The organism is Streptomyces sp. NPDC054765 (assembly GCF_053612065.1).
Genome location: NZ_JBSHBP010000034.1, coordinates 1 through 56797, shown reverse-complemented (window position 1 = coordinate 56797; position 56797 = coordinate 1). Strand labels below are relative to the sequence as shown.

General features: G+C 70.8%; 48 protein-coding genes and 1 pseudogene (1 of these 49 cut by a window edge). 21 read left to right on the top strand and 28 right to left on the bottom strand.

Annotated elements, in window-relative coordinates; genetic code table 11:
• Window positions 1-790, bottom strand: the 5' portion of a protein-coding gene (locus ACWGJY_RS21650) for a LysR family transcriptional regulator (protein WP_453262453.1). 248 nt of this gene lie to the left of the window's left edge; only the first 790 of its 1038 coding nucleotides appear in the window; its start codon is at window positions 788-790; the stop codon falls past the left edge of the window.
• A gap of 239 nt (window positions 791-1029) precedes the next feature.
• Here ACWGJY_RS21650 and ACWGJY_RS21645 point away from each other — a divergent pair, with 239 nt between their 5' ends.
• Window positions 1030-1785 carry a hypothetical protein gene (locus tag ACWGJY_RS21645; protein ID WP_453262452.1) on the top strand — a complete coding sequence of 252 codons (756 nt, stop codon included), beginning with the start codon at window positions 1030-1032 and terminating at the stop codon, window positions 1783-1785.
• Between the two features lie 86 nt (window positions 1786-1871).
• On the opposite strand, the gene ACWGJY_RS21640 is transcribed toward ACWGJY_RS21645, so the two are convergent.
• The 11 genes and pseudogenes from ACWGJY_RS21640 to ACWGJY_RS21590 all read right to left on the bottom strand — a co-directional run bounded on the left by ACWGJY_RS21640 (window position 1872) and on the right by ACWGJY_RS21590 (window position 16039).
• Window positions 1872-4277: an ATP-binding cassette domain-containing protein gene (locus tag ACWGJY_RS21640; RefSeq protein ID WP_453262451.1), complete on the bottom strand. Its 2406-nt coding sequence runs from the start codon at window positions 4275-4277 to the stop codon at window positions 1872-1874.
• 178 nt (window positions 4278-4455) lie between these two features.
• Window positions 4456-4596, bottom strand: coding sequence for a hypothetical protein (locus ACWGJY_RS21635; RefSeq protein ID WP_453262450.1), 141 nt, complete (start codon window positions 4594-4596; stop codon window positions 4456-4458).
• 409 nt (window positions 4597-5005) lie between these two features.
• Complete coding sequence (locus ACWGJY_RS21630) at window positions 5006-5416, bottom strand: VOC family protein (protein ID WP_453262449.1); 411 nt, start codon at window positions 5414-5416, stop codon at window positions 5006-5008.
• A gap of 10 nt (window positions 5417-5426) precedes the next feature.
• Window positions 5427-5870: a helix-turn-helix transcriptional regulator gene (locus tag ACWGJY_RS21625; protein WP_453262448.1), complete on the bottom strand. Its 444-nt coding sequence runs from the start codon at window positions 5868-5870 to the stop codon at window positions 5427-5429.
• 339 nt (window positions 5871-6209) lie between these two features.
• Entirely contained in the window at window positions 6210-7319 is a 1110-nt protein-coding gene (locus tag ACWGJY_RS21620; RefSeq protein ID WP_453262447.1) for an acyltransferase family protein, read from the bottom strand.
• 331 nt (window positions 7320-7650) lie between these two features.
• A pseudogene (locus ACWGJY_RS21615) lies at window positions 7651-8172 on the bottom strand (oxidoreductase); the annotation flags it as partial.
• A gap of 251 nt (window positions 8173-8423) precedes the next feature.
• Window positions 8424-9098: a DUF5825 family protein gene (locus ACWGJY_RS21610; RefSeq protein WP_453262446.1), complete on the bottom strand. Its 675-nt coding sequence runs from the start codon at window positions 9096-9098 to the stop codon at window positions 8424-8426.
• A gap of 28 nt (window positions 9099-9126) precedes the next feature.
• Window positions 9127-11058 carry a RiPP maturation radical SAM C-methyltransferase gene (locus tag ACWGJY_RS21605; RefSeq protein WP_453262445.1) on the bottom strand — a complete coding sequence of 644 codons (1932 nt, stop codon included), beginning with the start codon at window positions 11056-11058 and terminating at the stop codon, window positions 9127-9129.
• Window positions 11059-11318: 260 nt separating this feature from the next.
• A complete protein-coding gene (locus ACWGJY_RS21600; protein ID WP_453262444.1) occupies window positions 11319-13169 on the bottom strand; it encodes an alpha/beta fold hydrolase in 1851 nt (616 codons plus the stop codon).
• Window positions 13166-14404: an MFS transporter gene (locus ACWGJY_RS21595; RefSeq protein ID WP_453262443.1), complete on the bottom strand. Its 1239-nt coding sequence runs from the start codon at window positions 14402-14404 to the stop codon at window positions 13166-13168. Before ACWGJY_RS21595 ends, ACWGJY_RS21600 begins: the two co-directional genes overlap by 4 nt.
• Window positions 14405-15166: 762 nt before the next feature.
• Window positions 15167-16039 carry a helix-turn-helix transcriptional regulator gene (locus tag ACWGJY_RS21590; RefSeq protein WP_453262442.1) on the bottom strand — a complete coding sequence of 291 codons (873 nt, stop codon included), beginning with the start codon at window positions 16037-16039 and terminating at the stop codon, window positions 15167-15169.
• A 269-nt stretch (window positions 16040-16308) separates the two neighbouring features.
• Between ACWGJY_RS21590 and ACWGJY_RS21585 the strand changes: the two genes are divergently transcribed.
• Window positions 16309-16806 (top strand): peptidylprolyl isomerase, encoded by a 498-nt coding sequence (locus ACWGJY_RS21585; protein ID WP_453262441.1) that lies wholly within the window; start codon window positions 16309-16311, stop codon window positions 16804-16806.
• 706 nt (window positions 16807-17512) lie between these two features.
• On the top strand, window positions 17513-19072 hold the full coding sequence (locus tag ACWGJY_RS21580) for a PepSY-associated TM helix domain-containing protein (RefSeq protein ID WP_453262440.1): 1560 nt from the start codon (window positions 17513-17515) through the stop codon (window positions 19070-19072).
• Between the two features lie 140 nt (window positions 19073-19212).
• Here the strand turns inward: ACWGJY_RS21580 and ACWGJY_RS21575 are convergent, their stop codons facing one another.
• On the bottom strand, window positions 19213-19368 hold the full coding sequence (locus ACWGJY_RS21575) for a DUF6131 family protein (RefSeq protein WP_453262439.1): 156 nt from the start codon (window positions 19366-19368) through the stop codon (window positions 19213-19215).
• A gap of 345 nt (window positions 19369-19713) precedes the next feature.
• Here ACWGJY_RS21575 and ACWGJY_RS21570 point away from each other — a divergent pair, with 345 nt between their 5' ends.
• The 3 genes from ACWGJY_RS21570 to ACWGJY_RS21560 all read left to right on the top strand — a co-directional run bounded on the left by ACWGJY_RS21570 (window position 19714) and on the right by ACWGJY_RS21560 (window position 25830).
• Window positions 19714-21801: a SpoIIE family protein phosphatase gene (locus ACWGJY_RS21570; protein ID WP_453262438.1), complete on the top strand. Its 2088-nt coding sequence runs from the start codon at window positions 19714-19716 to the stop codon at window positions 21799-21801.
• A gap of 437 nt (window positions 21802-22238) precedes the next feature.
• Window positions 22239-24083, top strand: a complete 1845-nt coding sequence (gene asnB, locus ACWGJY_RS21565) for an asparagine synthase (glutamine-hydrolyzing) (protein ID WP_453262437.1) — start codon at window positions 22239-22241, stop codon at window positions 24081-24083.
• A gap of 331 nt (window positions 24084-24414) precedes the next feature.
• A complete protein-coding gene (locus ACWGJY_RS21560) occupies window positions 24415-25830 on the top strand; it encodes a DEAD/DEAH box helicase (RefSeq protein WP_453262436.1) in 1416 nt (471 codons plus the stop codon).
• 89 nt (window positions 25831-25919) lie between these two features.
• Here ACWGJY_RS21560 and ACWGJY_RS21555 read toward each other — a convergent pair whose 3' ends face one another.
• Window positions 25920-26294, bottom strand: coding sequence for a nuclear transport factor 2 family protein (locus tag ACWGJY_RS21555; RefSeq protein ID WP_453262435.1), 375 nt, complete (start codon window positions 26292-26294; stop codon window positions 25920-25922).
• A 315-nt stretch (window positions 26295-26609) separates the two neighbouring features.
• Here ACWGJY_RS21555 and ACWGJY_RS21550 point away from each other — a divergent pair, with 315 nt between their 5' ends.
• Genes ACWGJY_RS21550 through ACWGJY_RS21530 form a run of 5 tightly spaced genes read left to right on the top strand, consistent with a single transcriptional unit; the run spans window position 26610 to window position 32443 of the window.
• Window positions 26610-27977, top strand: a complete 1368-nt coding sequence (locus ACWGJY_RS21550) for a TrpB-like pyridoxal phosphate-dependent enzyme (protein ID WP_453262434.1) — start codon at window positions 26610-26612, stop codon at window positions 27975-27977.
• A gap of 15 nt (window positions 27978-27992) precedes the next feature.
• Window positions 27993-29795, top strand: a complete 1803-nt coding sequence (locus ACWGJY_RS21545) for a gamma-glutamyltransferase family protein (RefSeq protein WP_453262433.1) — start codon at window positions 27993-27995, stop codon at window positions 29793-29795.
• A 17-nt stretch (window positions 29796-29812) separates the two neighbouring features.
• Window positions 29813-30301 (top strand): VOC family protein, encoded by a 489-nt coding sequence (locus ACWGJY_RS21540; protein WP_453262432.1) that lies wholly within the window; start codon window positions 29813-29815, stop codon window positions 30299-30301.
• Window positions 30298-31269 (top strand): L-tyrosine 3-hydroxylase, encoded by a 972-nt coding sequence (locus ACWGJY_RS21535; protein WP_453262431.1) that lies wholly within the window; start codon window positions 30298-30300, stop codon window positions 31267-31269. Before ACWGJY_RS21540 ends, ACWGJY_RS21535 begins: the two co-directional genes overlap by 4 nt.
• Window positions 31259-32443, top strand: coding sequence for an NAD(P)/FAD-dependent oxidoreductase (locus tag ACWGJY_RS21530; RefSeq protein ID WP_453262430.1), 1185 nt, complete (start codon window positions 31259-31261; stop codon window positions 32441-32443). Before ACWGJY_RS21535 ends, ACWGJY_RS21530 begins: the two co-directional genes overlap by 11 nt.
• Window positions 32444-32491: 48 nt before the next feature.
• On the opposite strand, the gene ACWGJY_RS21525 is transcribed toward ACWGJY_RS21530, so the two are convergent.
• Genes ACWGJY_RS21525 through ACWGJY_RS21510 form a run of 4 tightly spaced genes read right to left on the bottom strand, consistent with a single transcriptional unit; the run spans window position 32492 to window position 36341 of the window.
• Window positions 32492-32965, bottom strand: coding sequence for an aminoacyl-tRNA deacylase (locus tag ACWGJY_RS21525; protein ID WP_453262429.1), 474 nt, complete (start codon window positions 32963-32965; stop codon window positions 32492-32494).
• A 5-nt stretch (window positions 32966-32970) separates the two neighbouring features.
• Window positions 32971-33525: a flavin reductase family protein gene (locus ACWGJY_RS21520; RefSeq protein WP_453262428.1), complete on the bottom strand. Its 555-nt coding sequence runs from the start codon at window positions 33523-33525 to the stop codon at window positions 32971-32973.
• Window positions 33512-34789, bottom strand: a complete 1278-nt coding sequence (locus tag ACWGJY_RS21515) for a cation:proton antiporter (RefSeq protein ID WP_453262427.1) — start codon at window positions 34787-34789, stop codon at window positions 33512-33514. Before ACWGJY_RS21515 ends, ACWGJY_RS21520 begins: the two co-directional genes overlap by 14 nt.
• 1 nt (window position 34790) lies before the next feature.
• The gene (locus tag ACWGJY_RS21510) at window positions 34791-36341 is read right to left on the bottom strand and encodes a tryptophan halogenase family protein (RefSeq protein ID WP_453262426.1); all 1551 of its coding nucleotides are present in this window, start codon (window positions 36339-36341) and stop codon (window positions 34791-34793) included.
• Between the two features lie 210 nt (window positions 36342-36551).
• Between ACWGJY_RS21510 and ACWGJY_RS21505 the strand changes: the two genes are divergently transcribed.
• A complete protein-coding gene (locus ACWGJY_RS21505; RefSeq protein ID WP_453262425.1) occupies window positions 36552-37283 on the top strand; it encodes a LuxR C-terminal-related transcriptional regulator in 732 nt (243 codons plus the stop codon).
• Window positions 37284-37365: 82 nt separating this feature from the next.
• Here the strand turns inward: ACWGJY_RS21505 and ACWGJY_RS21500 are convergent, their stop codons facing one another.
• Both ACWGJY_RS21500 and ACWGJY_RS21495 read right to left on the bottom strand, forming a co-directional pair.
• Window positions 37366-38001: a LysE family translocator gene (locus ACWGJY_RS21500; RefSeq protein WP_453262424.1), complete on the bottom strand. Its 636-nt coding sequence runs from the start codon at window positions 37999-38001 to the stop codon at window positions 37366-37368.
• Between the two features lie 9 nt (window positions 38002-38010).
• Window positions 38011-38493, bottom strand: a complete 483-nt coding sequence (locus tag ACWGJY_RS21495; protein WP_453262423.1) for a tautomerase family protein — start codon at window positions 38491-38493, stop codon at window positions 38011-38013.
• 116 nt (window positions 38494-38609) lie between these two features.
• On the opposite strand from ACWGJY_RS21495, the gene ACWGJY_RS21490 reads away from it, so the two are divergent.
• Both ACWGJY_RS21490 and ACWGJY_RS21485 read left to right on the top strand, forming a co-directional pair.
• Window positions 38610-39548 (top strand): LysR family transcriptional regulator, encoded by a 939-nt coding sequence (locus tag ACWGJY_RS21490; protein WP_453262422.1) that lies wholly within the window; start codon window positions 38610-38612, stop codon window positions 39546-39548.
• Window positions 39549-39606: 58 nt separating this feature from the next.
• Entirely contained in the window at window positions 39607-40695 is a 1089-nt protein-coding gene (locus ACWGJY_RS21485) for an NAD(P)-dependent alcohol dehydrogenase (protein WP_453262421.1), read from the top strand.
• Between the two features lie 87 nt (window positions 40696-40782).
• Here the strand turns inward: ACWGJY_RS21485 and ACWGJY_RS21480 are convergent, their stop codons facing one another.
• The 4 genes from ACWGJY_RS21480 to ACWGJY_RS21465 form a co-directional block, all read right to left on the bottom strand.
• The gene (locus ACWGJY_RS21480) at window positions 40783-41403 is read right to left on the bottom strand and encodes an L-threonylcarbamoyladenylate synthase (protein WP_453262420.1); all 621 of its coding nucleotides are present in this window, start codon (window positions 41401-41403) and stop codon (window positions 40783-40785) included.
• A 120-nt stretch (window positions 41404-41523) separates the two neighbouring features.
• Window positions 41524-43245, bottom strand: coding sequence for an acyl-CoA dehydrogenase family protein (locus ACWGJY_RS21475; RefSeq protein WP_453262419.1), 1722 nt, complete (start codon window positions 43243-43245; stop codon window positions 41524-41526).
• 128 nt (window positions 43246-43373) lie between these two features.
• On the bottom strand, window positions 43374-43931 hold the full coding sequence (locus ACWGJY_RS21470) for a PadR family transcriptional regulator (protein WP_453262418.1): 558 nt from the start codon (window positions 43929-43931) through the stop codon (window positions 43374-43376).
• Between the two features lie 200 nt (window positions 43932-44131).
• Window positions 44132-45091 (bottom strand): alpha/beta hydrolase family protein, encoded by a 960-nt coding sequence (locus ACWGJY_RS21465; protein WP_453262417.1) that lies wholly within the window; start codon window positions 45089-45091, stop codon window positions 44132-44134.
• A gap of 673 nt (window positions 45092-45764) precedes the next feature.
• Between ACWGJY_RS21465 and ACWGJY_RS21460 the strand changes: the two genes are divergently transcribed.
• Complete coding sequence (locus ACWGJY_RS21460; protein ID WP_453262416.1) at window positions 45765-46190, top strand: DUF779 domain-containing protein; 426 nt, start codon at window positions 45765-45767, stop codon at window positions 46188-46190.
• Window positions 46191-46376: 186 nt separating this feature from the next.
• Here the strand turns inward: ACWGJY_RS21460 and ACWGJY_RS21455 are convergent, their stop codons facing one another.
• Together ACWGJY_RS21455 and ACWGJY_RS21450 are read right to left on the bottom strand one after the other, a co-directional pair.
• On the bottom strand, window positions 46377-47324 hold the full coding sequence (locus tag ACWGJY_RS21455; protein ID WP_453262415.1) for a hypothetical protein: 948 nt from the start codon (window positions 47322-47324) through the stop codon (window positions 46377-46379).
• A 153-nt stretch (window positions 47325-47477) separates the two neighbouring features.
• On the bottom strand, window positions 47478-48485 hold the full coding sequence (locus tag ACWGJY_RS21450) for a LacI family DNA-binding transcriptional regulator (protein WP_453262414.1): 1008 nt from the start codon (window positions 48483-48485) through the stop codon (window positions 47478-47480).
• 349 nt (window positions 48486-48834) lie between these two features.
• Between ACWGJY_RS21450 and uriH the strand changes: the two genes are divergently transcribed.
• Window positions 48835-49782 carry a uridine-preferring nucleoside hydrolase UriH gene (uriH, locus tag ACWGJY_RS21445; RefSeq protein WP_453262413.1) on the top strand — a complete coding sequence of 316 codons (948 nt, stop codon included), beginning with the start codon at window positions 48835-48837 and terminating at the stop codon, window positions 49780-49782.
• On the top strand, window positions 49779-51221 hold the full coding sequence (gene uriT / locus ACWGJY_RS21440; RefSeq protein WP_453262412.1) for a uridine transporter UriT: 1443 nt from the start codon (window positions 49779-49781) through the stop codon (window positions 51219-51221). The genes uriH and uriT overlap by 4 nt, the downstream gene beginning before the upstream one ends.
• A gap of 153 nt (window positions 51222-51374) precedes the next feature.
• On the opposite strand, the gene ACWGJY_RS21435 is transcribed toward uriT, so the two are convergent.
• On the bottom strand, window positions 51375-52550 hold the full coding sequence (locus ACWGJY_RS21435) for a baeRF2 domain-containing protein (RefSeq protein WP_453262411.1): 1176 nt from the start codon (window positions 52548-52550) through the stop codon (window positions 51375-51377).
• Between the two features lie 288 nt (window positions 52551-52838).
• Here ACWGJY_RS21435 and ACWGJY_RS21430 point away from each other — a divergent pair, with 288 nt between their 5' ends.
• The 3 genes from ACWGJY_RS21430 to ACWGJY_RS21420 all read left to right on the top strand — a co-directional run bounded on the left by ACWGJY_RS21430 (window position 52839) and on the right by ACWGJY_RS21420 (window position 55340).
• On the top strand, window positions 52839-53255 hold the full coding sequence (locus ACWGJY_RS21430) for a DUF2795 domain-containing protein (protein ID WP_453262410.1): 417 nt from the start codon (window positions 52839-52841) through the stop codon (window positions 53253-53255).
• Between the two features lie 118 nt (window positions 53256-53373).
• Window positions 53374-53856: a DUF5709 domain-containing protein gene (locus tag ACWGJY_RS21425; protein ID WP_453262409.1), complete on the top strand. Its 483-nt coding sequence runs from the start codon at window positions 53374-53376 to the stop codon at window positions 53854-53856.
• A 176-nt stretch (window positions 53857-54032) separates the two neighbouring features.
• Window positions 54033-55340: an NAD(P)/FAD-dependent oxidoreductase gene (locus ACWGJY_RS21420; protein ID WP_453262481.1), complete on the top strand. Its 1308-nt coding sequence runs from the start codon at window positions 54033-54035 to the stop codon at window positions 55338-55340.
• A gap of 88 nt (window positions 55341-55428) precedes the next feature.
• Here the strand turns inward: ACWGJY_RS21420 and ACWGJY_RS21415 are convergent, their stop codons facing one another.
• On the bottom strand, window positions 55429-55842 hold the full coding sequence (locus ACWGJY_RS21415) for an Asp23/Gls24 family envelope stress response protein (RefSeq protein ID WP_453262408.1): 414 nt from the start codon (window positions 55840-55842) through the stop codon (window positions 55429-55431).
• Between the two features lie 281 nt (window positions 55843-56123).
• On the opposite strand from ACWGJY_RS21415, the gene ACWGJY_RS21410 reads away from it, so the two are divergent.
• Entirely contained in the window at window positions 56124-56765 is a 642-nt protein-coding gene (locus tag ACWGJY_RS21410) for a class I SAM-dependent methyltransferase (RefSeq protein WP_453262407.1), read from the top strand.
• Window positions 56766-56797: the final 32 nt, after the last annotated feature.

Here is a 56797-nt window from a genome sequence, read left to right as displayed (position 1 = left end):
CGGTGACGGTCAGCGTGGTCACCGTGACCTGGTCGAGCTGGGCGGCAAGGTAGGCGGGCAGGATCGCGGCACCGATCCGCGCGGCCAGCAGCGCCTGTACGGCGATCATGTGGTCGGCGAGGTGCTCGGCCGAAGGCGTCACGCCATGGCCGCTCGCGAACCGGGCGAAGGCACGACCGCGAGCGGAGTGCGCGGGAGCGCTGATCCACGGGCGGCCCGAGAGGTCGGCGGCGGTGCCCGGCGTGTCCCAGGCAGCCGGGACGACCACGCGGTACTCGTCCTCGCTCAGTACCTTTGCCCGCACCGAGGGCGGCAGTGGCAAGGCGGTGTCCCGGTCGTCGATGAGGACCAGGACGTCCAACTCCCCCAGCCGCAGCTGCCGTAGACCGTCCGTCATCCCGGCTTCCACGAACCTCGGCTCGATCTGCGGATACGACCGGGCGAGCAGTCGCAGCACCTGGCCGGCTACTCGGGCGAGAACCCAGGACGTCGCACCGATCGCCACCGGTCCCTGGACGACCTGCTCATTCTCGGCGCTCAACTGCTGGGCGGCGACGGCAAGTTCCTGTCCGATGCGTTCGCCGGTGGCGGCGAGCAGCCTTCCGGCGGTGGTGAGTTCCAGTCGTGCCCCCGAACGGTCGACCAGCGGTATGCCGACTTCCCGTTCCAGGCTTGCCAGTTGCTGTGACACCGCCGAACGCGTGTGACCGAGCACCCGCGCCGCCGACGCGAGACCGCCGCTCTGCGCGATCGCGTGCAGGACCAGCAGACGCCTGGGGTCAAGGTCCATGTGCGCCGCCCTCCTCCACGTCGGACGACATCGTGCCACGGGTGCCGGTGCGCGAACGCCGGCTCTCCTGTCATAGACGCCAGTTCTCCTGTCATGGGGGGCAAGCACCGCTGCGCGAAGGGGCTGCCTCGCGCCCTGCCGGCTGCCAGACTGGCCCGCACCCCCAGGGCTTCGGCCGGCATCCGCCCTGGGACCCCCTGCCCGAAACCGGGTCAAGCCCGCTCATGAGGAGGCCGCAGATGGCACGTTCCGTCCCGCAGCGCATCCACACGTCGGCCGCTGTCACCGTGACCGTGGTCTGCGCAGCCCTGATATCGGCCTGCGGACCTTCCCCCCGCCCCCCGGCCCGGACCCCTGCCACGCCTGACGCCCGGAGCGGTGTCCCCGCCACCGGCGGCGGACCGGCCGGCGGCGGCGGGGCCGGCGACGTCTCGTACGCGCTCAGCGCTCCGCAGGTCGCCGCCGGCTACTCGCAGGGGCAGCCCCCGGCCGACCTGGTACAGAAGGTCAATGGCGACACACAGCACATTGCCCCGCGTCTCGGCGTGTCCGGCACACCGGTCCACGCCTTCTACGACGACCGCGCGGACGGCGCGTGGATCTTCTACACCGGCGTCACCGGCACCGGCTTCGACCCCGACCGCCTGCACGGCATCCTCGACCAGGCCCCGGCCGTCCACGACGACGGTGCCGGTGACCGGTTCAGCACCAGCGCCCTGGACGCCGACCCTGGCCCGCACGGCGGCCGGGCGATCTGCAACACCGTCCTGGTCCGGAACGCCATGCTCACCACCGCGGTGACCACGTGCTCCTGGTTCACCCCGACCACCGCCGCCGGCATCACCGTCGTCCTCAAGGGCGACGGCACCAACACCAAGGTCGGTTTCACCGCCGCCGATGTCGCCCCGGTCATGCGGGCGGTCCGCGCCGACGTCGAACAGCCGCAGCAGTTGCGCAGCGGGAGCGGGACCGGGAGCCGGAGCGGGAGCAGTTGAACCGGCGTTCGATGCCGGGCCGCGCGTGGTGGTCCAGGCGCCGCCGGGATCACGGCCGCCGTGGGCGTCTCGGTCAAGGACCTCGGTCAGGCGCCGACGTAGCCCGCGAGGTGCTCGCCGGTGAGGGTGGAGCGGGCGGCGACAAGGTCGGCGGGGGTGCCCTCGAAGACGATCCGGCCGCCGTCATGGCCGGCGCCGGGGCCGAGGTCGATGATCCAGTCGGCGTGCGCCATGACCGCCTGATGGTGCTCGATGACGATGACCGACTTGCCGGAGTCGACGAGCCGGTCGAGCAGCCCGAGCAGCTGCTCGACGTCGGCGAGGTGGAGGCCGGTGGTCGGCTCGTCGAGGATGTAGACGCCGCCCTTCTCGACCAGGTGAGCGGCCAGCTTGAGCCGCTGCCGCTCGCCACCGGACAGTGTGGTGAGCGGCTGACCGAGGCGGAGGTAGCCGAGCCCGACGTCGGCGAGCCGACCGAGGACACGGTGCGCGGCCGGCGTGCGCGCCTCGCCGGCGCCAAAGAATTCCTCGGCCTCCGCCACCGACATCGCGAGCACCTCGCTGATGTCGCGCCCGCCGAGGTGATGGTCCAGCACCGAGGCGTGAAACCGCTTCCCCTCGCACTCCTCGCAGGGGCTGGCGACGCCGGCCATCATCGCCAGGTCGGTGTAGATGACGCCGACGCCGTTGCAGGTGGGACAGGCGCCCTCGGAGTTGGCGCTGAACAGCCCCGGCTTCACACCGTTGGCCTTCGCGAACGCCTTACGGATCGGGTCGAGCAGTCCGGTGTACGTCGCCGGGTTGCTCCGCCGCGAGCCGCGGATCGCGCCCTGGTCGATCGACACCACACCCTCGCCCGCGGCCCCTGACTGGTGCGGCAGCGACCCGTGCACGAGCGAGCTCTTGCCGGAGCCGGCGACGCCGGTGATGACGGCCAGCACCCCGAGCGGGATGTCGACGTTGACGTCGCGCAGGTTGTGCGTCGTCGCGCCGCGGATCTCCAGCGCGCCGGTGGGCTTGCGCACCGTCTCCTTGAGGGCGGCCCGGTCGTCGAAGTGACGGCCGGTGATGGTGCCGCCGGCCCGCAGCCCCTCGACGGTGCCCTCGAAGCAGACGGTGCCGCCCTCCGTACCGGCGCCGGGGCCGAGGTCGACGATGTGGTCGGCGATCGCGATCGTCTCCGGCTTGTGCTCCACGACGAGCACCGTGTTGCCCTTGTCCCGCAGCCGCAGCAGCAGGTCGTTCATCCGCTGGATGTCATGGGGGTGCAGACCCGTGGTGGGCTCGTCGAAGACATAGGTGGTGTCGGTGAGCGAGGAGCCGAGGTGACGGATCATCTTGACGCGCTGCGCCTCGCCGCCCGACAGCGTGCCCGACGGCCGGTCGAGCGAGAGGTAGCCGAGGCCGATCTCCACGAACGAGTCGAGCGTCTGCAGCAGCGCGGCGAGCAGTGGCGCCACCGACGGCTCGTCGAGGCCGCGGACCCAATCGGCCAGGTCGCTGATCTGCATCGCGCAGGCGTCGGCGATGTTGAACCCGCCGATCCGCGACGACCGGGCCGCCTCGCTGAGCCGGGTGCCGCCGCACTCGGGACAGCCGGTGAAGGTGACCGCCCGGTCCACGAACTCCCGGATGTGCGGCTGCAACGCCTCCCGGTCCTTGGAGAGGAACGACTTCTGGATCTTGGGGATCAACCCCTCGTAGGTGAGGTTCACGCCCTCGACCTTCACCTTGGTCGGCTCCCGGTAGAGGAAGTCCTGCATCTCCTTCTTGGTGTACTTACGAATCGGCTTGTCCGGGTCGAGGAGGCCCGACTCGGCATAGACCCGCACGGTCCAGAAGCTGTCCGACTTCCAGCCGGGTATGGTGAACGCGCCCTCGGCGATCGACTTGGAGTCGTCGTAGAGCTGGGTGAGGTCGATGTCGGAGACCGTGCCCCGGCCTTCACAGCGCGGACACATGCCGCCGGTGCGGGTGAAGGTCTGTTTCACGGTCTTGCGGGCACCGCGTTCAACCGTGATCGCACCGCTCGCCCGGACCGAGGGGACGTTGAAGGCGAAGGCGTTGGGCGAGCCGATGTGCGGCTGCCCGAGCCGGCTGAAGAGGATGCGCAGCATCGCGTTGGCGTCGGTGGCGGTGCCCACCGTGGAACGGGCGTCGGCGCCCATCCGCTGCTGGTCGACGATGATCGCGGTCGTCAGCCCTTCGAGGACGTCGACCTCGGGTCGCGCCAGTGTGGGCATGAATCCCTGCACGAAGGCGCTGTAGGTCTCGTTGATCAGCCGCTGCGACTCCCCGGCGATCGTGTGGAACACCAGTGAGCTCTTGCCCGAGCCGGATACGCCCGTGAACACCGTCAGCCGGCGCTTCGGGATCTCGATGCTGACGTCCTTGAGGTTGTTCTCGCGGGCGCCGTGCACGCGGATCAGATCGTGGCTGTCGGCAACGTGCAGCGCAGGCGACGGCGTGTCCGTCCTCGTGGCCTTGCTCATCGTGTCTCCATCTGTGAGGCGGGACCGCCTTCGCGGCCTCCGTCGGTGTCGCCTGGCTCGATCCGGCCGGCTTCGAGCGTAACGTCTGGTTCTCCCGTGCCGACGCGGTCGTGGCAACGGTCGCTGTGGACCGATCGGACCGACGGTGCCGGCCGGGGTGGCACGCCCGGCCCAGGCATCAGATCAGCCGACGGCCGGCGCGCATCGGCTCGTGGTCGGGCAGCTGGTTCACCTCGCGCCGGCCTGGATGCGGCGCGGGCGGATGCGCGGGTGGATGCGCGGGGGGATGCGGGCGGATGCGGAACCAGCGGTACGGCATGGCCGACGCATACGACGCGAAGCCGGTGCGGCAAGGCCCTGGGGCGAGAGGGGCGAGGGCCCCTGGCCCGGGAGCGAGGCATCCGCACTCCCCGGCCCTGAAGCAGCCCGATGACGTTGCCCTCGGGGGCGGTGCCACCGGGGCCGGTGACACCGAAGGCAGTGCCATGGAGGTCGGTGCCATGGAGGGCAGTGCCATGGAGGGCAGTGCCATGGAGGGCAGTGCCGGTGGCCACCGGGCAGCCGCCACCGGCCTCGTACGCAGGCTCCTTCACGGCGCCGCTGTGCGTACACGGCGCGGCCGCGCATACACGGTGCCGCTGCGCATTCACAGTGCCTGCGCCATGCGCCTGCGCTATGTGCCTCCACCGTGCCGTCCGCGCAGGTCAGAGCTGTGCTCGCCGGACGTCTCAGCGGACCTCGTTGATGCGGATCAAGTTGCCCGCGGGATCGCGGAAGGCACAGTCACGAACGCCGTACGGCTGCTGGGTCGGCTCCTGGACGACTTCGGCATCGGTGGCCTGCAGCCGAGCGAAGGTGCCGTCGAGGTCGGCGGTGGCCAGGATGACGCGGGCGTAGCTGCCCTTGGCCATCATCTCTGTGATGGTGCGGCGCTCGTCCTCGGTGATACCGGGGTCGGCGGCCGGCGGCTCCAGGACGATGGACGTGCCGGGCTGGCCAGCCGGGCCGACCGTGATCCAGCGCATTTTGCCGTACGCGACGTCGTTGCGGACTTCGAAGCCGAGAATGTCGCGATAGAAGGCCAGGGATGCGTCCGGGTCGTGGTGCGGGAGGAAAGTGGTGTGAATCGTGAGGTCCATGACGGTCACGCTAGCTCCGGCCCGGTGACCGCGCTTCTCGATTCCTGATCGGTCTGGTCACCTGCTTCGCCACGCACGACGGGATCCCCGCCGTCGCGCCCGCCGCGTGGCGCCGGTAGGCGCTGGGCGGCATACCGACCAGTTCGGTGAAGCGAGTGCTGAAGGTGCCGAGTGACGAGCAGCCGACCGCGAAACAGACCTCGGTGACGCTGAGGTCGCCACGGCGGAGCAGTGCCATCGCACGCTCGATGCGCCGTGTCATGAGGTAGCCGTACGGCGACTCACCGTAGGCGAGCCGGAACTCGCGGCTGAGATGTCCGGCCGACATGTGCTCGCCGCGGGCGAGCGCCTCGACGTCCAGCGGCTGTACGTAGTCCCGGTCGATCCGGTCGCGGACGCGGCGCAGCCGCGCGAGGTCGCGCAGGCGCTGTGCGGCCGTGGGTTTGCTGGTCACATTCGAGATCGTGCCACGGAACGACGTGTTCGTCCTCGCGCAGGATCTGCTCGGCAGGCCCCGGGGCACCATCCGCGCCACCGCCCCCACGGCGCGTCTCGACAAAGAACGCGAGGCCGAGGACGGCTTCGACGGAACATGGGTCGCCCACCCCCGGCTCGTTGCTCCTCGGCACCGCTCGATCGACCAGATCACTCAACGGACCGAGGCACCCGGTCAACCGAGGCACCCGGTCAACTGGCCAACCCGGAAGAAGCTTGACCTGGGCGTATTGATCACGACCGTGCTGGGTCACCTTGCTCGTGTCGGTCGTGTTGTTGGTCGTGTTGTTGGTGTTGGTCATGTTGGTCGTGCTGACGCCGCACCCGTGGTAGTCGCCGATCGGTCCCGGGGGCTCATCCCACGCGTGAGGTGGTGCCGCAGCACGCGGCCGAGAGGGCCGTCGACCATGCGGTAGAGGACAGCCGACAGGAACAGGGAGAAGGCGACGGCTATCGCCATCGACGGCAGGACGCCGAGTACGGGGACCGCCCGCAGCAACCCCTTGGCCACCGGTATGCCGATGCTCTGGTGCACCAGGTAGAAGGGGTAAGTGAGTGCGCCGGCGGTCACCAGCCACCGCCACTGGACTCGGGCGAGCGAACCGAATCCGGAAAGCGCGAGAACGACGAGGAAGGAGGTGAGCACCGCGGCGCAGACGGTCCAGGAGAGTGCGCCCCCTTCGGCGGGGTGCACGGCGTGGCCGGCCACCCGGTCGTTGAGCAACGTGAGTTCGTAGCACCAGGCGAACCCGGCCAGCAGCCACAACACGAGGTTCTGTCCGAACCGGTGCATCAGGTAGAGGGCTATTCCTGTGATGAAGAGGCCCGCGTACTGGCTGATGAAGAACTCGTCGAGTACGGCCGAGTGGAGTTCGCGGGTGACGACCGCGAGCGTGAGCCAGGTCCCGCAGAAAGCAATCATGCGGCGATAGGTGATCCCGAAGAACAGCATGACCGCCATCAGCAGGTAGAAGCGGGCCTCCACCCAGAGCGTCCAGGCAACTCCGTCGATCAAATCGACCCCCAGCGGTCCCGGGAGCATCGTCAGGTTTCCCAGAATCGTCCGGAAGTCGATCGGTGTGGCGGCCTGCAGATGGGTGAGCCGGGCGGTCAGAACCAACCCTATGACCATCAGAACTGCGCACCAGTACGACGGGAACAGCCGGGAGACACGGGAGACGACGAACTGCACGGGGGTCCGCCCCCAGCAGCTCATGCAGATGACGAATCCGCTGATCATGAAGAAGAACTCCACGCCCAGCCAACCGTAACGACTGACCTCGTGCAGCACCGGAGCGAAGTGCCTCGGGTCGTTGTCGCCCCAGAAGCGAGGAGTCGTCGTACCCAGGTAGTGGAAGGCAGCCACCGCGACGGCAGCCAAGAGGCGCAGTCCGTCAATGGCGGCCAAGCGCGTCCCTCCGGCCGGCCTACCCGGCGTCCGCTCGCCTCTCCCTCGTGCGGGAACCTCGCCGAGGCGGGGTCTGTTCCGGACGGGAAGCGGCGAACTGCTTTGGGGCACGGTGGGTCCTCCAGATCGCGTGGCGAGGGTCGGCAAGCAATGGATCCGATGACTATACTCGGCATGTATACATGCAAAGCATAGGAGGCTGTCGATCAGCGTGGGGCCGCCCGGTCACGTCCCGGCTTGACGCTCAGGTGAGGCACAAAGTCCCGTCTGCCTCCGGGCGAACGACGGGACTTTGAAGACGGGCCCTGAGTGAAGCGGGTGCCGTGCGGCGTCAGCTCAGCGTACGCAGCATCGAGGTCTGGAACGGCAGGAGTTCGCCGGTGCGGCCTGCCACGACCTTGGCGGCCCACTCCGGGTCGCCGAGCAGGGCCCGCCCGACGGCGACGAGGTCGAACTCGTCACGTTCCATCCGGTCCAGCAGCCGGTAGATACCGGTGACGCCCGCCTGCTCGCCCTTGAACGCCGCGGTGAATTCGTTGTCCAGACCGACGGAGCCAACGGTGACCGTCGGCCGGCCGGAGAGCTTCTTGACCCACCCGGCGAGGTTGAGGTCCGAGTCCTCGTACTCCGGCAGCCAGTAGCGGCGCGTCGAGCAGTGGAAGGCGCTGACGCCCGCATCGCTGAGCGGCGTCACGACCTCATTGAGTTCTTCGGGGCTGTCGGCGAGCCGCGCCCGGTAGTCGCTCATCTTCCACTGGGACATCCGGAAGAAGATCGGGAAGTCCGGCGAGACCGCTTCCCGGCAGGCCGCCACGATCTCGGCGGCGAAGCGTGTACGGGCGGTGAGACTGCCGCACTTCCCCGGCGGCCCGGCCCCTCCCCGGCCCCGACGTACCGCTGAGCGCGCTCACCGCGCCGGGGATCGACTCCGGCATGTGCCTGCTGATGTCCCGGAAGGCTCTGCGCCGGATGCACGAGGGCAGGCGTCGTCCCGGCGGGATCCTGGCCGCTCGGTGTCCCGGGGTGAGCACCGTTCCTGGGCACCGAGCCTCCGGAAGTGATGGCGTCAGTGCCCAGGCGGCGCCGCCCGAAGTTGCCGGTCCCTCAGATGGCCATCGCCTCCTGGATCCACCGGTTCACGCGGTAGGGCAGCCACCACAGGAGCGGTCCGGTGCGGGAGACCAGGCGTTCCTCCAGGAAGTCGGCGGCGATGGCCTCGGGCACGGCCGGCAGCGGGGCGCCGTAGGCCAGCCGGCCGATCGCCTCGCGGTATTCGGGCTCCTCCGCGGTGAAGCGGCGCAGGTTGCCCCACCGTCGGTCGCGGATCTGGACGAAGCCGGGGCCCTGGCGCCACAGGCACTTGCAGAGGTAGTGCTCGTTACGCCACTGGGAGAGTGCGGCCGCCGGGTCGGCAGGGCCGGAGAGGGTCCGGGGCGGCTGGAGATGGCTGAAGTCGCGCCAGCCGTCGGCGGGCTCCACCGGCAGACGCAGCTGCCACTGGACCAGGACGGCGCGGGCCGTCAGATCGCGGATCAGACATAACCGCCGGACCGCGTGGGCGGCGGCACCGGGGTCGTCGACCGCGGTCAGGTCGATCTCCTCGGCGAACCGGGCACGGCGCACCCCGAGGTCCCACAGCCGGGCGGCGTGCTCCTGCGGTGGGCCGGTCAGATCGAGTTCGCCCAGGCTCATGCCGGGCAGGGCGCAGGCGTCCTCGTCGTAGTCCCGCCATGCGGCGAGCGTCAGTGCCCGCGGGGCGGGGGTGGTGGTGCGGGTCATGGGTGTCTCCTCAGGGCCGGGCGGCGCTTCAGGCGTGGATGACGGCTCGGTCCGGTGCGGCCGGTTGTTCCTGCGCGGCGGGCCCGGCGTGGCTGTGGCGCATGAAGTCGAGCCGCAGCAGGTCCTCGTTGACGGCCGCCGGTGCCAGGTGGACGTACTGGCCGCCGTCGGTGAAGAGCAGCCCGAGCGTGACCCAGTGCTGGAGGAGGGCGTGGACGGCGGCCGTGTCGACCGGGTGCTGCGGCAGGCGCGCGGCGAGTTTGCGGGTCAGCGCGGCGGGGGCGTGCGGCTGGTCGAGGAGCTTGAAGGCCGCGATCTCCATGGGCGCGGTGAGCTCCATGGTTGCCCAGTCGAAGGCGCGTCTGCGGCTGACGAGCACGATGCGGTCGCCGAGGTCGGTGTGGGTGAGCCTGCTGTCGGTGTGGTGTTTGCGCCAGCCGGCGAGGGCGTCGTTGAGGGAGGTGACGGTGGGTTCGCCGATGCCGCGTTCGGGGGCCTCGAAGACGTAGGCCAGGTCGTGCAGTTCGGACTCGGGCAGGTCGTAGGTGAAGCGGTAGTGCTCCTCGGGGCGCAGACCGGTGAAACCGAGTTCGGGCCGGTTGAAGTACGGGCTGAAGCGTTCGATGGCGATGCGGGCGGACAGGTCGACCGGCGGGTCGAGGTGTTCCAGGGCCGGTAGCTGGGCGATGACGGGTTCGTAGTCGGCGGCGGTCTCGCCGGGGAAGCCGTGGAGGTAGTTCCAGGAGACGGAGAGTCCGGTCTCGGCCCCGTCGCGGAGCATACGGACGTTCTGACAGCCGCTCACGCCCTTGTCCATCAGGTCGAGCACCCGGCTGTTCAGGCTCTCGATGCCCGGCTGGACGTAGATCATTCCGGCGTCGGCGAGGGTGCGCAGCTGGGTCCGCCGCATATTCGCCTTGATCTCGATGTGCAGGCGCAGGTCGTAGCCGCTGTCGATCATGCGGGGCAGGACGGTGTTGAGGTACCCCATGTCGAGGATGTTGTCGACGACATACATGTCCAGCACTCGGTGACGGCGGGCCAGGTCCATGATCTCTTCGTAGAAGGTGTCGGGGCTCTTGCTGCGGAACTGCATGAAGGAGCCGTTGAGGCCGCAGAAGGTGCAGTGGTGTTTCTCCCCCCACCAGCAGCCTCGGGCCCCCTCGACGACGAGTTTGGGTTCCACCCAGTTGCGGGCGACGGAGGTCGCCAGCCGCTCGAAGTAGCCGCTGTAGTCCGGCGGGAGGATGGTGGCGGGCGGCAGCGGGCTGGTGCTCATCGGGTTGGCGGTGTTGGTGCCGTCGGGGCCGCGGTGGCAGAGCCCGGGGACAGCGGACAGATCGCCGCCCTCGTCGAGGGCGTTGAGCAGCTGGGGGAAGGCGGCTTCTCCCTCGCCCCGGACCACGAAGTCCAGGAACGGGAAGTTACGGTGACCGGCCGCGCCCTGCTCGGCGTCGCAGTTGGCGCCGCCCATGACGGTCCTGATGTGCGGGGCGAGGCGTTTGACGTACTTGGCGGCGGCGAGCGCGGCGGTGTTCTGCTGGAAGGTGGAGGTGAAGCCGACGACGTCGGGGCCGGCCGCGACGATCCGCTCGGCGGTCTCCTGGACGAATTCCGGTACGACGCGGTGCAGTTCACGGGACATCCGCAGCCGTGAGTCCCGCAGCTTGCCGCGCATCGAGGCGCTGAACTCCGGTACCCGCCACTCGGGATCGTCGTAGAGGGCGGAGGAGAACACCCAGTCGCCGCATCCCATGAAGTAGGAGGACAGCGCGTAGAACTGGTAGTCGTCCGCGGTGAACTCGGTACGCCGGGTGATCCAGTCGGTGAACTCCAGGTTGGCGTGCAGGACATCGGCCCGGCCGGAGGTGCGTTCGCCGACGCTTCGCCGGAGGATTCCGAGTGCGAGGGACGGGAGGTCGATCGGGGACCAGGGCATGTTGACCAGCAGGACGCGCATGTCGGCTCCTCGTAGGCGGCGGAGTGGGGTGGGAGGTGGCCGGCGGGAGCCGGTGACGCAGCGGTCCGGCCGGCCCGGTGGCGCCGGGCCGGCCGGGGAGGATCAGTCCTCCTCGGTGTCCTCCGCGTTGCGGAACGGGACGGTCACGGTGATGCCGATGCCCGGCTTGCGGTTCTCCTCGTCACCCGCGAGCGGGTCGTTGTGGATGATGTCCTTCTGCATGGTGGCTTCTCCTGTCTGCCGGTTTTCGTGAACGGTTCTCACATTCCGGGGGACGCCGGACGGGCCGGTGCCCCCTCGGACCCCGTCCGCTGGGGGACGGGGGGTTCGGTGGGCCGCGGGGTGCGGCGCAGATGGTGGTCGAGGAAGCCCATGGCACGCCGCAGGGCGGTCACGTGGTGGGCGCCGGTGTATCCGTCGTGGCCGGTATCGAGCCACAGGGACTCATGGGTGACGCCGGCCTGCCGCAGGGCGGTGAGGTAGCTGCGGACCTGGCCGGGCGGGCACTTGGCGTCGCGGGTGGCGGCGATCACCAGCAGCGGGGCGCGGACCTCGGCCGCGTAGTGGAGGGGCGAGCTGCGCGCGTAGCGTTCGGGCACGGCGTCGGGGGTGCCGCCGAACAGCCGCTCGTCCAGGGCGCGCAGCGCAGCGGTGCCCGTGCGGTGCGCCGCGGCGCAGTCGGCGACCGGTTTGACGGCGACGCCCGCCTGCCAGAGGTCCGGCCGGGTGCCGAGTGCGAGCAGCGCCAGGTAGCCACCCCAGGAGGTGCCCCACAGGCCGATCGCGTCCTCACGGGCCAGGCCCCGGCGGAGCAGGTCGGTGCGGACCGCGACGAGGTCGGCGACCTGGGTGAGCCCGACACCCTCGCCGTAGGCGGCGCGCCAGCGGGGACCGTATCCGGTGGAACCGCGGTAGTTGACCCGCGCGACCGCGAAGCCGGAGGCCACCAGGGAGTGCACCTGCGGGTCGTAGGCGTCGCGGTCGTGGTCGGCGGGGCCGCCGTGCACCAGGAACACCAGCGGGGGCCGGCGGCCGGGGGCGGGGGCCGGTTCGCTGAGCAGGGTGTGCACGGGACCGTCCGGGCCGGGGGTCCACAGGTCACGGTGCCGGCCGGGTGCCGGGGCGGGCAGGGCGGGGAGCGCCGGGAGCCGGGTTCCGGCGGTGGAGCGCAGTTGTGGCGGGGTGGCCGTGTCGGTCCAGAGGTAGTGCACGTCCTCGCCCGGGTACGGGGCGGCGTCGAGCAGGGTGCCGGGCGGGCAGGGCACCGGGGTCAGGGTGCGCCGGCCGAGGTCGGCAGCGGTGAGGGCGGAGCGGCCGTGGCGGTCCTGGCGGATGAGAACCCGGCGTCCTTCGGGGTACCAGCGCGCGGTGATCTCGGTGTCGAAGCGGCACCAGTCCTGTGGCCGCAGTCCGGCGCCGGGGCGCCAACTGGCCAAGCGGTAGCGGTCGTTGTGTTCCTGGACCAGCAGGAGTTCGGTGGCTGCCGGCGAGGGTGCGAAGCCGAGTGCCCACAGCCGTCCGCGGTGTCCGGAGAGCTGGTCGAGGACCGCCCCGGAGCAGGTCACCAGGGTCACCGCACGGTCGGAGTCCGCCGCACCCGACAGCGCCAGCAGCCCGCCCGAAGGGGAGATGCCGGTCAGCAGCGCATGGCCGTCGACCGTCCGCACCGGACGGGCCGGGCCGCCCGGTGTGCCGAGGTGGACGGTCATCCCCCGGCCATCCCCGAGTCCCAGGGCCACGGCGCCGGCGTCGCTGACCGCGAGACCATACGGGAGACCCGGTGGCAGGCCGGTCAGACCGGGGAGCCGCGGCCCGCCTTCGAAGTCCTGGAAGTACCAGAGCCCGAGCCCGTCCCGGTCCTCGGCGAACCACCACACCCGGGCGTCCGCGTCGAGGGCGCAGTGCACGGTGCCGTCGGGGCTGTCGGTGACCTGGCGGGTGGTGCCGGTGGCGGCGTTCCAGGTGAAGATCTCGCAGCGGCCGTCGGCGTCCGCGGCCAGGGCCATGCGTGACGGGTCGCGCGGGCAGACCTCCGGCAGCGCCGGCCGGTAGACCCGGAAACCGGTGCCGGGGGGCGGTGTTGTGGCGGTGCCTGACGCGGTCGCGTTCATACGGGCTCCTCCCCCGTGCCACGGGTGAGGGCCGGTGCCGCACAGGTCGCGTACAGCGCGAGCACGGCCAGCAGCACGGCGCAGCCCGTGAGGGTGACGGCGGCCCCGGCCCGGTCGGCGGACAGCCCGGCGAGGGCCGGGGCCAGGGCCGCGGCCGCGCCCGATGCGGTGGCCAGCACGGTGCCGGTGCGGGCCTGGAGCGCGGCTGGGGTGATCTGGATGATCCGGGCCTGCAGCGCCACGGTGGCCGGTGGCGTCAGGAAGCACAGCAGCCCGAAGAGCAGACCGAACTGCCAGGCGTCGCGGGCCATCGCCAGGGCGGCGGCGGGCGGCACCATGAGCCAGGACACCGGCACCAGCACCCGCGCCGCGCAGTGCCGGCGCACCAGCCGGGGTGCGGCCAGCGCACCGGCCAGGCCCGCGGCCCCGGCCAGCGCGAGGACCAGGCCCACCGGCGCCGCGCCCCGGCCGTGGTCCTGGAGCGCGAAGACCGTCGTGTAATACAGCGCAACGAGCAGGGCGTTGACGCCCGAGATCCAGATGAGCACCAGCCGCAGGAAGGGTTCGCGGCGGATCAGGGCCACGCCCGCCCCCGCTTCGGCGGCCAAAGCCCGCCAGGTCCGGTGCGGGGTGCCGGCCGGCGCCCGCTGCTCCCGTCGCGGGGACAGATCGGAGCGCAGGGCGCGGATGCCGCCCGCCGCGACGGCGTACGACAGGGCGTCCGCGAGGAACGGCAGCCAGGCGCCCACGGAGAAGAGCAGCCCGCCCAGCGCGGGCCCGACGACGAGGGCGCCCCGCTCCCCCGCCTCTAATCGGGACAGCACGCGCCGGTGCTCCTCAGGGGGACACACCAGCGCCACGGTGCCCAGTGACGCCGCCTCGTAGCAGGCACTCGCGCACCGCTCGACAAGTACGGCGACGAGGAGCGCGGCCAACGGGACCGTGCCCGCGGCGACGGCCACGGTGACACCGGCCATCGCCGCGGCGGACACCAGCGCGGCACCCACCATCACCTGCTTGCGTGCCCCGCGGTCGGCGGGGACGGCCGCGAGCGGACCGAGGACCAGCGTGCCGGCGGCAAAGAGCCCGGCGAGGGCGCCGACCTCGGCGGGGGAACGGCCAAGGCTCAAAAGCAGCAGCGGCAGCACAACCCCGGACGTCTGGCTGCCGAGTGCGTCGCAGGTGCCCGCCCACCAGAACAGCCGGACATCGCGGCGGGCGCGGGGCAGGGGCACGGTGGACGCTGCCGCCGGAGCGGGCCGGGTCATCAGGGGCGGCCCGGGGCCGGTCTCAGGGCACCGCGGACAGTGCCGGCGACCGCCGTCCCCGCCGGGCCGTGCACCGGATGGTTCACCGGGCCGTGCACCGGATGGTTCACCGGGCCGTGCACCGGATGGTTCACCGGGCCGTGCACCGGATGGTCCGCCGGGCCGTGCACCGGATGGTCCGCCGGGCGGTTCACCGGCGCACTCCGGGACCACGCCGACGGTGAGCCGTGTGGTAAGTCGCCTTCGCGCGCGGGGTCACTGATCGCCGTTCCATGCGAAGCCACCTCATATACGTGGGCAGATCGTGAAGATCGCCTCACCAATAGGTCAACTTGCGGAGGAAATGTGCCTTAAGCGTGCTGGAGCTTAACCAGCCAGTGACGCAGGCCACAAGGTGTCGGACAGCGAACACCTTCGGCCGTCACCACCCCGCCCGGATTCGCGCTCGTCGGACGGCCGGCGGGGCGTCGGGGCACGGCAGTCAGCGGTCAGCAGTCAGCGGCAGGGAGGGGAGCGGCGGGGACATGGGGGAAGGAGAACGTCCGGTCCGACAAGCGCGCGGCACACCCCGGATGCGCCGTGCGTGACCCTGTAGGTGAATTCACCGGACCGTTGTGGCCCGTGCCGCCGGTTCCGCTACAGGGCAGGGGCACCTGATGGCGGCAGGGGAACGTGCGACGTACGCCGCCGCTGGGAACACCGCGGCGGGGAACACCGCCACGGGAACGCTTACCACTCGCCGGGGGATGTGGTGTCCGCGGGCTTCGCGGCTCCGGCCGTCTCACCGGCCGTGAGGCTGCCCAGCAAGGACAGGGCCTGTTCGGACGGACTGCCCGGGGCGGCTTGGTAGACGACGAGTTGCTGGCCGGGGGCGCTGTTCACGGTCAGCGACTCGTAGTCCAGCGTGATCTCCCCGACCAAGGGGTGCCGGAAGCGTTTGGTCTCATGGGTTTTCTGGCGGATGTCATGGCGGGCCCACAGACGGCGGAACGCCTCGTTCTTCACCGAGAGTTCGCCGACCAGCCCGATCAGCCGGGGGTCGTCGGAGTCGGTTCCGGCCGCGGCCCGCAGCCCGGCCGCGGTGTTGACCGCGACCCGCTCCCAGTCCGGATAGAACTCCTCGGCGTCCGGGTCGAGGAACACCAGGCGTACCAGGTCCCCGCTGTAGGTGTGCCCGTCGAACAGGGCTCTGCCCAGGCTGTTGTGGGCCAGCACGGTCAGAAAGCGGCCCAGGACCACTGCCGGGGTCCGGTGCCAGCCCTCCATCATGCGCAGCAGGGCCGGGCTGACCCGCTCCGGCCGTACGGTCCGGCGGGGCCGCCGGGCGGCCGGGCGGGCGAGTTGCCGCAGGTGAAGGGCCGCCTCCTCGTCCAGCCCCAGCGTCCGGGCCAGTGCATCGGCGACCTGAGCCGAAGGATTCCGTTCACGGCCCTGTTCGAGCCGTACGTAGTAGTCGGTGCTGACCCCCGCCAGCGTCGCCACCTCTTCCCGGCGCAGCCCCGCCACACGACGTCGGCTCCCGGCCGCGATGCCTGCGTCCTCGGGCTGTACGAGTTCACGGCGAGCCCGCAGGAACTGCCCGAGCTGGTTGTCGCTGTCCATGGTCGCCACACTAGGTGTGCGGCACACGGCGCGAGAGTCCTCAGGGTGGCCGTGCTACTCCTATCCAGTGCGGCATCGCCCGGGGCAAGCGCATGACGCATCCATGACAACACCTCCCCCTCACGGTACGAGCAGCAGGCCCGCCAGGTGCTCGACGGCGAACGCATCACGGGCGGTGGGGCGTGGCGCCGGCCGACGTGCCGCCCGGTCGCGACCGGGCTCCGGGGGCCGCGCCTCGCCCCGGCGATCGCAGATGCAAGGATGCCGTCATGAGTAACAACGTGTACTTCGACATCACCATCGACGGCGCTCCGGCCGGGCGGATCGTCTTCACCCTGTTCGACGACGTGGTCCCCAAGACCGCACAGAACTTCCGTGAGCTCGCCACCGGTCAGCACGGCTTCGGCTACGAGGGATCCGGCTTCCACCGTGTCATCCCCGACTTCATGCTCCAGGGCGGCGACTTCACCGCCGGCAACGGCACCGGCGGCAAGAGCATCTACGGCGCGAAGTTCCCGGACGAGAATTTCCAGATCAAGCACACCAAGCCCGGTCAGCTCTCCATGGCCAATGCCGGCCCGAACACCAACGGCTCGCAGTTCTTCATCACCACCATCGTCACGGACTGGCTCGACAACAAGCACGTCGTCTTCGGCGAGGTCGTCGAGGGCATGGACATCGTCAGGAAGATCGAGTCCCTGGGCTCCCACGGCGGTGCCACCCGCGCCGAGATCACCATCGCCAAGTCCGGCGTGGTCACGCAGTAGGCATCGCCCGCCCGGCACGCCGGCCCACAGACACCACTGTGCCCCCGGAGGGGCTGCGCCGGCCGATGCCCCGGCACCACAGGGAACCCATCGGGCAGGCCCTGGACCGGGCAGGCGGGTACGGACGGCGGTCGAAGCGCCCAGCGGCGTCGGACAAGCGGGAGGCCCCGCCTGTCCGACGCCGCGGTGCTCGGGTCAACAGAGATCGTTTGATGCCCCGGAATGCCCTGGCATGCCCCCACAGAACAGCGGGTGACGGCCCGGTACGGCGGCCGCGCCGCTGACACCCGCGCCCCGGGCGCGGGAAGGGTTTCGTAGGTATCGCGCAAGAATCGCGCCGGCCGTTGCCTTGGGGAGTGCCCTCAACTGCACTGGTGCCGTGAACACCTCTGCCAGGCCGAACAGCGGGTGCGCTCGGCGCCCGGCCACGACGACCACGGAACCGGTGAGAGCGCACGGCGCTCCGCGTACGCGCCCGGCGAGCCGCCATGCGCCCTCGGCCGTGGCACAGAAGGCGGCGACCGGAGTCCGACTCCGCCTGGTCCGGCCGTACTTCAGCGGATGCGCGGAGCCGCCGCATCGCGGCCGTCCGCCCCATGGGCCACTTCACACCATCTCGCCGGAACTCGCCCCACCCCTTGTCCGACTCCCTGAAGCGGTACGGCAGAGGACTGGGCCACATCACCTTCGAGCTGGGAGCATCCGCGTGCCCACTGAACAACGTCTCGCATCGAGCAATGCCGGCGATGCCGGCGATGCCGGAGATGGCGGAGATGGCGGAGATGGCGGAAGCGCCGAAGACGCCGGAGGTGCCCCGCACGCCGTCGGCACCGGCGCGCAACGGGCGGCCGTACAGCGGACCGGGTGGTCCGTGCTGCGGCCGCTGGTGTTGCGCCTGCACTTCTACGCCGGTGTGCTCGTCGCGCCTTTCCTCCTCGTCACCGCGGTCACCGGACTGCTCTACACCGGCTCGTTCCAGGCGGAGAAAGTGATCTATGCGCACGAGTTGAGGGTCCCGGCCGGGGAACACACACTGCCGCTGTCCCGGCAGGTCGCCGTCGCCCGTAAGGCGCACCCGGAGGGCGAGGTCGCCGCCGTACGCCCGGCACCGGAGCCCGGGGACACCACACGCGTCCTGCTCTCCGGCGTGCCGGGAGTGTCCGCCGAGCACCAGCTCGCCGTCTTCGTCGACCCGCACACCGGCAGCGTCCGGGGTGCGCTGGAGACGTACGGTGCCACGGGGGCGCTGCCGCTGCGCACCTGGCTCGACGATCTCCACCGCAACCTGCACCTGGGCGAGAACGGCCGTCTCTACAGCGAACTGGCCGCCAGCTGGCTGTGGGTGGTCGTCGGCGGCGGGCTCGCGCTGTGGATCGGGCGCCGGCGTACGAGTCGCAGGCTGCGGGCCCTCGCGCTGCCGGACCGCACCGCCACCGGCCGGCGCCGGACGCTGTCATGGCACGGCGCGGTGGGGGTGTGGGCCGCCACCGGCCTGTTCTTCCTCTCCGCGACCGGCCTGACCTGGTCCACGTACGCCGGGGCGAACATCGACGAGCTCCGCCAGTCCCTGGGGCAGGCGACGCCGACCGTTTCGACGGCGGTGGCCGGGGAGCACGCCCACCACGGCGGCTCCGGAGGGATGGCGGGGATGCCCGACATGCCGGGGATGCACGACGGCGCATCGGGCGGATCCGCGGCGTCGGACGTGGGCATTGACAAGGTATTCGCGGCGGCCCGCGCCGAGGGCCTGTCCGACCCCGTCGAGATCGGCCTGCCGGCGGAGCGGGGCAGCGCCTATGTCGTCAAGCAGGTCCAGCGCAGCTGGCCCGAGAAGCAGGACGCCGTCGCGGTGGACCCGGGCACCGGAAAGGTCACCGATGTCTCGCGCTTCGCGGATTACCCCGTGCTGGCCAAGCTCTCCCGCTACGGCATCGACCTGCACACCGGCACCCTGTTCGGCATCGTCAACCAGATCGCCCTGGCCGCGCTCGCCCTCGCGCTCATCTTCCTGATCCTCTGGGGGTACCGGATGTGGTGGCAGCGCCGTCCCACCCGCGAGCGCGCGCTGTCCTTCGGACGGCCGGTGCAGCGTGGGGCGTGGCGGCAGATTCCGCTGCCCGTGCTGGTCCCGCTCGTACTCGTCGTCGGGGTGGTGGGCTGGGCGGTGCCGTTGCTCGGCGTTTCGCTCGTGGTGTTCCTGGCCGCGGACGTCGTACTGGGCCTCATCGCTCGCCGTCGTGCCCCTGCACCGGCTCCTGTGGACTGACGGTTTCGGCGGGCGGACGCCGTCCGGGGCGCCGGTGATCGTGGCCGGGGGCCGACACGTTGCGCTGCCCGTAATGCTCTTGCACTACGGGTAATGCTCTTGCACTACGTAATGCTGTGGCGCTACGTAATGCTGTTGCGCTACCAGTAATGCTTTCGCCCGCCGACCGCGTGCCCCATCACGCCGAGGACCCACAGGACCGCACCGATAACGGCGAGAATGATTCCGATGGTCCAGAGAATGGAAATGCCGGTCACAAATCCGGCAACGAGGAGAATGATTCCAAGAACGACCACGATGCGCTCCGATCTCCCGTGAGTTTTCCTTTCACCTTGGTCCCCGGTTTCCCGCTCGGCAAGTTCTGAAGGCGCCCATACGCTTCACACCGGTGCGGATCGACCGCCGCGGGCATCCCTCACTCGCGGCGCCCTGCCCCTCCGACGGCCGCTCGCCGGGGCGCCTGTACGGCACGGCCTCCCGGGGCCTGGGGCCGGACGAGTGTGCGCTCGGACGATCCGGGGGCACGATGGAAGCCAGAGCACTCACCGGACAGGGACCGGGCCACGGACAGACCCATGGACAGGTCCCGGAACGGGGCGAGGGCAGGTCCCGCGGGTCCGGCAGACGGAAGGAGTGCCGGGGTGAGCGCAGCCGAGGTGCGTCCGTCCGGCGCCGGTGAACCGGAGGGCAAGGCGTCGCAGCCGAGCGGGCTGATGGACCTTCTCGGTGTCGCCGCGGTGCTGGTGGACGCCGAGGGGCGGATCGTCCTGTGGAGTCCGCAGGCCGAGGATCTGTACGGCTATACCGCCGAGGAGGCGCTCGGGCGGTACGCGGCGCCACTGCTCATCCACGAAGAGCACGGGGACCTGGTGGTCAAGAAGTTCGCCGAGGTCATGGAGACCGGCCAGAGCTGGGCCGGCGCATTCCCCGTCCGGCACAAGGACGGCACCGCGCGGCTGGTGGAGCTGCACAATATGCGGCTGACGGACGACCACGGTGATTTCTTCGCGCTCGGGCTCGCCACCGACTCACCGACTCTGCGCGAGCTGGAACGGGATGTCGCACTGTCCACCCGGCTGATCTCCCAGTCCCCCATCGGGCTGGCGATACTCGACACCGAGCTGTGTTATGTGGCCGTCAATCCCGCCCTGGAACGGATGCACGGCATTCCCGCGAAAGACCACCTCGGCCGGCACTACCGCGAGATCATGACCGCCGCGAAGTTCGAAGTGCCCGAGGCCGCGATGCAGCAGGTCCTCGAGACGGGGGTACCCATGGTCGACCAGACCACCGTCGTCGGCCGCAGTCCCGCCGACCCGGACCGCCAGCATGCATGGTCGATCTCGTTGTACCGGCTGGAGGACCCCCAGGGGCGGGTGATCGGAGTGGCCGACCTGGTGGTGGACGTCACCGACCGGTACCAGGCAGCCATGGAGGCCACCGAGGCGCGGCGGCGCCTGGCGCTGATCGCGGACGGCTCCGCCCGTATCGGCACCACGTTGGAGGTGGAACAGACCGCCCGGGAGCTGGCCGAGGTCACCGTTCCCGAACTCGCCGACGTCGTCACGGTCGATGTGCTCGACTCCGTCCTGGGCGAGCACCGCCCGGCCCCCGGCGAGGGCCCCGCGCTCTTTCGCGCCCTCGCCGTGAAGGGCGCCTATCCCACCGAAGCCCTGCAGGCCGCCGACCCTCCCGGCCAGACCGCCGCCTACGGTGCCGACCGGCTGGCCACCCGGTGCGTACGCACCGGCCGCCCGATCCTGGTCTCCCACGCGGACGACAACGACCTGGCCCGTATCGCCCGCAACGAGCACGCCGCCACTCTGCTGGCCCGCGCCGGGGTGCATTCCTACCTGCTCGCCCCGCTCACCGCCCGCGGCCAGATCCTCGGCTGTCTGGGGCTCAGCCGCGCCCGCAACCCGCTGCCCTTCGACGAGGACGACCTCGCGCTCGCCGCCGAGCTGGCCTCCCGCGCGGCCGTGTGCATCGACAATGCCCGCTCGCACCAGAGCGTGCGCAACGCCGCCGAGACCCTGCAGCGCAGCCTGCTCCCCGACCACCCGCCCCGCCTTCCCGGTCTGCAGATCGCCTCCCGGTACCGGCCCGCGCAGGCCACGTACGAGATCGGCGGCGACTGGTACGACGTCCTCCCGCTCGAAGGTGACAAGACCGCGCTGGTCGTCGGCGACGTCATGGGCAGCGGGATCGACGCCGCCGCCACCATGGGCCGCCTGCGCACCGCCACCAGCGCCTTCGCCGACCTCGACCTCGACCCCGCCCAGGTCCTCCAGCACCTCGACAAGATCACCTCAGGGCTGGAGCACTACATCGCCACCTGCGTCTACGCCACCTACGACCCGCACCGCGCCGCATGCCATATCGCCACCGCCGGCCATCTGCCGCCCGTCCTCGTCCGCAGCGGCAAACACCCCGAGCTGCTCGATCTGCCCACCGGCACCCCGCTCGGAGTCGGCGGTGTCCCCTTCGAGACCACCACCTTCCGGCTCGACCCGGACGACCAACTGGTCCTGTACACCGACGGGCTGGTCGAAACCCGCCACCAACCCCTCGACGAACGCCTCGAAACCCTGCGCCGCCTGCTCGACGCGCCCGACCACTCCCTGGAGGAGACCTGCGACCGGCTGCTGCGCGAACTCCGGCGCCCCGACGACCCGGATGATGTCGCCCTGCTCATCGCCCGCACCCAGCCCTTCACCGGCGGCTCGTAGCGCCGTCGTCCACGGCCCCCGCCGGCGAGCGGTCCGCCGGCGTTCGTCTGCCATCCCTCCAGGTAAAGGCTTTCCCTCGCTCCCGGGTGGCGCAGTGCTCCGCCGGATCTCCGCCCCCGGCCCGGGGAGCCTGGCAAAGCGGCAGTTCAGGTCGCTTTCAGGGGCCGCTTCCGCAGCGGAGGAGCCAGGTGGCGCGCGGCCCCGGCGGGTGAGGGCCAGGTTGACGGGGCGGCGTCCCAGGAACACGCTCGTTGCACAGGTGCCCGATACAACTGGCTTACGGCGAGGCCGTCGGGCAACCGGGCACCGGTGTCCCCGCTCGCGGTGTCCGACGGTTCCCGGGGCCCTGTCGTCAACGTCCCGTCCGCCTTACGGCGCGTACGAACGAAGGACGGGACTTCGAAGCGGGGCCCCGGTCCGGATCAGGAGGACATGGCATGTGTGGCATCACCGGCTGGATTTCCTTCGACCGTGATCTGTGCTCCGAGCAGGCAACCGTGGACGCGATGACCGAGACGCTGGCGTGCCGCGGGCCCGACGACCGGGGCACCTGGGTGCAGGGGCCCGCCGCACTCGGGCACCGCCGCCTCGCGATCATCGATCTGCCCGGTGGACGTCAGCCGATGACCGCCGAGCGGCCGGACGGCAGCCCGGTCACCCTCGTGTACTCCGGCGAGACCTACAACTTCGGTGAACTGCGGGAGGAGCTCACCTCCGGGGGCCACCACTTCACGACCGGCTCCGACACCGAGGTCGTCCTGCGCGGCTACCTCCAGTGGGGCGAGGCGGTCGCCGAACGCCTCAACGGGATGTTCGCGTTCGCGGTCTGGGACGGGGAGCGCCAACGGCTCGTCATGATCCGCGACCGGATGGGCATCAAGCCGTTCTACTACTACCCCACCCCGGACGGCGTGCTGTTCGGCTCCGAGCCGAAGGCGATCCTCGCCCATCCGCTCGCCGAGCGGAACGTCGGGCTCGACGGCCTCCGCGAGCTTTTCGCCTTCGTCAAGACGCCCGGCCATGCCATCTGGGCGGGCATGCACGAGGTGGAGCCCGGCACGGTGGTCACCGTGGACCGCAACGGGCTGCGCCGGCGCGTCTACTGGTCGCTGCACACCCGTGCGCACCAGGACGACCGGGACACATCGATCGCCCAGGTCCGTACGTTGCTCGACGACATCGTCCGCCGTCAGCTCGTCTCCGATGTGCCGCGCTGCACCCTGCTGTCGGGCGGTCTGGACTCCTCGGCGATGACCGCCCTGGCGGCCCGTCAGCTGGGCGAGGTGGGCGAGACGGTCCGCAGCTTCGCCGTCGACTTCGCCGGCCGGACCGAGCACTTCGTGGCCGACGAGCTGCGCGCCACCCCCGACACGCCCTTCGTGCACGACGTGGCCCGCCTTTCCGGCACCGACCATCAGGACATCGTGCTGGACTCGGCCGCTCTGGCGGACCTCGACGTCCGCGCGAAGGTCATCCGGGCGCGGGACATCCCGATGGGCTTCGGCGACATGGACGCCTCGCTCTACCTGCTGTTCAAGGCGATCCGCCGGCACTCGACGGTCGCCCTGTCCGGCGAGTCGGCCGACGAGGTCTTCGGCGGCTACCAGCAGTTCTTCGACGAGGAGGCCCGCCGGGCCGAGACCTTCCCCTGGCTGGTCCGCTTCGCGCAGCGCTCCGGCAACGACGGCAACATCCTCAACGCCGAGGTCACCAACGCCCTCGACCTGGGCTCCTACATCCAGGACGGCTACCGCTCCGCCGTCAGGGACATCGAGCGCCTCGACGAGGAGAGCGACTTCGAGTTCCGGATGCGCAAGAGCTGCTATCTGCACCTGACGCGTTTCGTACGGATCCTGCTCGACCGCAAGGACCGCGCGAGCATGGCGGTCGGGCTGGAGGTGCGGGTGCCGTTCTGCGACCACCGGCTGGTCGAGTACGTCTACAACACCCCGTGGTCGCTCAAGTCCTTCGACGGACGGGAGAAGAGCCTGCTGCGCGAGGCCACGGCGGATCTGCTGCCGAAGTCGGTCTACGACCGTGTGAAGAGCCCCTACCCGTCCACACAGGACCCGCAGTACACGGTCGCGCTCCAGCGCCATGCCAAGGATCTGCTGTCGCGTTCCTCGCACCCCGTGTTCGCGCTCGTCGACCGCAACTGGCTGGAGCGCGCCGCGAAAGACGACGCTCCCCGGCTCTCCCCGGCGTACCGGCGGGGGCTCGAAAGGACGCTGGACCTGGCCCTGTGGTGGGACATGTACTCCCCCACGATGACGCTCTCGTGATCTGAACGGCCACCACGGAGGGACGGGCTTCGCCCTCAGCTGCCCGGGGGTGATTGCGGGCCGGGCCGCGCCTCGACGAATTCAACCGCGCCTTCTCCGGCAGACCCGCCAGCGGATACATCGCGCTCGGTCCGTGTCGCATCACCGACGCAGGCGGAGCGATCAGCACCACAGCGCCAGGTCGAAGTGTCACTTTGTGTTAGTCTCACATGTTTGGACGGCCGTGAGGACCGGCGATTCCGTCCGTCGGGTTCCCCTCGTTCGTCTCGTTCGTCGGCTGCTCATTCCTGCCGGGCCTTCCTCGGTATGTTCCCCCTGCGGAAGGCTCTTCATGAACCACCCGGACCGCCCCGGCACCTCACACGGCGACCTCCCCCAGCCGGTGCCCGCTGCCCCGACGGTGTCCCCGGTCGCCTCCTTCGCCGACCTGGAACTGCCGGCGGAGGTGCTGCGCACGCTCACCGAGCTCGGCGTGCGCGAGCCCTTCCCGATCCAGGCAGCCACGCTGCCCCATGCCCTCGCGGGCCGCGACGTCCTGGGGCGCGGACGCACCGGATCGGGCAAAACGCTCGCCTTCGGCCTGCCGCTGCTCGCCCGGACGGCCGGACGGCGCGCGGAGCCCAAGCAGCCCCTCTCTCTGATCCTGGTACCTACCCGGGAGCTGGCCCAGCAGGTCACCGAGGCGCTCACGCCGTATGCCGACGCGCTCCGGCTGCGGATGGCCACGGTCGTCGGCGGCATGTCCATCGGCCGGCAGGCCGCTGCGCTGCGCGACGGAGCCGAGGTCGTCGTCGCCACCCCTGGCCGCCTGCACGACCTCATCGAGCGCAGGGCCTGCCTCCTGGGACGGGTACGGATCACCGTCCTCGACGAGGCCGACCAGATGTGTGACATGGGCTTCCTGCCGCAAGTCGCCGCGGTGCTCGACCAGGTGCACCCGGACGGCCAGCGGATGCTGTTCTCGGCCACCCTGGACCACGACGTCGACCATCTTGTCCGTCGCTACCTCCACGCCCCCGTCGTCCACTCGGTCGACCCGTCCGCGGGCGCGGTCACGACGATGGACCACCATGTGCTGGTCGTCCACGGCCCCGACCGGTACGCCGTCACCACGGAGATCGCTGCCCGTGACGGCCGCGTACTGCTTTTCCTGGACACCAAGCACGCCGTCGACCAGCTCACCCGGCATCTGCGGGCCAGCGGGGTGCACGCCGCGGCCCTGCACAGCGGCAAGTCCCAACCGCAGCGCACACGGACCCTTGCGCAGTTCAAGAACAGCCAGGTCACCGTCCTGGTGGCAACCAATGTCGCGGCCCGTGGCCTGCACGTCGACGACCTCGATCTCGTGGTCAACGTCGACCCGCCCACCGACCCCAAGGACTATCTGCACCGCGCGGGCCGCACCGCGCGGGCCGGTGAGTCCGGCAGCGTCGTCACGCTGGTGCTGTCGGGCCAGCGCCGCGAGATGAGCCGGCTGATGGCCGGGGCCGGCATCGAGCCGACGATCACCAAGGTGCGCTCGGGGGAGGCGGAGCTGAGCCGGATCACCGGGGCCAAGGCCCCCTCCGGCACCCCGCTCGACGGCGGGCCCGCCGCACCCCGGGCCAAGAACACCAACGCCCCCTTCCGCGGCCTGGGCACCAGCAAGGACGCCTCCCGCGGCACCGGCGGCAAGTCCCGCAAGGCCGGCGAGGCCCGCAAGCTCGCCGAGGCCCGCAAGGCGGCCCGGGTGCGCCGCGGCAACTGAGAGCCCGATGTTCCTGAATTGTGGTTCGTCGTCAGGGGAGCGCTGAGCAAGGTGGCGAGGGCGAGGGATGCCGTGCCACTCGTACGGCGTTACCGCTTGACGGTCGCCTGGTAGGCGAGGAACTTCCATCTGCCGTCCGTGCGGGCCCACACCGCGAGCGAGCGGTTCGCCAGTGTTCTGCGGACCCCGCCCGCGGTCATGTCGGCGTGCATCTCACCGATGACGACGGCCGTGTCACCGACGACCGTGAGGGCGTCCACCGGGTGCGCGATGCGGTGGTAGACGTAGAAGCCGCTCTCGCACTTGGCGAGATAGGAATCGAGCGTGTCCACCGCCCCGTTGGAGTGGGTGTAGGCCAGGCCGGGATGGGCAAGCTGGGCGAAGCTGCCGAAGTCGCGCGCCACGATGGCGTCGAAGCGGCGGTTCTCCCCTGCGCGGACGAGTTCTGCGTCGGTTACGTTCATGGCCGTTTCCTCCGATGCGGTGGTCCGGGGGTCGTCGGCGAGCGACGCTTGACCGGTTCTGGCGCCGCGTCCGGGTGAGCGGCTCGACGCAGCCCGGGGCGGCTCGGAGCGCCGCGTTGCTCGCATGCCACAGTCCACCAGCCGGAGCGCCCCCGCCGTGACACCCGCGCGCGGTTCCACGCCTTTCGGACTAGTTCCATCTGTGGAGTCCGGCGCCCGGTATCGGGCACAACAGACGAAGCTCGTGTGCTTCCGCCCTCCATACGATGCTCGCGCGTCGTCGTCGCACCCCGCTCTCGATGAAGGGAAGCACCGGTGTTGAAGCGAGTCCTGCTGTCAGAATCCGACCTGCCCGACCGTTGGTACAACATCCTTCCCGACCTTCCCGCGGCGCTCCCCGGCCCCCTCAACCCGACGACCATGGCGCCCCTGAAACCGGCGGACCTGACGGCGCTGCTGCCCGCGAAGGTCATCGAGCACGAGTTCACCCAGGAGCGCTGGGTGGACATCCCGGAGCAAATCCGGGACATCTACAAGATCTGGCGGCCCTCGCCGCTGTGCCGGGCGGAACGTCTGGAGCGGGCGCTCGACACACCGGCGCATATCTACTTCAAGTACGAGGGCGTGTCGCCCTCCGGGTCGCACAAGCCGAACACGGCCGTGGTGCAGGCATTTTACGCGGCGGAGGAGGGCATCCGACGGCTCACGACGGAGACCGGGGCGGGGCAGTGGGGCTCGGCGTTGTCGTTCGCCGGGGCGCTCTTCGGGCTGGAAGTGAACGTCTACATGGTCCGGGCCTCCTTCGAGCAGAAGCCCTACCGCAAGTCGCTGATGCAGAGCTGGGGCGCGCAGGTCCATGCCTCGCCGACCCGGCGGACCGCGGCGGGGCGCGACGCCCTGGCCAAGGACCCCGATTCGCCCGGGAGCATCGGCATCGCCATCAGCGAGGCCGTCGAGGACGCGCTCGGCCGGGACGACACCAAGTTCGCCCTGGGCTCGATCATGAACAATGTGCTGCTGCACCAGTCCGTGATCGGTCTGGAGGCGAAGAAGCAGATGGAGATCATGGGCGAGTACCCCGATGTGGTGATCGGGTGCGTCGGCGGCGGCTCGAACTACGCCGGACTCGCCTACCCGTTCCTGCAGGACCGGCTCAGCGGCGCCCGCCCGCGGACCCGGTTCCTCGCCGCGGAGCCCGAGGCCTGCCCCACCCTCACCCGCGGCAAGCTGGCGTACGACTATCCGGACACCGCCGGGCTCACCCCACCGCTGTACATGCACACCCTCGGGCACGACTTCATCCCCGGCCCCATCCACGCCGGCGGTCTGCGCTACCACGGCGACGCGCCCAGCCTGTGTCTGCTGAAGGAGCACGGGCTGGTGGAGGCCCGTGCCTTCCCGCAGACCGAGATCTTCGATGCGGCGGTGCGCTTCGCACGCAGCGAGGGCTTCGTCATCGCTCCGGAGTCGTCACACGGGCTCAAGGCGGCGCTCGTGGAGGCGCTGGCCGCTCGGGAGAGCGGGGAGGAGCGGGTGATCCTCTTCAATGTCTCCGGGCACGGCAACTTCGATCTGGCGGCCTTCGACTCCTTCCTCGCCGGCTCGCTGGAGAACCCGACCGTCTCGGACGCGCAGATAGCGGCGTCCTTGAGCGACCTGCCGTCGCCGTCGGCAGCGGACTGAGGCGCCCTCGTGGTCATGACGCGTCCCGAACTGCGGGGCACCTTCGGCGCGGTGTCCTCGACGCACTGGCTCGCCTCGGCAGCGGGGATGGCCGTACTGGAGCGCGGGGGCAATGCCTTCGACGCCGCCGTGGCAGCCGGCTTTGTACTGCAGGTCGTCGAACCGCATCTGAACGGGCCCGGCGGCGATGTGCCGATTCTCCTCTTCGACGCCGCCGACGGCGCTGTCCGCGTCATCTGCGGGCAGGGCCCCATGCCGGGGGCGGCCACTGCGGCGGCGTTCCGGAAGCTGGGCCTGCCCCGGATCCCCGGCTCCGGGCTGCTTCCGGCAACCGTTCCGGGGGCCTTCGGCGCGTGGCTGAAACTGCTGGAGCAGTACGGCACGCTGCGTCTGCGGCAGGTGCTGGATCATGCCATCGGCTATGCGGCGGACGGCTACCCGCTGCTGCCCAGGGCGGCCGGGGCGATTGGCGTCCTGGCCCCGCTCTTCCGGGGCGAGTGGGCCGAGTCGGGGCGCACCTATCTGGTGCACGGTGCCCCGCCGCCCGCCGGATCCCGCATGCGCAACCCCGTGCTCGCCGAGACCTACCGACGGGTGCTCAAGGAGGCGGAGGCCGCCGGGCCGGGTCGTGAGCGGCAGATTCGCGCCGCTCACCAGGCGTTCTACAGCGGATTCGTCGCCGAGGCCATTGACGGTCATCTGCGGCACGCTTCGGTCCTGGACGCCACCGGGCGGCGGCACAGCGGCCTTCTCACCGGTGACGACATGGCGCGCTGGGAGGTACGGACGGAGACCACGGCGAGCTGCCGGTACCGGGGAGTCGAGGTGCACAAGCCCGGTCCGTGGTCGCAGGGACCGGTCTTCCTCCAGCAGCTCGCGCTCCTGGAGGGCTTCGACCTCGCGGCCATGGGCCTGGACAGCGCCGACTACCTGCACACCGTCACAGAGTGCGCCAAGCTGGCCTACGCGGACCGCGAGGCCTGGTACGGGGACCCGGAGTTCACGGATGTGCCGCTGACCGCCCTCCTGGACCCCGGCTACACCCGGCAGCGCCGGCAACTCGTCGGCGACCGGGCCGCCGGTGCCTTGCGGCCCGGCGCTCCCGGGGGCCGGCGTCCCTGGATCCCCCCGGTGGACCGCGTGGAGCCGCCCGGCGGCCCGTACTGGCAGGGCCAGTTGTACGACGGCCTGCCGACCGTGGTCCCGCCGGTCGTGGCGATGACCGAGGCCCGGGGAGACACCTGCTGTCTGACGGTCACCGACCGCCACGGCAATATGGTGGCCGCCACTCCCAGCGGTGGCTGGCTCAAGAGTTCGCCGGTGATTCCGGGCCTCGGCTTTCCGCTCGGCACTCGGGGGCAGATGGCCTGGCTGGCGGACGGCCACCCGAACTCCCTCGCCCCGGGCAAGCGGCCCCGTACGACGCTGAGTCCCACCTTGGTCCTGCGCGACGGCCGGGCCCGGCTCGCGTTCGGCACGCCGGGCGGCGATCAGCAGGACCAGTGGACGCTGGGCTTCTTCCTGGCCCACACCGTCTTCGGGCACGATCTGCAACGCTCCGCCGAAACCCTCGCCTTCCACTCCGAGCATGTCCCGAGCTCCTTCACTCCCCGCACCCACCGGCCGCTTGCGGTGAAGGTCGAGAGCCGGTGCCCCGACGATGTCACGGCGGACCTCACCCGTCGTGGGCACGAGATCGAGCCCGTCCCCGACTGGTCGCTGGGCAAGGTGTGCGCCGTGGGCGTCGAGCCCGGCAACGGCATGGTCGTCGCGGCCGCGTCCCCGCGAGGCGAACAGGCCTACGCAGTCGCCAGATGAAAGGAAGACCGATACCTGTGGATGAACCCAAACCGCCGGGCGGAGCACTGCGGACCGGCCTGCACCATCTCGGGGTGGAGACCGCCGACCACGACAACTGTGTCGCCTGGTACACCGAGTTCTTCGGTGGCACCGTGGCCTGGACCCTCGACAGCTTCTCCGGCCTGACACGCGGCCGGCTGCCCGGAATCGTCCGGCTGACCGAGGTGGTGGCCGCGGGAACCCGCTTCCACCTCTTCTCCCGTGCGGCCTCCTACTCCCTCCCGCGGCCGGACCTCCTCCAGTTCCAGCATGTGTGCATGACCGCTGAGTCGACGGCGGAACTACAGGAGTGGCGCGACCGCTGGCAGCGGCTGTTCGCGTCGGGGAAGTACTCCTTCGCCCGGCCCGATCCCCCGACCGGGATCGTCGTGGACGGCGACCGGGTCAGCAGCTTCTACGCGTACGACGTGAACGGGCTGGAGTACGAGTTCACGCACATACCGGCGGAGGCCGAGGGGCGGTGACCACACAGGACGACGACTCGACCGCCGCTCTCCTGGATGCAGCTGTCCCCGAGTTCGGCGGCCGGGCCTACGGGCTGGAGCCCTTGTTCCTGCCGCTCCACCCGGCCCGGGGCGAGGAGGGCGGCGGCACGGATCCGAGCGGCCGGTACCCGGAGCTGTGGGGCGGAGGAACGGACGGGCCCCCGTCATCGCGCGGCCCGGGTGTCCCGGACTCGGCAGAGCAGTTGTTCTGGTTCCGGTGGATCACCGGCCATCAGCTGACGTTCCTGTTCTGGCAGGAGCTGCGACGGCAGGCGGCCGACGTCGCCGCGCCCCCGGGCGGTCCGGACGTCCCGCAGGCGGCCCGTCTGGTACGCGGCTACTCGGCCATGCTGCTCTACACCGCATCGTGCACCCGGGACGTCTACCACCGGCTCATCAGACCGAGCATGGTCCTGCACCATCCCGGTTTCGCCGGCGCCTGGGCCCGCGACTACGGGCCCGTCCGGGCGCTGTTACGGGGCCGCCTGCCGGCTGTTTGGGGCAGCCGGGCCGACGCGCTGCAACGGGAGTGCACGCTCAACGACGCCGTACACGAGGGCATCGCCCGCAAGCTGGTGCCCGACGCCCCCTCGCTGCTCCAGTCGTCGGCGGGCAGCGGCCGCATCCTGCCGAGGGATGTGCGAGCGGTGCTGTACGACACCTACTTCCTCACCCTCCGGGCATCCTCCGCACGGTCACAGGTCACCTCGCAACTGCTCCGCCGGGTGCGGGCCGTGCGCGACGACCTGGCCACCAACGGCCTGTACCCGCACTTCGCGTCCAGCCGGCCGGAGAAGCCGGATGCGCTGACGACACCGGACGTCGAAGAGTGCGAAGAGGCGATACCGCACCTCCTGAGCGCCATCGCCCGCGACGCCCTGGGGCGCCGGGCACTCGTCCCCGCTGCTGAGCGGCCCAGGGAAGGAACCGGAACTCATGGCACATGACGTGATCGTGGTGGGCGGCGGGATCGCCGGCTGCGCCTGCGCCGCACAGCTCGCCGCGCGCGGACTGAGCGTTCTCCTGCTGGAGCGCGGCCCGTTGGCGGGCGGCGCGACCGGCCGCAACCAGGGAGGGCTGCTGCCGAGCCCGCTGCCGGCCTGCGGCGGCCTGTTCGCGGAGGCGATCGCGTACTACGAACAGACCGAGCGGGAGGTCGAGGTGGACTTCCGCCTGCGCCCGCACGGCTATCTGCTGGTCGCCACCGACGAGGACAGCCTGGGCCGGGCCCGCAGCCACGGTGCGGCATTGACGGAAGCGGGATTCCCTTCGACGGAGATCGGCACCCGCGAACTCCTGGAGCTGGAGCCGGACCTCTCCCCGGGGCTGGCGGGCGCCGTGGCGGTCGAGGGGGCGTATGCCCTGCACCCCGTGCTGGCCGCCGCCGCCCTGGCCGAGCGTGCCCGGCGGGCGGGCGCGGAGATCGTCACGCACGCCGCGGTGCGCGGCCTGCTGCGGCGCGGTGACCGGGTGACCGGGGTGATCACCGATGACGGGCCGCTGCCGTCGGGCGCCGTCGTCCTCGCGGCGGGACCGTGGTCCAGGAGCCTGGCACAGCAGGCCGGGTCGGACATCCCGGTCTTCGGTGCGCGTGGCTGGCTGGTGCGTACCGCGCCCGTCACGGACACGGTGTTCCGGCACACGCTGATGCAGTCCACGTGGCACGGCTCGGGAGGGCTGAAGCGGCAGGGGCCGCCGTCGCTGGGCGAGGTGTCCGATGCCGGCCGGGCGTCCTCGGGCACCCAGGTGGTCTTCTCCCTGCAACCGCTGCCCGGCGGCGAGGTGGTGCTCGGCTCCAGCAGCGGACCCGCGCTACAGCTCGACGATGTGCGCGACGGCGAGCAGGCGGTTTCGCTGATCGCGGCGGCCGCCGCGCGCCACGCCCCGGCGCTGGCCAAGGCACCGGTGCGCGCGGCCTGGTCGGGGGTGCGGCCGATGTCCCCGGACGGTCTGCCGATCGTCGGCCCGGCACCGGGGGCCGCGGGTCTGTGGCTGCTGTCGGGATACGGCATCGACGGTATGCCGCTGGCGCCCGGGACCTCTCGGCTGCTGGCGGAGTATGTGACCGGGGTCCGTACTCCCGCGGCGGCCGAGCCGTTCAGCCCGGCCCGGTTCACCTGACCGAGGACGGCGTCCGGCGTGGGGAGCCGGCCGGGCCGGCTCCCGGCGTCACGAGGACAGCTCTTCGATCTTCGGGCCGACCAGTGCGATCAGGCGCTCGGCCTCGATCTTCACGGTCCGGTCGGCGCGGCCGCTGCCGCAGTAGACCGTGCCCATGCGGGTCACCGAGACATCGAAGACCGTCACGACGTCCGGCCGGTCGCACACCGGGCTGGCACCGCCCGGTTCCATGCCGAGCAGGCTCAGTTCCTCGGGCGCGGCCTGACGGAGCATCGCCCGTGACACGCCCGCCGCCCTGGCCAGCCGACCGTAGTGGACACGCCCGCTGACCGGCAGTGCGGCCAGCACGAAGACCTCGTCCCTGGTCCTGAACACCATGGTTTTCAGGAGGTCTTCGGTGGCGAGACCGAGTGTGGTCTCGGCGTCGTGCTGCCCCACGATGGGGACGTGATCCAGGACCGTGAACGGCACCCCGGACTTCCGGAGCACCTCCTCGGGCGTCAACACCTCGCTGCGTTCCACGGCACTCACTCCTCGTAGTCGGAATCCGTCACGCTACCGCGCACGGGCCATGCGGCGTACTGCCGCAGTCCGTAGAGGAGCGGCGGGTGTCCGGCCGTGGCAGCGGCACTGACCCGGAGTACGTGCCCGACGACCACGGTGTGGTCGCCGGCCTGCAGGGCGCTTGTCACCCGGCAGTCGCCGATGCCGTGGGCGGCGTCCCGTAGATGCGGGCCGCCCGCGTCACCGGGAAGCTGCCAGGGTGTCGCGCGGAACCGGTCCGGGTCACCGGAGGCGAACAGTTCCGCCACGTCCCGTGCACCGTGATGCAGCAGGTTGACGCTGAAGGTCCCGGTGCTGACCAGCGCATCCAGCGTGGGGCTGGTGCTGCGCAGGCACACCAGCAGCGTGGGCGGTGCCAGGGCGACGCTGCACAAGGACGAGCACGTCATGCCCCACGGCCGTCCGGCCGTGTCCAGCGCGCCGATCACCGCGACACCGGTGGGGAAGAGGGACATCAAGGCCCGGAACTCCCCCTCGCCTGCGAGCTGTTCCCGGGCGGCCGCTTCAGGCGTCGTCATGCGAGGGCACCTCTTCGGACTCGGGGAGCGACCCGGTAGCGGTCTTCCCGTACCGCCTCTCCACCAGCGACAGCAACGGCCCGGTGGCGGCGGTGGTGATCAGCGCCATCAGCGCCAGGACAAGGAAGAGCCCGGGGGTGAGTATCGCCGCGGAGACTCCCGCCTGGAGCACGGCGATCTCGGTCAGCCCGCGCGTGTTCATCAGCACCCCGATACGCAGCGCGGTGCCGGTGGGCAGCCGGGCGGCGCGCGCTCCGGCGTAGCCCCCGGCGACCTTGGCCACGACCGCGAGCAGCAACGCCAGGGCCAGGGTCGCCCAGGAGAACCCGCCCGGTCCCTTGGTGCCCAGCGCAAGCCCGGTCGTCACGAAGAACACCGGCACCAGCAGCCGCCCGAGCCGCGCCACGGCCCGCACGGGCCGCGCCCACGGCCCCTCCCCGCCGTCCCGGGGGACGGCGAGCCCGACCAGCACGGCGCCGTAGATCGCAGTGAGCCCGGCACGCTCGGTGGCGAGGGCCGCCAGGACCGCCAGCGCACCGAGCGCCGCCCCGGTGACGGCCGGCCACCGCGCGCACAGCGCTGCCACGGCCTTCCGGCGCAGCACCAGCCGGACCGCTACGACGGCCGGCGCGCCGCCGGCGATGACGGCAACGGCCTGCACGAGCCGTCCGCCGTCGCCGGCGGCGGCCACCAGCGCGCCCGTCAGGATCAGCCAGGTCAGGGCGTCGATGGACACGGCGGTGAGGACGGACAGCCGGCCCTCCGGCGAGTCCAGCATGCCCCGGTCGGTGAGGATGCGGACCAGCACCGGCACGGCGGTGACCGCCAGCGCTGCGGCGAGCAGCAGTACCAGCGCCGCGGCCGGGGCCGTCCCGCGTTCCGCGGGGATGTCCCGCCACCCCACCCAGGCGGCGAGGAGACCCCCCGCCACCAGCCCGGGTGCCAGGGAACCCGTCAGCAGCCAGGCGTAGGAGCGCGGTGTGACCTCGCTCCGGCGCGGCCGCACAAAGTGCCCGGCGCCCGCGAGATACAGCGCGAGACCGGCCACGCCGACCGTGTGCAGATACCCGATCGCGTCCGGCGGCAACAGCGCCGTGGTGACGCGCGGCCCGGCCACCGCCGTGAGGACGGGCACGAGCACCAGCCCGAGGGCGATCTCACCGATCACCGGCGGCTGGCGCACCCGTCGGGCCGTCCCGGAGGCCAGGCGGGCCACGACGAGTACGCCCACCAGCGCCGCCGCGGCCTGGAGCACGGCCGCCATGTCAGCGCATCCTGGACAGGTACTCCACCTGGCTGGGCAGGGTGTCCAGCAGAGTTCGCGCCTGGATGCGGACCCGTTCCAGCTCGCGCCGGGCGCGGCCGGGGTCGAACAGGTCCAGCGCGGGCGGATGGTGCAGCGGGATGCCGCCGAGCCCCAGGACCATGCACACATACGAGTAGGGCTCGAAGGCGTGGTAGTAGGGGTAGGTGGTGTCGTTGTCCGGCAGCTTGCGCTGCCACTGCTCCAGGCGCAGCGCCATGTCATCGGGCAGCTGCCTGCGCTTCGCGTCGCGCCAGTAGGCGTTGTCCGCGCGGGCCGCGCCCCGGTAATGCAGGATCAGGAACTCACGGACCCCTTCGATGGCCCTGGCCGTGCTGAGGTTGTAGCCGTCGCGCAGCACTCCGGCATCCCGCTCGGTGCCGGGGAAGTACCTGACGAGTTGCTCGATCGCGTGCTGGATCAGGAAAATGCCGGTGGACTGCAGCGGTTCCACGAACCCGGCGGACAGACCGATGCCCACGCAGTTGTGCACCCAGGCACGGCTGCTGCGGCCGATCCGCATACGGATGTGATTGGCCTCCAGGCCCTCGGCCGCGGGGCCGACGAAGTCGCGCAGCGCCCGCTCGGCCTCCGCCGGCTCGCAGTACTCGCTCGCGTAGACGTATCCGGTGCCGATCCGGTCGTACAGCGGAATGGTCCAGATCCACCCCGCGTCCTGGGCCGTGGCCGTGGTGCACGGTCTGATGCCCTCCTGCGCGGTGTCGACCGGGACCCGCAGGGCCACCGCCCGGTCGTTGGGCAGGGAGTCCCGGAAGGAGAGGAAGGGCTCTTCCATGGCCTGGCCGAGCAGCCTGCTGCGGAAGCCGGAGCAGTCGACGTACAGGCCGGCCCGCAGTTCCCCGTTCTCCTGGGTGACGAGGTGGTCGATCCCACCGTGTTCGTCGAGCCGGACGTCGACCACGTCGTCGATGATCCGGCGGACACCGCGCTTGACCGCGTACCGGGCCAGGAAGTCCGCGAGCAGGGAGGCGTCGAAGTGGTAGGCGTAGGGGAATTGGGTGTTCTGCTCGGCAAGGGTCGTACGGTAGAGCGGGCGGTCGGGGGCCTCGGCGAAGTCCTGCTCGAAGAGCCGGCCGTCCAGGTGTCGTGGTGAGGCCTTGGCGTCGCAGAGCCAGGGGATCAGGAAGCAGTCCCGGTCGAAGCGGTCCGTCGGGCCGACCCGCTGCCACCAGTCGGTGAGCGGCACCCCGTCGACGACTCGCATCCGTTCGAAGGGATGATAGAAACAGTCTCCCGGTGCCCGCCAATTCTCCAGCCGCACCGCCAGTTTGTACGTGCCGTTGCACTCCGGCATCCAGTCCGCCTCGCTGAGCCCGAGGTAGTCGAAGAAATGCCGGACCGTGCTGAAGGTGGCCTCCCCCACCCCGATGGTGCCGATCCGCCGGGACTCCACGACCGTGACGTCGATGCGGTCCGCGAACGCCGCCCGCAGGTAGGAGGCCGTCATCCACCCCGCCGTGCCGCCGCCCAGAATCACCACGCTCTGTGTCATGGCCTTGACTCTAGGTTCGACCGTGAGGCGGCGTCCTCAGCACATCGAGCCGATCACGGCAGCTGTGCACGCCGAAAGGACTAGGCCGAAGTGGCCAGACGCAGACGCCGAACATGCCACGGGAACGTGGCGGAAAAGTAGTGCCCTGTCCACCGGAAGAGCGGGAGAAGATGTGATTTGTTCGATTCGGACGACTATGCGAGGCAACCCATGGGTGCAGCTCGATCCGAACAGACGCCGGCACCCGGGGACGGTGGCTTCGCCGAGAATCCCGGAACCTTACGCATCTTTCTGATCGACGACTCCAGCCTCGTACACGCCGGGCTGGTCCATATCTTCCGGAACCTTCCCGATCTCAGCCTGGTGGGCGGCGCCCGGGACAGCGGCGCAGCACTGGAAGCCTGCCTCGACACCTCGCTCGACGCGCTCGTCGTCAACGCCTCCTGCCGGTCCATCGATGTGGCCCACCTGGTGCGCCGGGCGGCCCACTACTCCGAGTCCGGCGCCTCCAGAATGCTGCTGCTGACCAACGACGTCGATGACCCCATCTGCCTGGAAGCCGAGAAGCTGGGCGCCGGGGGCGCAGTGCTGACCTGGGAGGCACCGGGACATCTGGTCTCCGCGCTCAGGCTGGTGGCGCGGGGGTACCGGATCCGCCCGCCGGGCTGCGACACCTCGCGCCGCGCCGCCCCGACAGGAGGGACGGTCCGGCACGAGGCATTCGAACTGCTCACCCTCCGCGAGCGGCAGGTGCTGCAGTTGATGGCGCGCGGAATGAAGAACGTGGAAATCGCCGCGGAACTCGTCGTGAGCGAAAGCACGGTCAAGACGCATGTACAGAATGTGCTCGTCAAGCTCGGCCTGCGCAATCGCGCCAGCGCGGTCGCGGCCGCCTACGAACTGGGCATCGCACGGGCCGGGATGACGGGCCGTCGGCCATGACGGCCTCGGCGTAGCGATATCGGCACCGGCATCGGCATCGGCATCGGCATCGGCATCGAGGAAGCGTGCGGAATTGCCCTTCTCAGTCCCGGCCGCTGAACGCCAGACGGATCCCCAGGGCGACCATCACCACGCCCGACACCCCGCCGATACAGGACAGCCTGCGCGGCGAACCGGACAGCCAGTTGCGTGCCGTACCCGCGAGCAGCCCCCACGACGCGTCGGAGATCAGCGCGATCAGCACACAGATCGCCCCGAGCAACAGCAATTGCAGCGGCACATTTCCCGCAGCGGGATCCATGAACTGCGGCAGCACCGCAGTGAAGATCAGCAGCCCCTTCGGATTGCTGACCCCGACCACGAACCCCTCCCGCAGGATCCGGCCCGCGCTTTCGGCCTTCGGCGTACCACCGTCGGTGACCGCCAGCAGCCGGCGATTGCGCCATGCCTGCACTCCCAGGTAGACGAGATAGAGCGCACCGGCGAACTTCAGCACCGAGAAGACGAGCAACGAGCGCTCGACGATGCTCCCCAGCCCGAAGGCCACCAGCGCCACCTGCACCAGCAACCCCAACTCATTACCCACCGCCGTGAACACCGCGGCCCGCCGCCCGAGCGCGACACCACGGCTGACGACGAACAGGACGCTCGGCCCCGGCACAGCGATCAAGAGGGCCACAGCAGTCACGAAGACGGCAAGACGGTCTAATTCGATCATGACGACAGGTTACCCACCGCATTCACTGGGTGATGTGGTTTCCGGTGTGCTGGTGGGGTGACTGTGGCCGGGGGGCCGGCGGGCGGCGGGGTCGGCAGGCGCGTTCCCGGCCCGGCGGTAGTGGTCGAATTGGGTCACTCCGTTGTAGCCGTAGCTCTCGGGGTGCAGTTCATGCAGGGCGACGCCGGACCGGACAAGCGGGCCGAGGAGGTCCGACAGCAGTTCGCCGGCCCTGGCGATGAAGGCGCCCTTCTCCGCGGCGCTGTTCGTGCCCAGGGTGAGACCGGCCTCCAGATGCGCGTCGCCGCCACCGGTCAGGGGCTTGCCGTCGACGTAGTAACTGCCGCCCGGAACCAGGTTGATGTGGACGATGGTCCGCGCGCTGGACTTGTGCAGGACCGAGCCCGCCAGCCGGGTCAGCCCCTCGGCAAGGGCGCACTGGACGTCGACCGGCAGGTCGGGGTCGGGGATGGTGACCCGGAAGTACGGCATGGCTCTCCTCGGCGTGCTCGGTGGGTGTCCGCCGGAGCCGGCGGCACGGACCAAGCGTCGCCAACCTGGCACCATAGATCCAACGCATCCTTGTCATGGAGGTATGAGGCGGCCGCATGACCGTGAATCTCCCCCAGTTGCGGGCTCTCCTCGCCGTGGTCGACGCCGGCGGTTTCAGTGCGGCCGCCGCCGAGCTGGGCATCAGCCAGTCAGCGGTCTCGCACGCCGTCGCCGCCCTGGAACGCGAACTGGCCGCACCGCTCCTGGTCCGCGCCGCCCCGGCCCGGCCCACGGCGCTCGGGGAGCGGGTCCTGCCGCACGCCCGTATCGCGCTGTCGGCGGCCCGGTCCGTGGAGCAGATCGCGGCCGAGGCCACCGCGACCATGTCCGGCACCGTGCGGCTGGCCGCCACCCCCACGGTCTGCCAGGGCCTGGTCCCCGGGCTGCTGCGGCACTGGGCCGCGGACCAACCGCGGGTCACGGTACGGGTCTTCGAGGGCGACAGCGCCGAGTCCACGGCCTGGCTGGAGGACGGGACGGCCGATGCCGCGATCCTGATCGACCCGCCACCGGGTCCAGGCGTCCAGCTCGCCCTGGACTGCTACCGGGCCTTGCTGCCGCGGGACCATCCCTTGGCGGACGAGCCACTCGTCGACCTCCGCGACCTGGAGGACGACCCGTTCCTGATCTCGCCCCATGCCTGCGAAGCCCGCATCCGTACGATCCATGGTCTGGCCGGGCTGCGCTTCACCCCCACTCACCGGGTACGGGACCTGGCGACCCTGATCAGCATGGTGCAGGCGGGAATCGGTGTGACCGTCCTGTCCGAGGTCTCCCGCTCCGTGATCCCCCCTGACCTGGTCCTGCTGCCGTTGAAGCCCCAGATCTCGCGCCGCCTCGTACTGACCGGACCACGTGCCCGCCCCTGGCACCCGGCGATCCGCGCCTTGGCAGAGTCTGCCGCCGGCCGTCCGGCCCGGACGGATGCCCAGCCGCCCGGGTCGGCGGAAGGAGCGGCGCAAGAGAGATCCCCCATGGGCCCGGCCCTTCGCTGACCACCGCTCCTTGCCCATCGCCCGGCCACGGTGCCGTGCCCGACAGTTCAAGGAACCCATGCGTATACAGGCAGCTCTGGTGGAGTCCCCTGGGGGCCCCTTCACCCTCCGCGACATCGATATCGAAGCTCCCCGGCCGGACGAAATCCTGGTCCGAATCACCGCGGCGGGCATCTGCCACACCGACCTCAGCGTCCGGCGGACCTGGCCTCGCAGCCCCATGGTCTTCGGTCACGAGGGCGCCGGTGTCGTGGCAGCCGTCGGTGCGGCGGTGACCACCGTGGCCCCCGGCGACAGTGTGTGCCTGAGCTATCGCAGTTGCGGCGCCTGCGGCCAGTGCCTGTCCGGCCACCCCGCCTACTGCGAGACGGGCATCAACGCCCTCAACGCCAGCGGTTCCCGTCCGGACGGCAGCACCGGACTCTCCCGGGCCGGCGCCCCGGTCTTCGGCAACTTCTTCGGACAGTCCAGCTTCGCGACCCACGCCCTCGCCCATGAGAGCAACACCGTCAAGATCCCCGCCGGCTTCCCACCGGTGCTTGCCGCTCCGCTCGGCTGTGGCGTACAGACCGGGGCGGGCACGGTCCTCAACGTGCTGCAGCCCCCGCGGGGTTCGTCCCTGGCGGTCTTCGGTGCCGGAGGCGTGGGGCTGAGTGCGGTCATGGCCGCCGTCGCTGAAGGCTGCACCGTCATCGCTGTCGACCCGGTCGCCTCCCGGCGCACGGTGGCCATGGACCTCGGCGCCGCGGCGGCGATCGACCCCGCAGCCGTCGGCGATGTCGCCACGGCCGTCCGCGACCTGAGCGGCAACGGAACGCACTACGCCATCGACACCACCGGGCAGCCGGACGTGGTCTCCCAGGCCATCACGGCCCTGCGACAGCAAGGGACACTGGCTCTGGTCGGCATCGGCGCGCGGGCCGAGTTCGACATCATGACCGTGCTGACGAAGGGGATCCGGATCCGTGGCGTGATCGAAGGGGACGCGGTGCCTTCCGAGTTCATCCCCCGGCTCATCGCCCTGCACCGGCAGGGCACCCTCCCGGTCGAGAAGCTCATCACCGAATTCCCCTTCGGCGACATCGAGGCGGCCGCGCACGCCGCCTCCACGGGCCGGGTCATCAAGCCCGTGCTGACCTTCGACTGAGCCGGGCCGTCCGCGGCGGCGGCGTGCCGGACCGGACACCCGCACAGGTCACCGCGCGACCGCGGCAGCCATGACGCCGCCGCCCGGCTACTCGAATCGTGCGGCGTCGCCGGCCCCTCGGCGTACGATCTCGGCGTCGCCGCCGGAGAAGTCGATCACCGTGGTCGGCTCGGTGCCGCAGTCGCCGGAGTCGATCACTGCGTCCACCACATGGTCGAGCCGTTCCTTGATCTCCCATCCCTGCGTCAGCGGCTCGTCCTCGTCGGGCAGCAGCAGGGTGCTGGAGAGCAGCGGCTCACCGAGTTCGGCGAGCAGGGCCTGGGTGACGACATGGTCCGGGATCCGGACTCCGACGGTCTTCTTCTTCGGGTGCAGCAGCTGGCGCGGCACCTCCTTCGTCGCGGGGAGGATGAAGGTGTAGCTGCCGGGTGTCGCCGCCTTGATCGCGCGGAACACGTCATTGTCGATCTGCACGAACTGCCCCAGCTGCGCAAAGTTCTGGCACACAAGGGTGAAGTGGTGGCGGTCGTCGAGGTTCCGGATCGACCGGATCCGGTCGATGCCGTCGCGGCTGCCCAGCTGGCATCCCAGCGCGAAACAGGAGTCCGTCGGATACGCGATGAGCGCGCCGGAGCGGATGCTGTCGGCCACCGTGCTGATGGTGCGCCGCTGGGGGTTCTCGGGGTGCACATCGAAATACTTCGCCATCCACCGACCCTACGTGATCAGGACACCCGCGCTCACCTCGCAGGACCGGCAGGCCCGGCCGACCCGTGCGGGTCTGGCCGGACCTGCCGGTCCGGGGTGCGCAGCCCGGGGGCTCCGTGGCTACGGGGCCATCTCGTAAGCCCCGGCCAGCGCCTCGACGCGCTCCCAGACGCGCGTCGAGCGGGCGTCGTCGACGACCGGGCGGCGGACCGCGCCCAGTGCCCAGCGCTGCTGTTCCTCGGTGGCGGAATCCTTGCCGTGCAGCTCGACGGCGTGTGCGGAGAAGTCGCGTACGAGGACGGCGAACAGCTCGTCGAGCACATCGGCGTCGAGCCCGGCCAGGCGCGCCTGCTCCAGGATCAGCTGCCCGTGCACGACCAGCGCGAACAACTGGCCCACGGCGAGCAGCAGATCGAGGTCGCGGCTCTGCTCCTCACCGGGGGCGGCGGTGGTGACGAAGGTGCAGAGGGCGTCCGCCTGCTCGCGGAAGCGGGCGACGTTGGGCACCTCGGCGTAGGCGTCGTAGGCGGCGCGCCAGTCGTGGAAGCGGATGGCGCCCAGGCCGCGGGCCGGTCCCTGCCGGAAGAGGAATGCGTCGTCGGCCGCGTCGAGCCGGCTCGGCACGGGCGGGTACTCGGCCGGGTTCAGCAGGTGGTTGCCCATGAACTTGAGGATCAGGGCGAGGTTGACGTGGACCGTGCCCTCCAGCTTCGGCAGGCCCCGGATCTCGGTGGCGGCCTGGGCGAAGTAGGTGTCCTTCTCGAAGCCCTTGGCCGCGATGACGTCCCACATCAGGTCGATGACCTTCTCGCCCTCGGTGGTCACCTTCATCTTCGTCATCGGGTTGAACAGCAGATAGCGGCGGTCGTCGGGGCCGGCGGAGCGGAAGTAGTCGACGGCGCGGTCGCTGAACAGCTTCATCCCGACGAGGCGGACGTAGGCGTCGGTCAGCTCGCGGCGCACATGCGGGAAGGCGGTGACGGGGCGGCCGTAGAGGATGCGGTTCTGCGCGTGGGTGACGGCCTCGTACATCGCGTGCTCGCAGATGCCGATGGCACCCGTGCAGAGGTTGAACTTGCCGACGTTGACGGTGTTGAGGGCGGCGTCAAAGGCGGCGCGTCCGGTGTGCAGGATGTCGTCCGGGCCGACCGGGTAGTCGTCGAGGCGGAACTCGCTGACGTACTTGGAGGAGTCGACGACGTTCTTCACGAGGTGGTAGGCGGGGTGGCGGCTGTCGGCGGCGAAGAAGACATAGCCGTCCGGTCCCTCGATATCGGTGCGGCGGCCGAAGACGGAGACGAGTCCGGCGGCGTTGCCGTTGCCGATGTAGTACTTGGAGCCGGTGGCCCGGAAGCCGCCGTCGCCGTCGGGCTCCAGCAGCATGTCGGTGGAGTAGATGTCGGCGCCGTGGGCCTTCTCGGACAGGCCGAAGGCGAACACCTCGCCCTGGGCGAGGAGGTCGGCGGCGCGGGCGCGGACGGCGGCGTTGTCGCTCTGCCAGACCGGGCCGAGACCGAGGATGGTGACCTGCCAGGCGTACCAGTAGTCGAGCCCGTAGAAGCCGAATATCTCGTTGAGGGCGGCGATCCGGGCGGTGTCCCAGCGCTTGTCCTGCTGTCCGCCGGCGGCGGAGGCCGGGGTCAGGAAGGTCGCGAAGAGGCCTTCCTTGGCGGAGAACGCGAGGAAGTCCGCCAGCCACGCGCGGGAGCGGTAGTCCTCGATCAGCTTGCGCTTGCCGCGGTCCTCGAACCAGTCGACGGTGGCGCGCAGCAGCCTGCGGGTCTCGGGGTCGAAGTGCGCCGGGTCGTAGGTGCGCGGGTTGAACAGCAGCTGGTCGGCCATGAAGGAGTCGCCTTTCCGGCTTGGGGGTTGAGGGACTTGGGCGGGAGGGTTTCGGGGCCGTGACGGGGACGGCGGGGCGGTGCGGTCAGACGGCGGCGGGGCGGGAAGGGGGCCCGTCGGTGCCGGGTTCAGCCCGTGGAGCCGAGGCGGCGGAGGGTGGCGAGTACGTCGTCGAGCCAGGCGAGGGTCATGCGCTCGTACGCGATGCCGCCGCGCAGCACGACGTGCTGGAGCTCTTGCCCGGCGTCGGGCGCGGCGGGGGCCTCGGGTCCGGTGAAGTCCCGCCGCTCGCCCGCGAGATAGTGCGCGAGCCGGTCGGTGTGTGCCTGGTGGTGCCGCTCGACCTCGCGGATCAGCGCGGCCGGGTCGTCGAAGGCCGCACCGCGGATCTTCACGGCGAGGTCGTGCCGGACGCTCTCGGGTTCGATCGGCTCGTTCAGCCACTCGGAGAGCGCGGCCCTGCCGGGGGCGGCGACGGAGTACACCTTCTTGTCCGGCCTGGCCTGCTGCGGCACCTCGCGGACCTGGAGCCGGCCGTCGCTCTCCATGCGTTTGAGGACGCGGTAGATCTGCTGATGGGTGGCGGTCCAGAAGTATCCGATGGACCGCTCGAACCGCCGGGCCAGCTCATAGCCGGAGCCCGGCTTCTCCAGCAGAGAGACGAGGATCGCGTGTTCGAGCGCCATGCCCCGATCCTTCTATGCAACTCGTTGCATAGACAAGTGGGAACCGCCCGGGTGAGACACGGCTCACCTCCGTGAGCCGGTGCCGGGCCGGGCCGGAGGATCCGGCGGCGGCATGCCGCTGCCGTGCCGGTGAACCGTTCGGCAGGGAAGCGAGGTGACCGGAGCAGGCGTTCGGCGACACCCGCACCTGAGCGGGTGGCCTACTTGGACTCGACTCGTCCGAGCGGGTCGGGGCCGGCCGTCAGCGCGCCACGCGCCGCCTGCCAGGCGGAATCCCCGGGGTAGAGCTCGGTGCGGAGATAGGCCCAGGTGAGCCGCTGGACCGCAGACACCCGCTCGGGGTTCTCGTCCGTGGTCTCGGCGACGTCATATCCGGAGATCCCGCCGAGCCCGTGCTCCGCGTCGAACAGGGTGAGCAGGGACTTGGGGCCCGGGGACAGGAAGTACGGATCGGCATGCCAGTCCGGGCCCCGAACCGTCAGGTGGGCAGAGGCGTCCTTGTCACCGGCGACCACGAGCGTGGGCGTCGTCATCCCGGAGAAGTCCGTGGTCAGGAGGAAGGGAAGATTCTCGGCTGCGGACTCGCTGAGGGCATCGCCGCCCCCGCCGGGCGCGGCAAGCAGTACACCCGCCGCGATCCGGGGCTCCGCCAGGTTCACTTCCGTTCCGTCGTGCGGATCGGTGAGCCGGGCACCCAGCAGCAGGCTCGCGGTGTGCCCGCCCATCGAGTGCCCGGCTACGGCGACCTTGCTGTGGTCCAGACGTCCGAGGAGCTGCGGGACGGCGGACTCGATCACCTCGAGCCGGTCGAGGATGCGCGTCATGTCCTCGGCCCGTGATCGCCAGTACAGAGGCGCCCCGGGGGTGCCGGGATCCAGGCTCAGCGTCCTGGAGCTCAGATGGGTGGGCTGGATCACGACGAAGCCGTGCGCCGCCCAGAAGTTGGCGAGGGGGGCGTACCCGTTCAGCGAGGAGAGGTGGTGGGAGTAGCCCTGGCCGTGCGAGAGGAGGATGACCGGCAGGTCGCTCCCGGTCACGGGCGCGGAGACTCGCATCTCCAGGTCCACGGCCCGGCCGGGAGCTGACAGCACCACCGGACCGACCGAGAGGACGGGAGCGGGCGAGCTGAAGGTATCGGCCGGGTACGTCGATTCACTCATGATGCATATGTCCCTTGAATGACCCCTGCCGGCCCCATTCGGCCGGCGGCGGGTGAGGCGGTCAGGAGCGTCCGGCTTCAGCCGAACTGAAAGCGGAGCGTTGTTCCGATTACGATACGGAACACTGTTCCGCTTCGGCAGGGCTTTGTCAACGGCCCCTGGATGGAGGGCACGGCGCCCCCTACAGGCCTCCCGGCCGGCCCGGGGTGAGAGCAGGCCCGGTACGCACGCCTACGCACCGATGCGCGGCATCGGCAATCCGGCAGCGGCGTGACAGCGTCCCCGCCACTCCCCCACCGATAGGTCGAACTGCCCCTCCGGGGACGACAGCCGCCGCGGTCGTCCTGAGGGGGCACCAGTTCTCCGCGGGGCCACCGGGACCACCGGGCAGCGCCCGCCTCCGGCGGGGCCCGCCGGAACTGACGGGTCCGCCCTCGTGTGCAACCACCACGCAACGTTGCAGGGCGTTAACTGGGGCACTGCCTCTGTGGCGGCTCGGTGACCACGATCCGGCACCCTCCGGGCCGGCTCGCCGCCGTCCGGGGTGCGACGTCCGTTGTGGCCGGTCAGGGGAGGAACGGCACGTGTACCGACGAGAGATGCATGACCAGCTGGTCAGCCGCTGTGTGCGAGCGCCGGGGCGCTGTGGTGTGCAGAAGACGGGGTGCCGGTGATGGCCGGCGGTGACGGGCAGGAGGCCGCCATCGGGGACGCTGCCCCGCAGACCCCGTCCCGGATCGCGCTCAGCGCCGCGGCGACCGAACTGCTGCGCCTGCTGCGGGATCAGCACGGCCCGCTGATGTTCCACCAGTCCGGCGGCTGCTGTGACGGCAGCGCGCCCATGTGCTTCCCGGCCGGGGAGTTCCGTACGGGTGCGTCGGATGTGCTGCTGGCCCGGCTGACCGTGGAGGGCGTGCCGGAGCCGGTGGGGTTCTGGATGTCGGCGGACCAGTTCGAACGCTGGCGGCACACGCATCTGACCGTGGACGTCGTACCGGGTCGGGGCAGCGGCTTCTCCCTGGAGGCGCCGGAGGGCGTCCGCTTCCTGATCCGCTCGCGGTTGCTCACCGAGGAGGAACGCGCAGGGCTCGACGGCTGAGACCCGGCGAGCCGGGCCGGGGCCCCTGGGCCAGGCCGGGGAAAGAGTGAGGCCCCACGCACGGGGGAGAGCGTGAGGCCTCATTGGGTAAAACGGTCGGACGGCGCCATAGGTTCCACCACGGTGAAAATTTCGCAAGAAAATTCGTACGTGGTGTGCCTGGCGGCCCGGACTCCGAGGCTCCGCTCAGGCCTCGTCCTGCACCAACCGCTCCAGCACCTCCTGGAAGTCCGCGTCCGCCACCACCCGCAGCCCGCCGCCGTCCAGCGCGCTCAGCGGGGTCATCACGCCCCGGCGCCACCAGAAGACCCTGGGGCTGATGGCGCCCGCCGCATCCTCGTGGCCGGCCGCCGCGAACTGCGCCATGGCCTGCAACGCCGGGATGACCTGGGCATCGTGGATACGGTGGAACGCCAGCTGGTGGCGGAAGGGCAGGGCGACCAGCGCACCGTCCGACGTGAGCTCGGTGCCCATCAGCCGCTGCACCAGCTCGTCCAGCACCAGGACCCGGCTCGCGGTGAAGAAGGAGTCGCCGAGCAGCACCTCGAACGCCGAACCGTCGCCGCGCCGCACGGTCTCATGTCCCTCGACCGGCAGGGCGCGCAGGTTGTTCATCGCCCGGATACGCAGCTCGGCCACGTCCCCGAGGTCGGTCAGGGAGTCCTCGCTCAGCATCTGCACCGCCTCGGGCAGATCGAGGGCGAGCACCTCCCGCAGCCCCGGCGCCGGCTCACGGCCGTAGCGGAAGGAGTCCGAGGCGGGCAGCGTCTCCTGGGCGACCACACGCGGGTAGAGACAGGCCCGGATCTCGTCCTCGCTGAGGATCTCCAGCGGCTGCGGACCGTCCATCGTACGGAGCACCTTGCCGACGTGATCCCGGATCAGCGCGGGCCAGCTGCGCTCACCGCGGCGGTCGCGGTGGCACACCGCGGCGAGGTTGCCGAGGCCGAACTGCCGGCCCGCGGAGTCGGTGACCACGCCTGCGTAGGCGGTGACTTCGAGCCCGTGTTCCGCGAAGGCCTGCCGGACCTGTGATCTGAAGATGCCGCCTTCGCGCTCGGAGAAGAAGCTGAACTCCCCGTCACGTGCCAGGTCGCGGGAATCCCTCTTCGGTCCTCGGCGGAACAGGCCCATCTCTTCCTCCCGGCTGCGGCCACGCACAACGGCCTTGAATGGGCCGATCGTAACGGGTGACTCGCCGCCCTCGCCGCTCTGCTGCTCTGCCGCACACGGCTGTGACCGGCGTGGGAGACGAGGTGGTGGGGCCGGGTGGGACGTGACGGAACGTCAGTTGCCGGCCGGTGCGCTGGAGGCCCGTACGACCAGTTGCGGGGCGAGCCGGACCGTGTGCCGTGGCCCCGGCTCCCCTCCGGCAGGGCGCCGGCTCAGCAGGCGGGCGGCCTCGGCGGCCAGTTCACCGACCGGCTGGCGGACGGTGGTCAGCGCCGGGTCGGCGAGGCCCGCGAGCGGGATGTCGTCGAAGCCGGTGACGGCGACTTCGCCCGGCACCTCCGCACCCAGCTGCCGCAGACGTTGCAGCGCTCCGGCGGCGATGAGGTCATTGCCGCAGACCAGGACGTCCGGCCGGGACGGCCAGACGCGGTCGACGGCGGCCCGTCCCCACTCCACCGAGAAGTCGCCGAGCTCGATGCGCCCCGGGGCCGCGGGGTCCAGCGCCGCGGCCCCCGCCTCATAGGCCGCGCGCCGCTCGACCGCTGTCGACGCGGTCCCGGCGGCGCCGACGAAGCACGGGCGGCGGCGGCCGGTGGCCGCCAGATGATCGAGTACAAGGGCCATGCCGGCCACATTGTCGACGGCGACAAAGTCGGCGACACCGGGGCCACATCCACGGTCGAGCAGCACCAGCGGCACCCGGGCGGCCGCGCCCGCCACCGCGTCCCGGCTGCGGCGCTCATCGACGGGTATCAGCAGCAGGGCGTCGACCTGCCGCCCCAGGAACGCATTGATCCGGGCCGCCTCGGTCACCGGGTCGTCATCGCAGTCGGCGAGGAGTACGGCCCGCCCCTCGGCGTGCAGTGCATGCTCCAGCTCCCGGACGAGGGAGGGGAAGAACGGGTTGGTGATCTGTGGCAGCACCAGTCCGACGGTGCCGGTGGAACGGCTGCGCAGGGCGCGGGCCACCTGGTTGGGCCGGTAGCCCAGCCGCTCGGCCGTCTCGCGTACCGTGCGGGCGGTCTCGGCACCGACCGGACGGGTGCCGGCCAGGACGCGGGAGACCGTGGCAATGGAGCAGCCCGACGCCAGCGCGACATCCCTCAACGTGACTTCGGCCACCGTCTCCTGGTCCCCTCCGCTCGGCCCACCCGAACCGGAGGGAGCATACGCCCCCTTGCCCGCCTGGCAAACGTTGTCCCATGAGGCCTGGATCCCCCGATCGGTCCGCCCACCCTTCGTCCCGATAACGTCCGGATGGCCAGAGATTGAACCATTGACAACAGGCAGGTCTATGGGTCAAGTTTCCGGAGAACGTTTTCCCATGCTGCTCGCCCGTCGGCTGACCCCACGCCCGGACTCGCCCATGGGTGACTTCCGGGCGCGCTGTGCGCCGGAGCCCATGCCGGCCCGCACACACCACCACTTTCAGCACCGCTTTTCCGAGCAGCAGAGCAAAGGGGCTCTTCCGTTGGCCAGAAAGATCATCCTCGACTGCGACCCGGGGCATGACGATGCGATCGCCATGCTCCTGGCACATGGCAATCCCGATGTCGAACTCGTCGCCGTGACGACCGTGGTCGGGAACCAGACGCTGGAGAAGGTGACCCGCAACGCCTTGTCCGTGGCGCGGATCGCCGGGATCACGGGCGTGCCCTTTGCCGCCGGCTGCCCGCGTCCGCTGGTGCGGGCCATCGAGACGGCGCCGGACATCCATGGCGAGACCGGTCTCGACGGCCCCGACCTGCCCGAGCCGGCCATCGAGCTGGACCGCCGGCACGCCGTGGACCTGATCATCGACACGGTGATGTCCCATGAGCCCGGCGAGATCACCATCGTCCCGACCGCGGGCCTGACGAACATCGCGCTGGCCGTACGCAAGGAGCCGCGGATCGCCGAGCGGGTCCGCGAGGTCGTCCTGATGGGCGGCGGCTACCACGAGGGCAACTGGAGCGCGGTCGCCGAGTTCAACATCATCATCGACCCCGAGGCCGCGCACATCGTCTTCCACGAGAAGTGGCCGGTCACGATGGTCGGACTGGACCTCACGCACCAGGCGCTGGCCACGCCCGCGGTCGAGGAGAAGATCGCCGCGGTCGGCACCAAGCCCGCCACGTTCGTCCTGGAACTGCTGGACTTCTTCCGCGAGGCCTACCGCGAGAACCAGGGCTTCGCCCATCCGCCGGTCCACGACCCGTGCGCGGTCGCCTATGTGATCGATCCGGACGTCATGACCGTGCGCAAGGCCCCGGTGGACATCGAGCTGCGCGGTGCGCTGACGGTCGGAATGACCGTCACGGACTTCCGTGCGCCCGCTCCGGACGACTGCACCACCCAGGTCGCGGTCAAGCTCGACCACGAGCGGTTCTGGAACCTCATCGTGGACGCGCTCGAGCGGATCGGCGACGTCGAGGCATGAACGTTTCCACCACACAGCGCCCCGTCGAGGCGACGGACGGCGGCGGGTCCGGCGTCCGGATAGGCGTACTGGTCGCGGCGCTGCTCGCGGCGTGCTTCGCCTTCCAGCTCAACGCCAGCATGCTCAGCCCCGCGCTGAAGAACATCGAGGACACCCTCGGCGCCAGCTCCGCGGAGATCGGCCTCACCCAGACCGCGTTCTTCACCTCCGCGGCGCTGTTCTCGCTGTTCCTCCCGCGGCTGGGCGATGTCATCGGCCGGCGCCGGGTGCTGGCGGGCATGCTCGGACTGATGGTCGTCGGATGTGTGGTCGCCGCGCTGGCGACCAGCGTGCCGATGCTGTTCGCCGGCCGGGTCATCCAGGGCGTGAGCGGTCCGGTCGTCCCACTGTGCCTGATCATGCTGCGGGTCGAGGTGAAGGAGCCCAAGCGCTACGGCACCCTGCTCGGCGTGATCACCGCGGTCAACGGCGGTATCGCCGGTGTCGACTCCCTCGCGGGCGGCTACCTCGCCGACCACCACGGCTTCGGCTCGGTCTTCTGGGCCATGGCGGTTGTCGCTGCCCTGGCCACCGTGCTGGTCGCCACCCTGACTCCCGAGTCGAAGGCGCCCGTGGCGAGCCGTATGGACTGGCCCGGGGTCGCGCTGCTCGTGGTCTCCGTCGGTTCGCTGCTGACCGCGCTCAACGAGGCGGGCAAGCTGGCCGCCGCCGACTGGCCGCTGATCGCCGTCCTGCTCGTGCTGTCCGCGGCCTCCTTCGCCCTGTTCTGGCGGACCGAGAACCGCAGCGGACACCCGCTGGTCGCCACCCGGCATCTCAAGCAGCGCGCGACCTGGGCGACGCTGCTGACCACCGTGCTCACCATGACCGGCGTGTTCGCCGTCATGAACGGTCTGATCCCCGCCTTCGCCCAGGACGCACAGGCCGGTCTCGGGATGAGCGCCGAGGCCTCCGCGTGGTGGACGCTGTCCCCCTACGCACTCGCCGGACTGGCCATGGGCCCGCTGGCCGGCCGCCTCGCCGCCACCTTCGGCTACGGCCGCATCCTGCGGTGCGGCCTGGCCGGGTCCGCGGCGACGGTCGTCCTGATGCTGCTGACGATGCACACCCATTCGCAGGTCCTGCTGCTGGTGACGTCCATCCTGGTCGGCATCGCCTACGCGGGCGTGGCGAACATCGTCCTCAACGGGCTGGGCATCGTCCTCTCCCCCGGCGAGAACCCGGGCTTTCTGCCGGGCCTCAACGCGGGCGCGTTCAACCTCGGCGCGGGCCTCAGCTTTGCGCTCCTCTACGCGGTCAAGACCGCCGCCTCGCCGGCCGACCCGACGTCAGCCGGTGGCTACACCGCCGGCCTGATCGCCGGCGTGGTCATCCTGGCCGCGGCCATCGCCACGTCCTTCCTGATCCCGAAGCCGGTGGCGGCCGAAGCCCAGAGCTGAGCCGGCCGCCGCGTAACACCTCGGCGCCCGCCGACCGGATGCACGGTCGGCGGGCGGGTGTGCAGGGAGTCCATACGTCGCCGGTCCGACCGGCTCAACCGGCTCAACCGGCCGGGGATTGCCCGGCCGATGGGGTGCGTCACCTGACCCGGGTCACTCCGGTGCCGCTCCTTGCGTGTCTTCTGTGCCTTCCGTGCCTTCCCTGCCTTCCCTGCCGAGCAGCAGGGCGCCGAGTCCCCCGGACGGTGCCCGCTCGGGGTCACGGACCACCACGATGTCGGCGCCGGTCGCGGCCGCCGACCGCACCAGGGCGTCATCCGCCCGCGCGACGGCCGGATGCTCCTCTCCCAGAGACACCAACTCCGTTCCGCGGACGGCGAGTTGATCGGCGTCGGAGCCCACCCAGACCTGTCGTGCGATGTCCGCGCCGTGCGGACTGACCAGCAGGGTGCCGATCCGGTGCTCCCGCGCCGCCTCAACCAGGGCGGGGATACCGGCCGCGGCGTGCGGGGCGCGCTCGCTCCCGGGCCCGGCGCCCGTGCGGAATCGCTCCGCCACCTGTGCGATGTGTTCGCGTTCCTGGACCGCCCGGACATGGGCGATGTCCCGGTCCACCAGGGCGCTCTCGGCACCGGGCGCACGCCCACCGTGTTCGCTCTCGTACGTGAGGGCGCGCAGCGGTGCAGGCAGCTTGTCGTGCACCAAGTGGCGTTCGCGCGCCTCCCCGACCAGGACGACGACTTCGGCGCCGCAGTCGTCGAACGCCGCGCGCACCGCGTCGGCGATCTCTTCGGCGCTGTCCTCCCAGGAGTTCTCCGCCCTGGTCCGGACGTGCCGTTCGGACGGGTCGCCCGAGGAGCTGCGGGCAAGGGGCCGTTCGGTGCCACCGGCCCGGCCGGCGCCCTCGGTGCCCCGTTCGCCGAGCACGGCGAAGTCCGCTCCGGCCCGGTCCAGTCGGACCACGAGGCAGACGGGGTCGTCACCGATCGCCGCCAGCAGGGGGGTGACCCTAGGCACCGGGCCCCAGGCCGCGAAGGGGACCGCCGGGGGCCCGGGAAGCGGAGTGTCGAGCACGATCGCACCGTGCGCGGCGAACAGCGCCCGCCCGGCGTGTGCCCCGGGATCGTCGTCGCGCCGCATGAGCAGTGCCTCGTGCACCGCACCACAGGTGGCCTCGTCCGCGCCGAGCGCGAACAACTGTGCCGTGGTGGCACTCGCCGTCAACTCTTGCTCTGCCGCGGCGTCCTCGGCGGGATGCGGGACAGTGGCATAGACGGATGCCCAGGGGCCTGGCCGGTCGATGACCGGTTGCAGGAGCGAGAGTTGCATGGCGCTGCCTCCTTGGCTTCCTCGGATTCCGCGGATTCTCCCGTTGTGCACATGCTGTCATCGGTATGCGGTGGGGTGTCTTACGAATTCCCGTTCCCGATAGCCATATGCATGACGGGCATATGCATCTACCGTCACCTTCCGCGTACGTCCGGTTGATTTCCGTGTCCACGGCGGAAAACCCGTGGAAACGGTGGAAGAGCGCCGCCGGGTTGTTAGGCCCGGCGGACCAGGGAAACTGGGAGTAACGCGTCGGGTCCGTAAGACCCGTAGAGCCGGAGGCACCCCATGGTCATGGAACACGGCACGGACAAGACCGGCCCCGCCCGGGACGACGTCATGAAAAGGCAGCTGCGGGGGCAGATGACGGCGGAGCGCTCCCTGCGGACCGATGAGGAGCACGAACTCCAGCCGGCGGGAGAGGACCAGCCGGTAGCGGCGTGGTCCCCCGAGAGCGACTTCAGGGGCGGCACACCGAGCGGTATGACGGAGCAGGATGTCGGGCTGCGCTCCGAACTCGCCCAGCACCTGGGGCGGAGCCTGTATCCGGCCGACAAGAACGCGATCATCGAGACCCTTCGGCGGAACAACGCACCGGACCGGCTGGTCGCGATGGCCGAGCGACTGCCCGGACACGAGCGGTTCGGCAATGTGCAGAGCGTCGCCCAGGCCGTCGGCATCGCGACGGAGCACCGACGCGCCTGAGCCGGGCCTGTCCCGCCGCTGGCGCTGCCGCAAGACGCCATGAGGCGGACAATTGGTGGTACACGCACCTGCCGCACCCCGCGGCCGGGCCACTGGACGGGAAGTAGGGAGGGCGGTTATGTCCGACGACGCGATGGGCGACGAGGTCTATCAGCCGCCCCGATCCGACCCCCAGGACAACCCCAACGACCTCGACATGGAGGACGCCCTGGACGAGCCGGACCTCGACGAGACGCTGGACACGGGCTATTCGCCTCCGGAACGGCCCTTCGTGGTCAATCACGAGGGGACCACCGCGCAGGAGCTGCACGATCGCGAGACGCTCGACCACCGGCTGGCCGTGGAGGAACCGGACGTCTGCCCACCCGACGGCGACGGTATCGGCGACCTGCCGGGCGGGGTCGGTGAACCCACGGACCTCGAATGCGGCGACGAGCGGGCGGGCCGTCTCGTGGGCTCCGACGAGGGTTTCTGGCGCGGGGGCAGCAATGACATCGCGGCCCGGGATGTCGGGATCGACGGCGGCGCCGCGTCGGCGGAGGAGGCGGCGGTGCATATCGCCCGGGACAACGCGGGGGACGGGGAGCGGGAGAGCGGCTGACCCCCTCCGGATTCCCTGGTGGCAACCTCTCCTTCGCACCCCGCGGCCGCCTCGGCGGCCACCTGCTTCAGCGTCCGCCCGCAGAGCGCCGACCGGGCCCCGTACGAGGTCCGGCCCGGCGTGTGAGCACTACCTCGCCCGCAGGAGTCCACGTGAATCGACGTCGTCCTCGGATCGTGATCGTCGGAGCCGGTTTCGCCGGTTACGCATGTGCCCGCACGCTCTCCCGGCTGGCCAAGGGGGCCGCCGAGATCGTGCTCGTCAACCCCCACGACTACTTTCTGTATATGCCGCTGCTGCCGGAAGTGGCGGCCGGAATTCTGGAACCCCGCCGTATTGCGGTATCGCTCACCGGCACTCTGCCGGGCATCCGGCTCGTCCTCGGGGAGGTTCATGCCGTGAACTTCGACGCCCGTCGGGTGCGCTGCACCGACCCGGAGGGCCGTGCGGGCTCCCTGTCCTACGACCGGCTGGTCCTGACCGTCGGCAGCGTCAACAAACTGCTGCCCATCCCCGGCGTCGCCGAGCATGCCCACGGCTTTCGCGGTATGCCCGAAGCGCTGTACCTCCGCGACCACGTCACCCGCCAGATCGAACTGGCCGGTGCGGCCGAGGACCCGGCCGAACGGTCCGCCAGGACCACCTTCGTGGTGGTGGGCGCCGGATACACGGGCACCGAAGTCGCCGCCCACGGTGTGCTGTTCACCGATGACCTGGCCCGGCAGAACGTGGGAATGCAGGACGGCCCGCGCCCCCGCTGGCTGCTGCTGGACGTCGCCGACCGGCTGCTGCCCGGACTCGACGAGCGGCTCTCGCGCACCGCCGACCGGGTCCTGCGCTCCCGCGGCGTCGATGTCCGCACCCGCACGTCCGTCAAGGAGGCGACCTCGGCCGGTGTGCTGCTCGACGACGGCGAGTTCCTTCACAGCCGCTCCCTGATCTGGTGTGTCGGCGTACGGCCCGACCCGCTGGTCGACTCGTTGGGGCTGCCCACCGACCGGGGACGACTGTGTGTGGACGAGTTCCTCGGCGTGCCCGGCCGGCCTGGGGTGTTCGCCTGCGGTGACGCCGCGGCCGTCCCGGACCTGACCCGCCCCGGTGAGGTGACGCCGATGACCGCCCAGCACGCCCAGCGGCAGGGCAAGGCCGCGGCACACAATGTGGCGGCGTCCTGCGGCCAGGGCTCACCGCGCGCCTACGAGCACCACGATCTGGGGTTCATGGTCGACCTGGGCGGTCTCCAGGCCGCGGCGAACCCCCTGCACATCCCGCTCTCCGGCCCGCTCGCCGAAGCCGTCACCCGCGGCTACCACCTCATGGCGATGCCGGGCAACCGGATCCGGGTGGCCGCGGACTGGCTACTGGAAGCGGTGCTGCCGCGCCGCGGCGTGCAGCTGGGTCTGCTCAGTTCCTGGTCGGTGCCGCTGGACACGGAATCCCCCGAAGTCCCCCGTCTGCCGGGCGGCAAGCCGGGAACGGCGTGACTCCTCGCTCCGCAAGTGGCGGTGCGAGGAGCCACGGGGCTGTGGCGCCGGCCGCGGGGCTGTGGCGGTGCGCCGGCCGCGGGGCTGCCTACTGCACCCGGTCCGGTTCGCCTTCCTCCTCTTCGAGCCACACATCGCTGACCGCGATATTGACTTCCACGACTTCGAGACCGGTCATCCGCTCCACCGCGGATATCACGTTCTCGCGCACGGCTTTCCCCACTGCGGGGATGATCTCGCCGTAGTCGACGATGACGTCCAGGTCGACCGCCGCCTGTTTCTCGCCGACTTCGACCTTGACGCCGTGCGGGGTGGTCGCACCTCCCCCGGGTACGCGTTTGCGCAGGGCTCCCACCGATCTCGCAAACCCGCTGCCCAGGGCATGAACTCCTGCCACCTCGCCGGCTGCCAGAAAGGCGATTTTCGCGACCACACCGTCGGCAATGGTCGTGCGCCCCAGGTCCCCGGCGTTCCGCGACCCGCGTTCTGCGAACTCGGCCATCGCACATCACCCCTTTGCTCCATTGCGGGGAAGTCTTCGGCCCCTCTCTTCACGCTATGGCCGTATGGGTGACGCTGCCTCCCGAAACGGAAGGGGCCGTCCCGGGACCGGACCGGCTCCCACCTTTGCCGGTTCAGCAAAGAACTTTGCCAACGTCCGCATCCCCGGCGCACCCTCCCCTCCAGGGCGGTGCGGCGCGGCAGCGGCCGCACCGCAGATGCCCCAAGGCCAATGAAGCAACAAAGGCCGGAGCACCATCCGGCTCGCACCAGGAGGATGGATTGACGAACCACGACAGCACCGTCACGGACCACGAGTTCTGGGACGCCCGCTACTCGGAGAGCGAGCAGATGTGGAGCGGACGCCCCAATGCCCCGCTGGTCCGGGAAACCGGTGATCTCCCACCGGGCCGGGCACTGGACCTGGGATGCGGTGAGGGGGCGGACGCGATCTGGCTCGCCGGACAAGGCTGGCATGTCACCGCCGTCGACATTTCCCGTGTCGCCCTCGGCCGGGCGGCCGAGCACGCGGCAGCGGCCGAGGTCTCCCACCGCATCGACTGGCAATGGCACGACCTCAGTTCCTCGTTCCCGGCCGGCAGTTTCGACCTCGTCTCCGCCCAATTCCTGCACTCCCCCGTCGAAATGCCGCGCGACGAAATCCTGCGGAACGCCGCCGCGGCCGTGGCACCGGGCGGAGTGCTCCTCGTCGTCGGACATGGGGGAGCTTCCTCCTCGGCACCCGACCCGCACCCTGACATCCACTTCCCGACCCCGGACGAAGTCCTCAAGGCGCTCGATCTCCCGGACGGGGAGTGGGAGGTCCTGCGCAGCGAGGAGTACGAGCGCGCTCAGACCGGCCGCGACGGGCAGCCGGCCCCCCGCAACGACAACACCCTGAAACTCCGCCGCACCAGGGCCTGACGCTGTGGGTGCACCTCAGGATCTGCCTGAGG

What these genes read in the sequence shown, in the direction of transcription:
- ACWGJY_RS21645 (WP_453262452.1), top strand. Translation starts at nt 1,030, where the DNA reads ATGGCACGTTCCGTCCCGCAGCGCATCCACACGTCGGCCGCTGTCACC.
- ACWGJY_RS21640 (WP_453262451.1), bottom strand. Translation starts at nt 4,277, where the DNA reads ATGAGCAAGGCCACGAGGACGGACACGCCGTCGCCTGCGCTGCACGTT.
- ACWGJY_RS21635 (WP_453262450.1), bottom strand. Translation starts at nt 4,596, where the DNA reads ATGCCGTACCGCTGGTTCCGCATCCGCCCGCATCCCCCCGCGCATCCA.
- ACWGJY_RS21630 (WP_453262449.1), bottom strand. Translation starts at nt 5,416, where the DNA reads ATGGACCTCACGATTCACACCACTTTCCTCCCGCACCACGACCCGGAC.
- ACWGJY_RS21610 (WP_453262446.1), bottom strand. Translation starts at nt 9,098, where the DNA reads ATGACCCGCACCACCACCCCCGCCCCGCGGGCACTGACGCTCGCCGCA.
- ACWGJY_RS21605 (WP_453262445.1), bottom strand. Translation starts at nt 11,058, where the DNA reads ATGCGCGTCCTGCTGGTCAACATGCCCTGGTCCCCGATCGACCTCCCG.
- ACWGJY_RS21600 (WP_453262444.1), bottom strand. Translation starts at nt 13,169, where the DNA reads ATGAACGCGACCGCGTCAGGCACCGCCACAACACCGCCCCCCGGCACC.
- ACWGJY_RS21590 (WP_453262442.1), bottom strand. Translation starts at nt 16,039, where the DNA reads ATGGACAGCGACAACCAGCTCGGGCAGTTCCTGCGGGCTCGCCGTGAA.
- ACWGJY_RS21585 (WP_453262441.1), top strand. Translation starts at nt 16,309, where the DNA reads ATGAGTAACAACGTGTACTTCGACATCACCATCGACGGCGCTCCGGCC.
- asnB (WP_453262437.1), top strand. Translation starts at nt 22,239, where the DNA reads ATGTGTGGCATCACCGGCTGGATTTCCTTCGACCGTGATCTGTGCTCC.
- ACWGJY_RS21560 (WP_453262436.1), top strand. Translation starts at nt 24,415, where the DNA reads ATGAACCACCCGGACCGCCCCGGCACCTCACACGGCGACCTCCCCCAG.
- ACWGJY_RS21555 (WP_453262435.1), bottom strand. Translation starts at nt 26,294, where the DNA reads ATGAACGTAACCGACGCAGAACTCGTCCGCGCAGGGGAGAACCGCCGC.
- ACWGJY_RS21545 (WP_453262433.1), top strand. Translation starts at nt 27,993, where the DNA reads ATGACGCGTCCCGAACTGCGGGGCACCTTCGGCGCGGTGTCCTCGACG.
- ACWGJY_RS21530 (WP_453262430.1), top strand. Translation starts at nt 31,259, where the DNA reads ATGGCACATGACGTGATCGTGGTGGGCGGCGGGATCGCCGGCTGCGCC.
- ACWGJY_RS21520 (WP_453262428.1), bottom strand. Translation starts at nt 33,525, where the DNA reads ATGACGACGCCTGAAGCGGCCGCCCGGGAACAGCTCGCAGGCGAGGGG.
- ACWGJY_RS21515 (WP_453262427.1), bottom strand. Translation starts at nt 34,789, where the DNA reads ATGGCGGCCGTGCTCCAGGCCGCGGCGGCGCTGGTGGGCGTACTCGTC.
- ACWGJY_RS21510 (WP_453262426.1), bottom strand. Translation starts at nt 36,341, where the DNA reads ATGACACAGAGCGTGGTGATTCTGGGCGGCGGCACGGCGGGGTGGATG.
- ACWGJY_RS21505 (WP_453262425.1), top strand. Translation starts at nt 36,552, where the DNA reads ATGGGTGCAGCTCGATCCGAACAGACGCCGGCACCCGGGGACGGTGGC.
- ACWGJY_RS21500 (WP_453262424.1), bottom strand. Translation starts at nt 38,001, where the DNA reads ATGATCGAATTAGACCGTCTTGCCGTCTTCGTGACTGCTGTGGCCCTC.
- ACWGJY_RS21495 (WP_453262423.1), bottom strand. Translation starts at nt 38,493, where the DNA reads ATGCCGTACTTCCGGGTCACCATCCCCGACCCCGACCTGCCGGTCGAC.
- ACWGJY_RS21490 (WP_453262422.1), top strand. Translation starts at nt 38,610, where the DNA reads ATGACCGTGAATCTCCCCCAGTTGCGGGCTCTCCTCGCCGTGGTCGAC.
- ACWGJY_RS21485 (WP_453262421.1), top strand. Translation starts at nt 39,607, where the DNA reads ATGCGTATACAGGCAGCTCTGGTGGAGTCCCCTGGGGGCCCCTTCACC.
- ACWGJY_RS21480 (WP_453262420.1), bottom strand. Translation starts at nt 41,403, where the DNA reads ATGGCGAAGTATTTCGATGTGCACCCCGAGAACCCCCAGCGGCGCACC.
- ACWGJY_RS21475 (WP_453262419.1), bottom strand. Translation starts at nt 43,245, where the DNA reads ATGGCCGACCAGCTGCTGTTCAACCCGCGCACCTACGACCCGGCGCAC.
- ACWGJY_RS21470 (WP_453262418.1), bottom strand. Translation starts at nt 43,931, where the DNA reads ATGGCGCTCGAACACGCGATCCTCGTCTCTCTGCTGGAGAAGCCGGGC.
- ACWGJY_RS21465 (WP_453262417.1), bottom strand. Translation starts at nt 45,091, where the DNA reads ATGAGTGAATCGACGTACCCGGCCGATACCTTCAGCTCGCCCGCTCCC.
- ACWGJY_RS21460 (WP_453262416.1), top strand. Translation starts at nt 45,765, where the DNA reads ATGGCCGGCGGTGACGGGCAGGAGGCCGCCATCGGGGACGCTGCCCCG.
- ACWGJY_RS21455 (WP_453262415.1), bottom strand. Translation starts at nt 47,324, where the DNA reads ATGGGCCTGTTCCGCCGAGGACCGAAGAGGGATTCCCGCGACCTGGCA.
- uriT (WP_453262412.1), top strand. Translation starts at nt 49,779, where the DNA reads ATGAACGTTTCCACCACACAGCGCCCCGTCGAGGCGACGGACGGCGGC.
- ACWGJY_RS21435 (WP_453262411.1), bottom strand. Translation starts at nt 52,550, where the DNA reads ATGCAACTCTCGCTCCTGCAACCGGTCATCGACCGGCCAGGCCCCTGG.
- ACWGJY_RS21430 (WP_453262410.1), top strand. Translation starts at nt 52,839, where the DNA reads ATGGTCATGGAACACGGCACGGACAAGACCGGCCCCGCCCGGGACGAC.
- ACWGJY_RS21425 (WP_453262409.1), top strand. Translation starts at nt 53,374, where the DNA reads ATGTCCGACGACGCGATGGGCGACGAGGTCTATCAGCCGCCCCGATCC.
- ACWGJY_RS21415 (WP_453262408.1), bottom strand. Translation starts at nt 55,842, where the DNA reads ATGGCCGAGTTCGCAGAACGCGGGTCGCGGAACGCCGGGGACCTGGGG.